This window comes from Paenibacillus sp. CF384 (assembly GCF_900106745.1).
In the GTDB taxonomy this organism is placed as follows: Bacteria; Bacillota; Bacilli; order Paenibacillales; family Paenibacillaceae; genus Paenibacillus_Z.
Genome location: NZ_FNNV01000010.1, coordinates 57,672 through 115,342 on the forward strand (window position 1 = coordinate 57,672; position 57,671 = coordinate 115,342).

Sequence of the window (57,671 nt, forward strand, 5' to 3'; positions counted from 1 at the left end):
ACGGTGGGACATGCTCCCTGGCCGCCGTAACCCGGCGCCATTCGCGAAGCGCTTCAAACAGCGGCGTGTTCGCCGATGCGACCGAAGTGCTCTCGGTTGCCCTTCTTTTGGCTGCCGCACTTTGCCTGCGATGAACCGTTACTTTCCCTTCCAGCACCGGAAGTGCTTCGGCTGTGAGTGAAACCGTCGGATACTCGCCCTCGCTAATGCGCAAATACCCTTCTGCCACGAGCCAGTACAGCAGATCCGTGATCTCCTTCTCAACCCAGCTGCGCATGAGGCCATATGTGGACAGGCGGTCTAAGCCAAACTCTATAATACGTTTCTCTCTTGAGCCCTTCAGCACCTTAGCAGCAAGTGAAATTCCGAATCTGCCCTTGAGCCTTCCCACGCAAGACAACGCCTTACGCGCATCCTCAGTCGTATCAATCAGAGCGCTTTGGTCCAAGCAGTTGCTGCATTTGCCGCATTCCGGCACATCCGACTCGCCAAAATATTTCACGATATACTGCAGCAGACATTTCTCCGACCTGCTGTAATGCATCATCGTATAGAGCTTATTAAGCTGAATCGTCTTCCGCTCCGGATCGCCGGTGCTTCTGTCGATCAGAAACCGCTGCACCTGGACGTCCTGCGGCTCGAACATGAGGACGCAATCACTCTCTTCACCATCACGTCCTGCACGTCCAGCTTCTTGATAATACGACTCGACATCGCCAGGCATCTGATAGTGAACGACATAACGAACGTTCGGCTTGTCGATTCCCATCCCAAACGCATTCGTCGCAACCATCACCCGATAGTCGTCGAATCTGAACTTCTCCTGCGCATCAGCACGTTCTTCGTCGCCTAAGCCGCCGTGGTATTTGCCAACCGTAATTCCAAGCCGGCTCAAATCCTCGCTCACTTCCTCCGCTTCCTTGCGCGTTGCGGTGTAGACGATCCCTGATTGATCAGGCCGCTGGGAAACGAAGTCGCGCAGAAATTTACGTTTATCCGTTCCCGTAACAACGGAGAGGGTTAGGTTCGTCCGGGCAAATCCGGTGATGAAAATATTCGGCTGGCGCAGTCCGAGCATCGCTGCAATGTCATCTGCGACTTCCGGTGTCGCCGTTGCCGTGAACGCCGCAACCGGCGGCCGATTCTCCAATCTCCCGATCCAGCCCGCAAGCTGGCGGTAGCTCGGACGGAAATCATGTCCCCATTGCGACACGCAGTGCGCTTCATCGATCGCAATCAGCGGAATATGCATTTGACTGGATAGAGAGTCGAACATATTGCTGTCCAATCGCTCGGGCGCTACATAAAGCAGCTTGTACACGCCCTCTGCCGTCTGCCTCACTACATCGCGGTAGGCAGCTGCATCTAAAGAGCTGTTTAAATACGCTGCGGGTACTCCTAAGCGGTTTAACGCATCCACTTGGTCCTTCATTAACGAAATGAGTGGCGAGACTACAATCGTTGTCCCAGGCAGCAGCATGGCCGGAAGCTGATAACAGATCGACTTTCCTCCGCCGGTCGGCAGAATCGCGAGCGTATCTTTACTTGCGAGTACACCTTCTATGATATCGCTTTGTCCTTTGCGGAAGCTGTCGTAGCCGTAGACTTGCTTCAGCATCTGCTGTGCTTCGGTATGCATGGGCAGCCACCTCCTTCTTCAAATTAAAAACAGCAAAACCCTGACGAAGAATCTGTCAGGGTCTCATGTGCTTCATGAGCTGTGTCTTGCTCTATTAGCCGTTAACGACCGCGATCACGTTGCGAACGGAGTTAGCGGACTTCTCGAGTGCCGCTTTCTCGTCTTCCGTAAGCTCAAGCTCGAATACTTTCTCGATGCCGTCACCGCCCAGAATAACCGGTACGCCCATGAATAGGTTGTTGTAGCCGTATTCCCCTTCTAACAGTGCGATTACGGGAAGGATGCGTTTCTTGTCCTTCAGAATCGCTTCTGTCATCTGAACGAGCGATGCAGCAGGAGCATAGTAAGCGGAGCCGTTGCCCAGCAGGTTGACGATTTCGCCGCCGCCAACACGTGCACGCTGCACAATCGCTTCAATGCGATCTGCCGGAATCAGTTTCTCGATCGGAATGCCGCCTACGTTGGAATACCGTACAAGCGGCACCATATCGTCGCCATGACCGCCAAGAACGAAACCGCGAACGTCTTCTGTAGATACGTTCAGCTCCTGTGCAATGAACGTGCAGTACCGTGCCGTATCGAGTACGCCGGATTGGCCAATCACTCGGTTCTTAGGAAAGCCAAGCGTATTGTATGCCGCGTACGTCATCGCATCGACCGGATTAGAAAGAATAATCACATAAGCATCCGGACTGGTCGTTTTAATGTTTTCGCAAACCGATTTCACGATGCCGGCATTGGTGTTGACCAAGTCGTCACGGCTCATGCCCGGTTTACGAGCGATTCCGGCCGTAATGATTACTACAGATGAACCAGCTGTATCTGCATAGTCGGAAGTACCTGTAATTCTGGCGTCCACACCAAGAACCGGTGTCGATTCCAACATATCAAGCGCCTTGCCTTTAGTCGGGTTCTCAAGCTGCGGGATATCGACCAACACAACATCGCCAAGCTCTTTCTGTGCAAGCATCAATGCTGTCGTAGCACCTGTGAAACCTGCACCTACAACTGTAATCTTATTCCGTTTAATCGCCATTACAAACGGCCTCCCTTAAACAAATGTAATTTACGCCTGTCTAAATCCTACATCAGCCGGCTGGGATTCCAAAGGATAAGTCCTTGGGGTCCTCCTCAAGTTGAGAAGGACCCCAAGGGGACGTGCTTCGTATGGGTGAATTACAGGTTTTTGATGATTTCGTCAGCGAATGCGGAACATTTCACTTCCGTTGCGCCTTCCATCAGACGTGCAAAGTCATAAGTAACGGTTTTGTTGTTGATTGCTGTTTCCAGGCCTTTGTAGATGGAATCAGCAGCTTCTTGCCAGCCAAGGTGCTCAAGAAGCATTACGCCGGACAAGATAACCGAACCTGGGTTTACAACATCAAGGTCAGCGTATTTCGGAGCTGTACCGTGAGTTGCTTCGAAGATTGCATGTCCAGTCAAGTAGTTGATGTTAGCTCCCGGAGCGATACCGATACCGCCAACTTGCGCAGCCAGTGCATCAGACAGGTAGTCACCGTTCAGGTTAAGCGTTGCGATCACGTCGAAGTCTGTAGGACGTGTAAGTACTTGTTGCAATGCGATGTCGGCAATAGCGTCTTTCACGATCAGCTTGCCAGCTGCTTCTGCATCTTTTTGAGCTTTGTTAGCTGCGTCAGTGCCTTCTGCTTCTTTGATGCGGTCGTATTGACCCCAAGTGAAAGTTTGGTCTGCGAACTCTTGCTCAGCCACTTCGTAGCCCCAGTTCTTGAACGCGCCTTCTGTGAATTTCATGATATTGCCTTTATGAACCAGTGTCAGCGATTTACGGCCGTGTTTCAGCGCGTATTCGATCGCAGCACGTGCAAGACGTTTGGAGCCTTCAGCGGAAACTGGTTTAATACCGATACCGGAAGTTTCTGGGAAACGGATTTTGTTAACGCCCATTTCGGTTTGCAAGAAGGAGATCACTTTCTTAACCTCAGCGGAACCTTCTTGGTACTCGATACCTGCGTAGATGTCTTCTGTGTTTTCACGGAAGATAACCATGTTTACCAGCTCAGGACGTTTTACCGGGGAAGGTACGCCGTCGAAGTAGCGAACAGGACGCAAGCATACATACAGGTCAAGCTCTTGACGAAGCGCTACGTTCAGGGAACGGATACCGCCGCCGATTGGCGTAGTCAAAGGTCCTTTGATTGCTACGATGTATTCGCGGATTGCAGTCAGTGTGTCAGCAGGAAGCCATTCGCCATAAGTGTTGAATGCTTTCTCGCCGGCGAATACTTCGTACCATGCGATTTTCTTCTCGCCGCCGTATGCTTTCTCAACAGCTGCATCCAGAACACGCTTGGACGCTTTCCAGATGTCACGGCCTGTGCCGTCGCCTTCGATGAAAGGAATGATTGGGTTGTTAGGAACTTGAAGAACACCGTTATCGATTGTAATTTTGTCGCCTTCAGTTGGCAGTGCGAACTTTTCGAGTTGCATGAATGAATTCCTCCTAAGATTATGCGTTGTTCCTTGAGTGCATGACTATGACTCGAAGCACACGCGTGATTAATGAGTTACGATCGATAAACATAACTTGACGGGAGCCGGCCCCACAACCTAGTGGCTGTGCACCGGCACCCCGCCCTCTTGCAAGGCGCCATCAGGCCTGTGCCTGCTGGAGCTTGATTCTTAACGCTGTGTAATTGGCGTTACCTTCTGGTCTACCGGTCCTGTGTACTCAGCACGAGGGCGAATCAGGCGGTTATTCTCGTATTGCTCAAGAATGTGCGCTGTCCATCCGGATGCACGGCTGATGGCAAAGATCGGAGTGAAGAGGTCACGCGGAATTTCCAGCGTAGTGTAAACCGATGCGGAGTAGAAGTCAACATTTGGCTTCAGTCCCTTTTGTCCGGTTACAAGCTCTTCGATCTTAACAGACATTTCGTAAAGCTCCATGTTGCCTGTCAGTTTGCCAAGCTCACGGGACATCTTCTGAAGATGCTTCGCGCGCGGATCGCCGCCTTTGTATACGCGGTGACCGAAGCCCATGATCTTCTCTTTGTTCGCAAGCTTCGCGTTAATATAGGATTCTACATTATCGAAAGAGCCGATCTCTTCAAGCATAACCATAACGGCTTCGTTCGCACCGCCGTGAAGAGGACCTTTCAAAGCGCCGATTGCGGATGTTACGCCGGAGTAAATATCCGAAAGCGTTGCAACCGTTACACGTGCTGCGAATGTGGATGCGTTAAGCTCGTGGTCTGCATGCAATACAAGCGCTTGATCCAGTGCTTTAACAGCTACTTGATCGGGCTCTTGTCCTGTTAGCATGTAGAGGAAGTTGAAAGCAATGGAGACTCCGCTCTTCGGTGCTACCGGTTCTTGACCTTGGCGGATGCGTGCAAATGCCGCAACCAGCGTAGGGATTTGAGCTTGGATCTTGATGGCTTTCTTGATATTCGCCTCTTGCGACATATCGTTAGCCGATTCGTCAAACAGGGCTAGACTTGAAACCGCTGTACGAAGAGCTGCCATCGAATTTGTATTTTTAGGGTAGAGCTTCAATTGTTCCAGCACCCCTGCCGGTACAGTCGCAAACTCGTTAAGTTGACCAAGCAACTCGTCCAGTTCGGATTGGTTTGGCAGCTTGCCGTACCAGAGTAAGTAAGCCACTTCTTCAAAAGAAGCGTGCTCCGCAAGATCATCGATGTCGATTCCACGATATGTCAGTACGCCATCGATGATCGAGCTGATCGAGGATGTCGTTGCGACAATGCCTTCTAGACCTTTGGTTGCTGTCATTTTTCTCTCTCCTTTGACCTCTTTTTATTTAAAATAATGGAGTCACAAATAACAATAATTGGATTCGAGTTCCCTATCGTCGTTCTAATCATATCGGATTTTGACCGGGAAGTGAACAAAATCGGACATAAAATTGATTTATCGGCACCATAAAGGTTTTTTTCTTCACCTTTCCTGCAATGATTTTTCCCAAATTCCTATGCTTTTACCCTCATGAACAAGCACTTTATTGCACCGCTGTAGAAATGGTAAGATGTGATAATAGCATTAGAACTCGCATTGACACGAAAGGGGCTTACTTATGACGGAACAGCGAATTGGCATCATCGACGTCGGCTCCAACTCCATCCGGCTTGTCATCTATGAACGGACTTCCGGCGGCGCTCATCGCGTCATCGACGGAAGCAAACGTGCAGCCCGCCTCAGCGATCAATTGGACGATGAAGGAGCACTGCCTTCCGGCACAATTGACGAGCTTGTAGATATGATTAATCACTTTCGATTAATTTGCGCGCATCATCGTACAGGACTTATTCGCGCTGTAGCAACCGCAGCTATTCGCAACGCATCGAACCGAAGTGAAGTGCTCCACCGAATCGAATCGAAAACAGGGCTGCCCATTGAATTGCTGTCAGGAGAAGAAGAAGCCGGGTACGGCTTTCTCGGCATGATCAATTCCATGGACATCCAAGACGGCTTCCTCATCGACATCGGCGGCGGAAGCACGGAAGTATCGCTATTTAAGAATCGCACGCTCGTACAAGCCGTTTCGTTCCCTTTCGGCTGCGTCAGCATGACTCGCCGGTTTGCCAAGGGAGGTATGTTAGCCGACCAGCAGCTACGAGAGCTCGAGCAGTATGTAACCGAATTTGTTGAACGTGAAACATGGCTTAAATTGAGTCCGGGAAACCCGCTAATTGGAGTTGGAGGCACTGTGCGAGCACTCGGCAAGGTACATCAGGCACATACAAAGTACCCCTTCGAAAGCACTAACAACTACCCTTTATTGGCTCAGTCGACGGACAGTTTATTTGAACTGATGCGTAAGGAGCCTCTTGATAAGCGCAGTAAATTACCCGGCTTGTCGAAGGACAGGGTCGATATCATCGTCCCCGGCATTGCTATTCTACGTATGATTTATCGGCTCATAGGTGCCTCACATTATATCGTTTGCGGGGCAGGCTTGCGCGACGGTCTCTTCTACGCTACTCGCTTCCCAGAGCGGCCAAGGCTGGATGACGTCCTTACTTACAGCGTCAACAATCTGGCCGCCTTGCATCCCGAGGCGCCGACGCAGCATACCTCACAAGTCAATCGCATTGTGCTTAGCCTGATGGATGCGCTGCAATCGCAGGTGCGAAATCCGGTCCAGGCGCGGCAGCTGATTGATGTCGCTTCGATCCTTCACCGAATCGGAGCCAGCATCGATTATTACGATTATCGAAAGCATACCTTTTATCTGATGATCAATTCGCATATTAACGGACTATCGCATTTAGAGCTGCTTATATGCGCATCCATCGCTTCCTTCAAAGGTAAAAATCGCGTCAAGCAAATTGCTGCAGCCTATAAACCGATGCTTAACGAAGAAGATATCAACCACATATGTCAGCTGGGTACCTTACTGCAGCTGGCCATCGCGCTCGATCGCAGTGAAACCCAAGCCATCGGCAAGCTCCTAATTGAGATTGCAGGCGGGAAGCTTCATCTGCGCGCCGTTCGCGCCGAAGGCATGCTCGCCGTTGAACGGAAAGAAGTCGACGCGCTCGCCGGTGACTTCAAGAAGGTATGGGGATTAATTCCCGTCCTCCATACGCCGGATTACCGATAAGTTTTCCATTTGCGAATGTTTTTCGCTTGAAATTGACTCCGCAGAACCGGAAGATCATTCTGAACTGGCTCGTAGTTTCCACTTGGTTGGAGCTCGCGGGCCTTTTTGTTGTCATCCAAGTTCAGACGCAGCACATTGAATAAGTTCCTGCGCAATCTCGCATCAAATACAGGACACATCAATTCGATTCGGCGGGTTAGGTTTCGCGTCATCCAGTCTGCACTGGATAAGTACAGCTCCTCTTCGCCCCCGTTATGGAAATAAATGATGCGCGAATGCTCTAAGAACCGGTCAACGATACTAATCACTCGGATATTGCTGCTTTGGCCGGGTACGCCCGGTCTTAAACAGCATACGCCGCGAATAATCAGCTCAATCTTGACACCGGCCTGCGACGCCTCATACAGCTTATCGATCATTTCTTGATGCGATAGGCTGTTCATTTTTGCGATGATATGAGCAGGTTTGCCTGCTGCCGCGTGGGCGATCTCGCGATCAATCAAATCAAACAGCTTCTCCTTCAGGTCAGACGGAGCGACGCCGAATGCTTTCCATTCGTAAGGAGACGAATAGCCTGTTACCTCGTTGAACAACGCCGATGCATCGGCACCGATAATCGGATGCGATGTAAACAGTCCGATGTCTGTGTACAGTTTGGCCGTACTGTCATTATAGTTACCTGTACCGACATGCACGTATCGGCGAAGCATGCCTTGTTCCCTGCGCACCACGAGCGTGATCTTGGCATGCGTCTTTAATCCGACAAGACCATATACGACATGACAGCCCGCCTTCTCAAGCTGCCTCGCCCATGCAATATTACGCTCCTCATCAAACCGTGCTTTAAGCTCCACGACCACCGTTACCTGCTTGCCGGACTCCGCCGCCATGGCGAGCGCCTGAACAAGCGCGGATTGACCGCTGACCCTGTACAACGTCATTTTGATCGCAAGCACATCAGGATCCTCTGCAGCCTCCGCTACAAAATCACTTACCGCCTCAAACGACTCATACGGATGGTACAGAAGCACATCCTCCTGCCGGATAACGGAGAAGATATCATCCGAATGTTCAAACTCTTGGGGGTAAACGGGCTCAATCCGTTCAAACAACAACGATTCATAGCTGGGCGACAGCGAATTGGCAAAGCGCATCAGAAAACTCAGGTCGAGCGGCCCGTCGATTTCAAATACATTTTCCCCCTGCTCAAGCTCTTCCTTCAGCATTTGAAGGGCATACGGGTGTATACCCTTCCCATATTCCAAACGAACCGGAAGTCCCCATCTGCGGCGGCGAAGCTCCTTCTCGATTTCCTCGAGCAAGTCCTCGGCGCCTTCTTCATTCAGCGTCAAATCGGCATTACGCGTTAAACGAAACGGATCCACCGCTATCGTCGTATAACCGTTAAACAATGTGTTGATATGTCGTTCAATCAGCTCTTCAAGAAGCACGAATTCATTCTTCTTGCTGTTTACTCGTCCCGGTACGGAAATAAACCGCTGCAGGATCGAAGGCACTTGAACGATTGCGAAGAAAGGCTCTTCTTCCTCCGGCATATTCTCCCGTCCCAGAATAACGGACAGATAGAGCTCCTTCGTATGCAGCAACGGGAACGGACGGCTTTGATCCACCGCCATCGGCGTCAGCACCGGAAACACAATGTCATAGAAATATTCATCTACAGCCTTGAGCTGCTGTGCATTTAGTTCTTCAATGGGACGGAAGCAGATGCCTTCCTTTGCCAAGCCGCGCATGACTTCGCGGTACGTGCGGTATTGATCCGCAACCATTTGATTCGTACGTTTCATTAATCGCTTCCACAGGCCGGCAGGTGTATAGCCAGTGAAATCCCGCTTCGTATAGCCTGCTTTCATTTGATCTTGAATGCCTGCAACGCGCACACTCATAAATTCATCCAAGTTGCTTGAGACAATTGCCAGAAATTTGGCTCGCTCGAGCAGCGGATTATCGGGGTCCTGTGCTTCTTCAAGCACTCTTCGATTGAATTCGACCCAGCTTAAGTCGCGGTTTACATATGGTGATATCGTTTTATTCATTCCGGATCCTCCTGCTTGTCGATTATCCCAATTATGTAGTTTGTTTGTTTCTTCCTTATTAAACTATTGTAAACGCCATGTAAAGACGAGACTTTATGACTAAATTTTTTTTTTGATAAACATCGAAATATCGCCTATGCTACAATTATACAATAAGAAGAGGAACGTTTTTCCTGTTTCACATTTGAAGGAGTGATCGCTGTATGGACCGTGTCATATGGAAGCGTATCTGGCGCATTTTAATGCTCGTTGCCGGAATCGTAGCATTCGTGCTTGCTGTCGTATATGTAACTCCGCTTGTGTATCCGTTTCTGCTGGGATGGCTGCTTGCTTACGCCATAAATCCCATTGTTAATCTTTTGCAAAGAAGACTTAAGGTACCGCGCTGGATTGGCGTTACGTTCACGCTCTTGGTTTTCGTTGCCGCGATGGTGACCATCGTTTCCGCGCTCGTGACGCGAATCGTGGTGGAAATCATTCATTTGTCCAAATCGCTAAGCAGCTCCATTGACTGGTGGCGCGATCAGTTCGAAATCATTGTCGCTTCCCCGGAGATTCAGAACTTGATCGAGAAGCTCAACGCGTTCTATCAAGATAATCCCAATTATCAAGAAACGATTAATTCAAAGATTAACGATACGGCTAATTTATTGGCACAAACGAGTACCAATATTATAACCTATTTCTTAAACGGGATCGTTAGCATCATTACATCGCTGCCGAATGTAGCCACCATCATGGTCGTCGTTCTGCTCGCGGCTTTCTTCATAAGCAAAGACTGGAGCCAGCATGTCAGACGCATGTCCCATTGGTTTCCCGCCGAACTTCGCAAGTCCATATCCATCGTTTGGGCCGATTTGCAAAAAGCCTTGTTTGGGTATGTACGTGCACAGTTCATTATGATTTCCATCACAGCCATTGTGGTAACCGTTGGTCTGCTTATCATAGGAGTCGACTATGCGGTCACGATCGGTATGCTGATCGGGCTTGTCGACCTGCTCCCTTATCTCGGTGTCGGAGCCGCTATGGTACCTTGGATCGCCTATACTTTTATATATGGCGATGTATCGCTCGGAATCAGTTTATCTATTCTATACGGCGTCATCCTCGTTGCACGACAAATGATTGAGCCGAAAGTACTCGCGACCAGCGTCGGTCTCGATCCACTGCCGACACTCATTGCGATGTTCGTCGGCCTCAAGCTGTTCGGGGTACTCGGACTGATTATCGGGCCGGTTTCACTCGTAATCTTGACCGCTATACATAGAGCGAATGTGTTTCGGGATTTGTATTGGTTTGTGGTTCGTGGGCCAAAGCCGAAATAGGTAGGGGGAGCTTCCCCCTTGGACCCCATTGATTAAACATTCAAAACTATTAATTCTAAATACACCCCCTACGTTAGAGACCCCCTAAATCCCCCTAGAAGGGGGACCCCGAGGGACCCGTCCCTCTGGACACCCGGAAGGTTGGCGGTGGAGCTGCTAAGCAGCTCCTTAGTTACATCGTGCCCAGTACTCGCTTTCGTCCCTACGGGACACGCTTTCAGTTTTGGCGCTCCTGATAGAAAAGAAGCTTGGCCTTTGGCCAAGCTTCTTTTCCTGTATACACTACATTCAAAACTGTAACGGTTGTCACAGAGGCTATTTTGCATATAATCCCCATTTTTATTAGCTAAGGGTTGCAACTTCGCAGCGTTTCTTTGATGCTTCAAGCCCGCTTGTCTACCTTCTGCGAATAGTTAGCGAGCCGTTGCGGAGCTTCTTCTCTAACCAGCGAAGCATGAGCAATCGGTAGAAGGGGCGTGTGAATGGGAGCAGCAAGGTCACGCCGATGATGTCGGTGAAGAAGCCGGGCATGAGCAGCAGCAGTCCGCCAATGAGTATGCAGATACCGTTTAGCATGGCGTGGCCAGGGGGTCTGCCGCTTTGGATTTGGGCTTGGACATCCATGAATGCTTTGCGACCTTCGCTTCTGGCTAACTGCGCTCCTGCGAAACCCGTAATGAGTATGAGGCCGAAGGTTGACCAGCCGCCGATGATGTGGCCCATCTTGATAATGCCCCACATCTCGATGGCGGGAACGATAATTATTGCGGCGATAATCCATTTCAGCATATTAGCAGCCTCCCTCTTCCTTGTGCGGCACGACTCCATCTGCAACAGCCTGCATCATGCTGTAAAGCGCAGGAAGCAGCTTATCCAGCCTCGAAGGCCGCCAATCCCGGTTAACCCACACATGCCGAGTCCCACCTCGTACAAGCAGCTTCCCAGGCGGCTCATTGCCTTGAAACCAACCTAGCGAAATGTGGTCCGTATCTTCGACAAGGCGGATCTCCGAACGAAATGATACACGAATGGGTGAAAATTGTTCTAAACGCGTACAGATGATGACGTTATTATCATACCGGGCCGGCGATACATAAGAACAGTCCAAGTCGACGACCGGCAGGAGCAAGCCTTGCTTCTCCACCGTTTCATAAGTCATCCCCAAAGCTCGAACAAGCTCAGTACGGCCAATTTCAAACCATGTCACATAGTTCCCATGAAACACTACGCCCATCTGATCCGTTTCCTGATACCGTACGCGAAGGGGATGCAAATGCCAGAGAATGTTCTCTTTATCTGCTTCTGTCATGCTTGAATCCATCCTTTATCCAGATATCGCACCGTATAGCCAAAAAGCGACGGTGCTTGCGCACCATCGCTTCTATTTTACAAAGCATGCCTTACATTACTTTAGCTTGACCGGAGTAGATAACGCCGACTTCAGCGTAAACCGTTACTTCGGAACCGTCTTGCAAAAGCTCAAGTGCGTTCTGAACGCCTAGAATTACAGGGATCCCAAGGTTAAGCGCTACGATTGCAGCATGGCTAGTGATACCGCCTTGCTCAGTGATGACTGCAGCAGCCTTCTGAATCGCAGGCATGTATTCTCTGTCAGTGGAAACAGTTACGAGAATGGAGCCTTCTGTTGTCTTCGCAATGGCTTCTTGCGGCGTACGTGCAACAACAACTTTACCTGTAGCGCTTTGGCTGCCGATACCTTGACCTTTGGCAATCATTTCACCGATGGTATGGATCTTGATCAGGTTCGTCGAACCGGAGCGTCCAACCGGTACGCCGGCTGTAATGATAACCGTATCGCCAAGCTTCACGATTCCGGAGTTGATTCCGCCTTGTACAGCGATATCGAACATTTCATCTGTTGTTTCAGCAGGCGTGCCAAGAACCGGGATAATACCCCAGATGAGTGCCAGACGACGCATGACTTGCTCTTGCGGCGTAACGGCTACGATCGGCGATCTCGGACGGTATTTGGAAACCATGCGCGCCGTATAGCCGCTCTCTGTCGAAGTGATAATCGCTTTCGCGTCCAAATCCAGTGCAGAGTTGGCAACTGCTTGGCTGATCGCTTCTGTTACTGTCGTTTGTTGCGCTCTTGCTTGCTTCGTGAAGATCTCACGGTAATCAAGCGCTGATTCCGCACGCACGGCAATGCGGGACATCGTTTGAACCGATTCTACCGGGTATTTACCAGCAGCTGTCTCACCGGAAAGCATGATCGCATCCGTACCGTCAAAAATCGCATTCGCTACGTCACTCGCTTCCGCACGAGTCGGACGCGGGTTGCGCTGCATGGAATCCAGCATTTGTGTAGCTGTGATTACAGGTTTGCCTGCACGGTTACACTTCTGGATCATTTGCTTCTGTACCAGCGGTACTTCTTCAGCCGGGATCTCTACGCCAAGGTCGCCGCGGGCAACCATTAGGCCGTCGGATACTTCAAGAATTTCATCGAGGTTGTCCACGCCTTGCTGGTTCTCGATCTTCGAAATGATTTGGATGTGACTCGCGCCATGCTTCTCAAGCAGTTCGCGAATTTCAAGAACGTCTGTCGCTTTACGAACGAAAGAAGCGGCAATGAAATCAATGCCTTGCTCGATACCGAATACGATATCGTTAGCATCCTTCTCCGTAATACCAGGCAGGGAAATATGTACGCCTGGCACGTTAACGCCTTTCTTGCTCTTGATTGGACCGCTGTTTACGATACGGCAAAGAATTTCAGTACCTTGTACTTCTTCAACCGTAAGGCCGATCAAGCCGTCATCGATTAGAATTGTGGAACCTACTTCAACATCTGCAGGAAGGTTCGCATACGTTACAGGAATACGATTCTTGTCACCAAGAATCTCTTCGGTTGTAAGTGTGATCGTTTCGCCTTGATTCAGTTCAATCGGCTCTTCTTTCAGTTTGCCGAGGCGAATTTCCGGACCTTTCGTATCGAGCAGGATCGCGACGGTCTTGCCAAGCTCGGAACAAGCTTGACGGATATTCTTGATTCGGTTGCCGTGCTCTTCAAAGTCGCCGTGCGAGAAATTAAGACGAGCGACATTCATGCCTGCATTGATGAGTTTCTTCGTGTTTTCCAGCGATTCGCTGGAAGGGCCAATCGTACATACGATCTTCGTTTTACGCATAAGTAAATTCCATCCTCCGTCTGATACGTTCACATTTAAATTGCTATTCTCTATACTTGCGCTGATTCGATCTCGTCCACAATCAGGTCAGCTTCCGGCTCGGGAGCATGGAATTGACCGATTTTGCGGAATTTATTGTAACGATCTACGACAAGCTCCTCTGAGGAAAGCTTGGACAGCTCGCCAAGATGGCGCCAGATCGCTTCTTTAATCGTCTCGGACTGCACAGCCAGGTCGCGATGCGCCCCGCCTTGCGGCTCCTTGATAATCTCTTCCACGATGCCGAACTCAAGCAGATCATCTGCAGTTATTCTCATTACTGCAGCCGCTTCATCTGCACGCGAAGCATCTTTCCATAGGATGGATGCTGCGCCGTTTGGCGAAATAACCGAGTAAATCGCATTCTCCAGCATAAGCACGCGGTTGCCGACACCAAGTGCCAAAGCCCCGCCGCTTCCGCCTTCCCCGATAACCACGCAAATAATCGGAACGCCGAACATAGCCATTTCACGAAGATTACGAGCGATTGCTTCGGATTGACCGCGCTCCTCCGCCGTATTCCCGGGATATGCGCCTTTCGTATCGATCAAGGTTACAATAGGACGACCGAATTTATTCGCCTGCTGCATGAGTCTCAATGCTTTGCGGAACCCTTCCGGATGCGGACTGCCGAAGAAACGGGCAATATTGTCCTTCGTATCTTTCCCGCGCTGATGGCCGATTACCGTAACCGGTACGCCGTTCAGCTTAGCAAGTCCTCCCACAATAGCGAGATCATCCGCAAACAGACGATCTCCGTGCAGCTCGATGAAATCGGTGAAAATCATCCCTATGTAATCCAGAGAGGTTGGTCGGCCATGATGACGCGCCAAGTGCATCTTCTGCGCGGGCGTCAATTCTTCATACAGCTCTTCCTGCAACTGTTTACAACGGTCCTCCAGCCGGCTGATTTCATCGCTGAAATCAATGCCCGACTCTTGCCCGAATTTCTTCAGCTCTTCGATCTTCTTCTGCAGCTCGTTAAGCGGCTTCTCAAACGGCAGCTCACCCGCCATTGATAATTTCCCCCTTTACCGAATGCATATCAAGCAATTTAGCTAATGTTGCTTTCATTTCTTTACGATGAACAACTTTGTCAAGCTGTCCATGCTGCAAATTGAATTCTGCGGTTTGGAAATTGTCCGGCAGCTTCTGACGAATCGTCTGCTCGATTACCACTCGACCGGCAAAACCGACAAGGGCGCCGGGCTCGGCCAAATTAAAGTCGCCAAGCATCGCAAAGCTTGCGGAGACGCCGCCTGTGGTAGGATCGGTCATAACGGAAATGTACAGACCGCCGTCGCCTTGGAACTTTGCCAATGCCGCGCTTGTTTTGGCCATTTGCATCAAACTAAGAATACTTTCTTGCATCCGCGCGCCGCTTGATGTGGAGAAGATGAGCATCGGCAGCTTCTTGGCATGGGCTTGTTCGATCGCACGCGTGATTTTCTCGCCGACGACAGAACCCATGCTTCCTGCAAAGAAATCAAAGCTCATGAAAGCGGCGACGACCGGCAATCCGCCGATCGTCCCCTCTCCTGTAACGACTGCATCTTTAAGTCCGGAGCTCTTCTTCTGAGCTTCCAGCTTGCTCGCATACCCCGGGAAAGGAAGCGGATCAACCGATACCAAATCCGCATCATATTCAACCAAACGCCCTTCATCGAGCGTAATGGCGATCCGTTCCCAAGCGTTCAACCGGAAATGATGGCCGCAGCTGGGGCATACTTTTAAGTTTTTCTCGACTTCTTTGCTGAATTGAATATTGCCGCACTTCGGACATTTGGACATTAAGCCTTCCGGAATATCCGGCTTCGTTCTCGGCTGGCCCGAAGGAATTGTGGCATATTTCTTTTTATGAAATAAGTCCTTGAACACAAAAGACACCTCTTTGGGGGCGCAGTAGTTTTTAGAAATACATTGTTGCGCTTTGGGTACGCAGTAGTTTTTAAAATCACTTTGTTGCGCTTTTGGTACGCAGTAGTTTTAAAGTCATTGTTGCGCTTATGAGTATGCGGTAGTTTAGAATGTACCTCTGTAAACACAACAGTTCTGAATTTACACGCTGCGCGTTAGGTACGCAATAGTTTTTTTTGCATCGCCCGCAAGTGGGTACGCCGTAATTGGAATTATCGTTGCGAGTTGAGAATGTTATTTAACACTTCCTGCACTTCTTCCAGTTCGCCAGATGGGACCAATATTTCGTACTGTTGCTTGGAAACATTAATCGGTCTGATCTTTACGAGAAACCCTTCTTGGGTCAGCCGGTTTTTAATGCTCTCCGCAATTTTTGCCGTCGGCGCGATGTAGATAACCGTCCACATGAAGGAACCTCCTGAGCATTGATAAAAGATCATCTGCGCGTACATGTAAACGCATTGGCCGCAATATAAACACACGTTATCTGGGCATATGATGTCATAATGATACCATATGTTTAGTTTTCACCGCAACGCCACAAGGCTGGAAGCGAGTTTGAACCCCTAAGAGAGCCCTTACTGATTAAGGACTATCGTCAATTTCGTACCGATTAGCCTTCGGATCCTGATGAGCAATTCGTGCGGATGCCGCAGCGGCAAGACCGGCTACCAGATCATCTAGGAAGACATGCACATGCTTGCCTTTCTCGTTCAATTTGCGAATGATGCCCGGCTTTACTTTGTCCAAGTAGCCAAAGCTTGTGAGGCCGATCATCCCATACACGTTGGTGATGCCAAGAGCCAGCGTTTCGTCCACGCCGTAAAGGGATTCATCAGCCTCCATAATCGCCTGAAGCGGCTCTGGCAGCAGCTTGCGCTCCGCTAACTCATCGAGGGCAATGCCTGTAAACAGGACATACTGCACCTCTCGTTTATTAAGAACCGTAAGCACACTCTCTTCGCATTCTTGGAGAGTGAGATCCGGATTATAAGGACGCTGCAGCGAAAATACGATATCCGCAACATCACCGACTGAAACACCACGTCTGTTAAGCCATTTTTCCATGTCGGACGACACTGTTCATTCCCCCCGCATCGGCTTGTACGAATCGGGCGGAGCGCCAGCGGCCAACAACCATCGTCAGCTGACAAACGTCAGTCCGCACAAGCGGCGAAATGCAGAGCCAGCAATAGCGCTCTGTGTCTCCTAAATGTATGCAGACTTTAGGCAACTTGTGCCTGGCTATACGAAACGATTATTCCTGTCCACTATTATTTCACGACCGCTGAGCCTTTACCAAAAATCGACTCGATCTGCTGCAGCAGCTGCGGTGAAGGTTTAATTCGGAATGCATCGCTAAGGGCGACAGTACGGCCATCTCGCTCATAGAACAACACCGTCTCATAGGTACCTGCGCTGCCTCCGAGCAGTGCCTTCAGCTTCTCAAGCGCAGCGGAATCCTCGCGTCCGGCAACGATCTTGATATAGAGTCGCTGCGGGCGTTTCGCGGGCACAGATGACTTAGCTGAGCTGGCTTGCGCCCTTGTGGATGAGACATTGGCAGGAGCATGAGCCGCCGCACTGTTGCTCTTCGAAGAAACCGCCGATTTCTCGGCTCCGAGCGCCGCAGATCCTGCCGATGTTGCCGGCTTTGCAGGCTGCGTCGTCGGTGTCGTCTGCGATCCAGACCCAACTGCCGAACCGCCTTTGCGTTCGGCCGCGCCTGAAGTACCGCCGCCGGCAGTTCGCGCAGCCTTGCTGCGCGCTTGCCGCTGCAGGCGCTGCACCTGCGAGGCTGCATCCTGCCCCGATCCGCCGCCGCCGAGCAAAGCGACATCCTCGATCAGCAGCTTATAATCCTCATCCTGATGCTGCACATTCGCAAGGACGAGAACCAAGCTGCCGGGATCGAGCAATCCCGAATGCCGCTGCCAAATCGTCGGAAAAGCAACAGCTTCCACGCGCATGATTCGATCCTCGATTTCCAGAAAAGCCATCTGTTGACCTTTGCGCGTCGTAAACGGCTTCACCGACACCACCATCGCGGCTATGACAGCGAAGGAGCCTTCCGGCGCTTCGGAGAGATCAACAAGACGATCGAGCGGTAGTTCCTCAAGCAATTCCTTATGGTCGTCGAGGGGATGACCAGACAAATACATACCGAGCAGCTCCCGCTCCAGGGCAAGCAGCTGCCCCGTCGTAAACGGTCGTACTTCCGGCATTTCGATATCCCAGTTCTGCACCTCATCGAAGCCGAACAGTTCGATTTGCAATTCTTCGCGTTCCTTGCGCCACTTAACCGCGGCATCGACCGTCTCATCCAGCACCGCGATCAGCTGCGCGCGATGACCAGCCAATGAATCGCAAGCCCCTGCTTGAATCAACGATTCCAGCACCCGTTTATTCACGACGCGCAGGTCGACTCTTCGGCATAGATCGAGCAAGCTGTCAAACGGACGTTCCGCTCGTTCCTTCAGCAAGGAATCGATCGCCTGCGTGCCGACGTTCTTGATCGACGCCAAACCAAAGCGCACCGCTCGGTGTACCGGCGTGAACGTCACGCTGCTCTCGTTCACGTCCGGCGGCAGCACGTCAATGCCCATTCGGCGGCATTCATCCACATATTCGGCCGTCTTGCGCTGGCTTCCCGTCACGGATGCCAGCATGGAAGCCATAAACGGAACGGGATGATTCGCCTTCAGCCAGGCCGTCTGGAAGGCTAATACGCCATAGGCGGCTGCATGCGCACGCGGGAAACCGTAGTCGGCGAATCGGACAATCATATCGTAAACCGCATTAGCGTCCGATTTCTCGTAACCTTGTGTTAAGCTGCCCTCCACGAAATGGGCACGCTGTTCATCCAGCACCTCACGCTTCTTCTTGGAAACGGCACGACGGAGCAGATCCGCTTCTCCCAGTGAGAAACCCGCCATGGACGAGGCAATCTGCATGATCTGCTCCTGATAAACGATGATCCCATACGTATCAGCCAGAATCGGCTCAAGCGACGGATGTGGATATTCGACCTCAACATGTCCGTGTTTGCCCTGAATGAATTTCGGTATAAACTCCATCGGACCCGGCCGATAAAGCGCGAGTACGGAGACGATGTCTTCGAATTGCGTCGGCTTCAGTTCCTTGAGCACGCGGCGAACACCAGCGGACTCCAATTGGAATATTCCCGTTGTTTCGCCGCGCGTCAGCATCTCGTAAGTTGCCGGGTCTTGATCGGAAATAAATCGAAAATCGACCGTGATGCCCTGCTGCTCCTTCACCCAATTGAGCGTTCGTTCAAGAATAGACAGCGTACGCAGACCGAGAAAGTCCATCTTCAGCAAGCCAACGGATTCCAGATGTTCCATCGAATACTGGGTCAGCGCCGTACGCTCGCTGCCTGCTTGAAGAGGGACATAATGCGTCAACGGCTCGCCGGAAATGACAACTCCGGCGGCATGCGTCGAAGCATGGCGCGGCATGCCTTCCACCTTCAAGGCCATCCGCAGCAGATCGCCGGTCTTCGGCTGGCGCTCAGTCGCCTCGCGAAGCTCCGCACTCATCCGCAGCGCTTCCTCCAGCGAGATGCCAAGCTGATTCGGGATGAGCTTCGCGGCCCGATCCACTTCGGCGAACGGCACGGCCATGGCGCGGCCGACGTCGCGCACGGCGGCTTTGGCCGCCATCGTGCCGAACGTAATGATTTGCGCCACATGCTCCTCGCCGTATTTGGCAGAGACATAATTAATCACTTCGTCGCGCCGCTCGTCATTAAAGTCGATATCGATATCGGGCATGGAAATCCGTTCCGGATTAAGGAATCGCTCGAACAACAGCTTGTATCTAATCGGGTCTACGTCGGTGATATTCAGCGTGTAAGCGACCAAGCTGCCAGCAGAGGACCCCCTCCCCGGACCGGTCCGAATTCCCTGTTCATGGGCAAATCGGATGAAATCCCAGACGATGAGGAAATAGTCGCTGAAGCCCATTTTATCAATGACACCGAGCTCATATTCCAATCTCGTCACCGCATGCACCTTCGCACGCGAATCTTCGGCCCAGTCCGAATTGCCGGCGTAGCGCGCTTCCAGTCCTTCATGGCATAGAGCGGCCAGATAAGCCGAAGACGACATCCCCGTTGGAATCGGACTGAACGATGGAAGCAGCGCTCGGCCAAACGTCAGCTCCAGATGGCATTTCTCCGCAATCTCAACCGTGCGCGCAACCGCATCAGGCGCTTGGCGGAACAGCATCGTCATCTCGTCCGCGCTCTTCAAATACATCTGATCCGTCAGCATTTGCAGCCGATCGTCATCTTCGATTGTTTTGCCCGTGCCAATGCAGATCAGCACATCCTGTACCGCCGCATCCGTCGACTTCAAGTAATGAACGTCGTTTGTCGCAACGGTCTTGATTCCCGTCTCCTGCGCAAGCGCAAGCGTCGCCTGCAGCACCTTCTTCTGCTCCAGCATGCCGTGATCTTGCAGCTCCAAGTAGAAGTCGTCGCCAAAGATATCGCGGTATCTATTCGCAGATCGAAGCGCATGCTCCGTTCGGTCATGCAATAAATGCTGGGCAATCTCGCTCCCCAAACAGGAACTAAGACAAATAAGACCCTCGGCGTGCTGCGAGAGCGATTCAAAGTCAATACGCGGCTTGTAGTGGAAGCCTTCCAAATGTCCGATTGAACTCAGCTTCATCAGGTTGCGATACCCGGTTTCATTCTTGGCTAGCAGGATGAGATGATAAATCGGGTTATCTTTGCGAGTGCCCTTCTCGAAGCGAGAGCCTGTTGTTAAATAAACCTCGCAGCCGATAATAGGGTTGATTCCTTGTGCCTTGCAGGCTTTATAGAACGGAACGGCGCCGTACATGACGCCATGGTCCGTAAGTGCCAGCGCCTTCATGCCAAGCGCGGCCGCTTGATCCACAAGATCCCGGATTCTTGCAGCCCCATCGAGCAGGCTGAATTCGCTATGAACGTGTAAATGTACAAAATCTTGTCCGCCGCTCATCGCTATTCCTTCTTTCTTTCTATCGAAGCATCATTTTATACTAGTTTATCATATTGAAGCCCTCCTCGCCCATAGAATGGACTAGGGGACGAGCATGACGCCCTCTCATTCTACAGGAAGGGCGGACGCTGCAAATGGACTCCTTCTTATCCAAAGCCACGATCGATTTCTTCATTGCCTTCGGCGTTGTATTCGGCGGTTCCATGCTGGCAGGCATCGGATCTGTCTTCGTGTTGGCGGCACCGGCAGCCATTATGCTGGAAACCGCGTCAAGGCTGAAAATATGGGCTCTCGTAGCAGCCGTTGGCGGAACGATAGACCCGATGCGTGTCATTGAAAGCAACATGATTGAAGGGCATCTCTCACCGGTGGTGCTGCAAATTGCGTATATCCTGTGTGCTTTTCTTGGCGCTCATATGGGAACTGAACTTGTTCGGTGGTTATGCAGAGGGGCGGTCTGACCGATGAGGGTACCGCCTTTTGAACGTTTTACGAGGCTGATGCAAGCAGGTGCTTATATTGTGCTGGGGTCCATAATAGGCGCGATGATTTACCACGCCATCTTCTTCATGAACTTTAACGCGCTGCGCAATAGCAATACCGCGCTTGAAGATAAGCTGATTGACTATGAGGATCGAATCGAGAAACTGAATAAATTCAAAGATCAGCATACCGTCATTCAGAGTGTGCAGCCGATTCTGCTGGATAATAAAAACGGTGATGGTGCCAGCATCGCGAATGAACAAGACAAAAAAGCGCTCAAATCAAAGCTTAAAGCAGACTTGTCTGTTTTCGTAGGCACCAGTATTTACAAAATCAATTCGAACGCCGAGCTCTCCTGGGACCTGCTCGACCGCAAAATTTACGCAGTCGAAGGCAAGGAGTTTGTTGTTCAAATTCGTACGATGCTCGTTGTCGATAACGTGCTTCAAGTGTGGTTCAAAGCTGCGCTTAGTCAACGACAGATTAATTGATTCCGCCCTCGCCTCATCCGTTTCACTTGCAGCTGTCATTCATGGTACAATAAGGCACATATTGAAAGCTGCACAGCTTAGAAGGAGAGGCTTGTCTCACTATGGTCAATGCATTACATTGGGCGATCGTTATTATCATTTGCGGCACATCGCTGCTCTCGGTTTATTTCAGCTTCCAGGCACGCCGTTCTACCGACACGCGTGTAAGAGGTATAAACGCCGCACGGATGAACATGAGTATGGGCGTCATGCTAATCTTCATCGCTTTGTTTATGATGCTTGCTTTCAGCGGCTCCACGATAAAAGTCATCATCGGCGCTCTGTTTATCGTTCTGGGACTGTTCAACCTGTTCGCAGGACTGCGCAACAGCAGCGTTTACCGCTCGATGAAAGGTTAATACGGATCAATCAGCTGCGCCGTCAGCAGCGCTTTGGCAGCAAGGCCGCCGGGGTCTTTCAACTCAATTTCGAGCTTGGCGCTCTTGCGGCTCATCTCCAGTAAACTCGGCATGATGACCACTTCACTTTCCAGCTGGACAGGTCTTACGAAGTACGTCGTCATGCTTTCAATGACATAATCCCGCTTTCCTAACTCCCGGATTAACCCTCGCGCCGCCTGATTCATGAGTGTAACCAATACGCCTTCAGAGATCGTACCGAATGTTCCGGACATCTGCGGTGTAATGCGTCCCTCGTACAGCCAATCCCCTCCATGCTCGCTTTCTTTCTTCTCAAAGCCCGCTCCGATCAACTCATCGAAGGTTTCGCCTGACTCTTTTTGTTTCCCGGCATAACGCATCGCTTCCAGCACCTCACTGCGGCTAAGTGCCGCCAGCAGCTTACGATTCTTATCGACAATCGGCAGCAAGTCGATTCCTTCGGCCGCCATCGTATGTGCCGCAGAGGCAATCGGAATGTTCGGCGCAGCCGTAATGGGACTTCGCGTCATCAACCGCTCTACGAACTGCGAGTCCTGCGCTCCTTCAGCATCCTTAGCCGTCATGATGCCGACGACTCTGCCTCTATCGTCCAACACAGGGAATCGCGTCCCTCCGACACGGCTGGCAAGGGAAACATAATCGGCTTTCGTCTCGCCGAGTCTCATCGTTTCAACCGGACGGCTGTAGGTGACGATATCCTCGACCAGCATGATCTTCTGACGGATCAATCTGTCAAACATGGCACGGTTAATCATCGAAGCGACGGTAAACGTATCATATTTGGAGGAAATAATCGGCAATCCTTTCTCATCCGCAAGCTGTTTCATATTCTCACTGGTGCCGAATCCCCCTGTGATTAACACGCCAGCCCCCTGCTCAAGCGCGCAGCCGTGTGCGCCTAGCCTGTTACCGACAATCAGCAAACTTCCCGCGTCAATATAACGGACCATCGCATCAAGCTCCATCGCACCGATGACAAACTTATGCAGTGTCTTCACGAGTCCTGCCGCGCCGCCTATCAGCTCGCCTTGCACAATATCAAGTACTTCTCCGAACGTTAAACGATCTAGCGATTCCCGGTTCTTCCGCTGTATCCGGACTGTGCCGATCCGCTCTTTGGTGCTGACAAGCCCGGTCGATTCCGCTTCTTTGATCGCTTTATATGCAGTGCCTTCACTGACTCCGAGCTCTTCGGCCATCGTGCGTACAGAAAGTTTCGTACCAATCTCGAGCTGCTGGATATACTGCATGAGCCGCTCATGTTTCGTCTGCGATTCAAGTCCCTTGTCTCCTGTTATCACAGTGGCCCCCCTTACTTGTTTCAACCAATTGCTCGGCTTGTTCTAGTTCTATATTAGCAGATGCTCTTCCTGCTGGCACACCTGCGGAGAGGTCAAGTATCTCGGAAAAAGGGCCTTTCCCCCCTGCTTTTCATGATGTCCGCTAATCACCAAGGGGTAGATGTCCTCATATGATGAAAGTAATTCGTGTGAAAATCCCATAGACCGCAAGCTGCACGTCGTCATCCTCCAGCTTGGAAGGAGATCCGTCGATGCTGAAATCGAAAGTCGCCGTTCAGGTGATCAGCCCAGGCATCTTGCCGGATGATGCCATTATGCTCGGTGATGCTTATTTGAGACAGTGGAAAATACCGCAAGGTCAGCCCATTATGCTGAAATTCGGTGCATTCCGCCACTATGTAAAAGTAGTCCCGGTCGAGCGGTTTGACGGTATGCGTATTGGGCAAAGCTTAGCCCGCAAAATGGGGCTGATCTCGAGCACCACACTGCGAATCCGTTACCGGCAGGAGAATGCTACACTCTCGATTGGCCCGTTGATCGGCGTGCTCATCAGCCGCGATGATCCCGATGCCCGGGATCGGCCTTTTGGCACCATCACTATGTTCTGCAAGGAACTCGTAGACGCCTGCGAAGCGCAAGGCGCTCATGTTTATTTCTTCACACCGGATCATATTACAGACAATTTCAACACGCTCGAAGGTTGGGTCTATTCCGATGGCTGGCGGAAAGTACCTGTACCTGCACCTGATGTTGTCAACAATCGTCTGACCTCGCGCAAGCTCGAAAACCGACCGAACGTACAGCTCTTCATCAAAGAAACCAAGCATCGCCATAACAGTGTCGTGTTCAATGAGAAGTTTCTCGATAAAGCCGAAGTGTTTGATGCCCTTGTGAAGGATCCCGCTCTCATTCGCTATTTACCCGAATCCCATGTACTTCGCGGTTTGCAGGTGCTGAAGTCGATGTGCTCCAAGCATAATACCGTCTTCTTGAAGCCGGTACGCGGCAGCTTGGGCAAAGGCATCATTCGCATCTCCAGATTAGATACCGACTCCTACTCGGCTCAATATGCTACGACTGCCGGCACTCGCAGGCAGCATTTCGGCGGGGTCGATAAGCTCTATGCTTCCCTGGCTGGCAAAATGAAAACGGTGCGTTATCAAATTCAGCAAGGACTGCATCTGATCGACATCATGGGAAGGCCAGTCGATTTCAGGGCGCTCGTACAGAAGAACGAAACCGGCAAATGGGCGCTGACCTCCATTGTCGCACGAACGGCCGGCAACCATCATTTCGTGTCGAACCTGGCACGCGGCGGTACGCTAAGCACAGTGAAAGAAGCGGTCAATAAGTCCAATTTATCCGGGTCAAGCGCTCAAGATGCACCGGGTAAGCTGCAGCGGGCAGCGCTTGAAATCGCCAAAGGGATCGACACTCACATTCCCGCCCATTTCGGCGAGCTCGGGATCGACTTAGCGCTTGATGCCAGCGGCCGGGTATGGCTGCTCGAAGTGAATTCCAAGCCATCCAAGAACGACAATACACCGCTTCAGGATAATAAAATCCGTCCTTCCGTTCGAAATATGGTGCGTTATGCAAGACATTTGGCCGAATTTTAACGAAAAGGAGGAAGCGGCAATGGCTGAGAATCCGTGCAGCAGCGTCCTCGGTATTATGATTAGCGAACTTACGGCACCTTCCTCAAGCTCCGGCGGTCCCTATCCCCCTCCGGTGATGCCCGAGGATCTATTTTGCCGCCGTTTATCCCGGTTTGGGCAATCTATCGGCCTGTTCGTCTATTTATTCTGCGCTTCCCAAGTCACAGGCGGCTCATCTCGATTGATTAGAGGCTTCATTCTGAAGCATGGCCAGTGGCAGCAAGGAAGCTTCCCGCTTCCCGATGTGCTCTATGACCGTTCGCTTCCAAGAACGAATGCCCAATATAAGCTTGCAACCTGCGCACTAGCGGAACTGAAACGCCTGAAGCCGTATATACTGCTGAATGGCGCACTTCCCGGGAAACTGGACGTTTATCGGGAGCTCGAACGCGATTCGCAGCTGTCGCCTTGGCTGCCTTCGACTTACAAGTACGAAGGAGCTGCCGTTCTGACTCAGCTGATGAAACAATATCCCGAAGGTTTATTTCTCAAACCCTCTGCCGGCAGCCATGGAAAAGGTGCCATTCGCCTGCTTCGGAGGGATGACGGCTGGCATATTGACGGCCGTGATCGGAAGAACCGCTCCCTTGCGGTGTTGCACGACAATTGGCAGGACGTATGCCGCTTTGTTAATCGCTTCGTCGCTTCCATGACGTATATCATTCAGCCTTACCTGCCCCTCACCGGTAAGGACGGCCGTTCCTATGACGTTCGGGTCTTAATCCAGAAGGACGAAACGGGCAACTGGTCATTCACAGGTGCAGCCGTCCGGACCGGGCAACTGGGGAGCGTTACCGCCAACTTGCATGGCGGAGGCTCCGCTCACGACGCTCTCGAGGCATTGACGGAACAGTTCGACGGTGAAACCGCCGGACGGCTGCTCGGGCGAATTCGCTGGGTCAGCGAACGGGCCGCGTTTGCGCTGGAGAATCATTTTGGCAGGCTCGCCGAACTTGGCATCGATTATGGCATCGAGCAAGGCGGCCGAATCTGGCTGCTTGAAGCCAATGCCAAACCCGGACGGAAGGCGCTGGAAGGCGACGAAAGCGCTGCGAGGCTGGCCATTGAACGACCGATCCGTTACGCTATGAAGCTTGCCGCGCACAGACAGCCGGTTTATCCGTTTTCACGAAATCAAAGGAGATACATCCAGGAGGTTCATCCATGAGTTTGACATCTTGTCATGTACACTTCTCACCATCAAGCGATCGAATCGTTTACCTGTCGGGCTCACTCCTTAAATCACTGAAGCTCTCCGGCAAGAAAACCATTCAGCTTAAGCTTGGTCATGAAAGCATAACTGCTGCCGTAAAGTCGATCGATCGGCAAGGCCATCACCTCTACCTCTCCGCAGGAGTTCGTCAATCCATCCGGGTTCCGAAGGCCGGCAGCATCTCTTATGTCCAAGGCGAAGATAATGAGGTTCAACTCGGACCGCTTATCGGCGTGTTGACAGACGGAAGCCGTTCCGCCGATTCTCCTTTTGGCGCACGGTCGGGGTATATTCGGCAGCTTCTCAAAACAGGAGAACGCAAAGCCTATTTCTTCGCCTTTACTCCGCGCGACGTGAATTGGAATCAAGGGACGATCAATGGGTACTTCCTGAACAGTACGGGAAGCTGGTACCGCAAAGTCGTTCCGCTCCCTGACGTCGTTTACAACCGCCTCCCAAGCCGCATCGCCGAGACGACAGCTACGATCATGTCGCTGCGCGAGAAGTTTATCCGTAAAGGGGTTCCCTTCTTCAACTGGAGCTTCTTCAATAAATCCGATGTTTATAAGCTGCTCGACAAGGATGTGGAAGCGCTGGAGCATCTGCCGGAATCGGTCAATAACCCACGCGCTGACAAAATCAAAGAGATGCTGGAGAAACATCAATTTATTTATTATAAACCTTCTGCCGGCAGCCTCGGCATCGGGATATATCGACTGACGTATCATCCCAAACGCGGATACTTTGCCAGATATCGCAGAGGGGATACGAATGTGCTGCTTCGCTTCACGAACTTCAGCAGTCTGATGCGCATGCTGGAGACGAGACACGGAAGCGGACTTGGTCGATATGTCAGCCAGCAGGGTGTTCGATTAATCGAAATTGACGGATGTCCGATCGACTTCCGTTTCCATATGCACAAGAATGGCAGTAACAAATGGGTGCCGGTGGGCATCGGCGCGAAGAAAGCCGGTCGCGGCAGCGTCACCACGCATATTAAGAACGGCGGTCAGCTGTTAACGCCGGAACAGGCGCTCAGCCGGGCTTTCGGTGATCGCTCCGACGAAATCTTGAATAAAGCCAAGGATGTCTCGGTGAGACTGTCGGAAGCGATTGAACGCAACTTCCCGCATACGCTGGGAGAACTCGGTCTTGATATCGGCATTGACAAGGACGGCGAGGTTTGGATGTTTGAAGCCAATGCCAAGCCGGGTCGGTCGATATTCAGCCATCCTGCGCTGCGTGCGCAAGGACGTGATTCCGTAAGTCATATTCTGGATCATTGCATGTATTTAAGCAGGTTCACGGGGCAAGGAGGCGAAGCTTAATGGCACTCGTTATTCACGAGGATACGGCGGTGAGAGATGAAGCCGCCTCCATTCAGCGTAAGCAGCCGGTTCTCGCTATCTTGACGATCGAAGATGATATACAGCTATTTCGCGGCAATCGTGGAAATTTTGCAGATATCATTGCAACGGGAGCCGAATTCGGTTTTACGGTTTACGTGCTTACAGTCAAGCAGCTGAAGTTTCAGCGCAAGCTGCTTGACGGCTTCACCTTCAACACGGCAACAGAGAGCTGGGAGCTGCAGAAGTTCCCGCTGCCCGACCTCATCTATAACCGAATTCCACTCCGCGAGGATGAGCTGCAGCCCGAAGTGAAACGTAAAATAGCGGTATGTGTCAAACATCCCCGCATCCAGATCTTCAATCCAGCTTTCTTTAATAAGTGGAGCTTGTTTAAATGGTTAAAGCAGTCGCGGACCACTCAGCCGTTCATTCCGGCTACACGCCGCCTGCTAACAATTAGCGGACTCGGCAAAATGATGCTGAAGCATAAATTTCTCTATCTCAAACCGGTCAGCGGCAAAGCCGGCAAAGGCATCATGACGATCGAGCTGCAGCAGGAAAAGCCACTTCCCTATCGCCTGAAGATACAAGGGGATCGCGGAAGCACAACCTACAATTGCGGCACGATTGGGAAGCTTTGGACCCGGATTATCAAAGAAAGCAGCGGTGAGCGTTACATTGCCCAGCAGGGTATTCAGCTCGCTGCCTTCAATGAACGATCCTTCGATCTTCGTGCACTCGTTCAGAAGAACCGCCGGGGACAATGGGACATCTCCGGCGTCGGTGCACGTGTTGCCGGAACATACAGCATAACGACACATGTACCTCGCGGAGGCAGCATCGAAGATCCGGAGAAGCTGCTTGTCAGCGTATTTGGTCAAGATGAGGCACGTAAACTGCTAGTAAAGGCCCGCAACGCTGCGTTAATTATCGCTCGTCAAATCGAGCGCGGCTCCGGTCGCCGCTTGGCGGAAATGTCGATGGATCTTGGCGTGGACCAGTTTGGAGGTATCTGGTTCTTCGAAGCCAACGCGAAGCCGATGAAATTCGACGAGCCGGATATTCGCAAACGTTCGCTTGAGCGCATCTTTCACTACAGCCAATATTTGCTCAAGCTGAAGGGTCTATAGCGAGGAGTGATTTGCCGTGCAGGTAAAGCTGCTGTCACCGACCCAATGGGCATCTGCGAAGGAAAAGGTCACCCGTTTCATATACCGGAATGGCGACGATCGCATCACGAATGCAGCCTTGGTTGAGCTGCGGGAGCTTCCCGCAGCCCAACTGGCCAGCAGCCGTTCCGGCGAAGCACCTGCTGCAATTGCGCTGGCGATTTCAAGCAGCGGCAAGCTGGCTGCGTGCGCATTTGCTGCCGAAGGCGGCGAACGCGCATGCTTCGTCGTCGTTGCCCCGGAGTTCCGCGGCCAAGGCGCCGGGAGCGCGCTGCTGAAAGCACTCAGTCAGCGCATGGGCTCTCTCACCTGCTCCGTCGCCTCGGATAATCCCTCCAGCATGGCCATGTGTTTCCGTGCTGGCATGAAGGCTGTGAGCCTGCATGACGGTCCGACCGGTAAGCCGACACTGCGTTTTGAGAGTTAGCTTATGTAAAACCTTAAGCCTAGGCAATGCTTCCGATGCTAGTTTTTGCATTCACTGCAAAACCTTTTAGGAGGAGTCTTTATGGTTCAGCCGGTTCTCGGCATCCTGACGCTCTATTTGAACGACAATGGATGGCTCGAGGAGAAACCGATCTATCAACGCATGACGTTGGCCGGCAAGAAGCTCGGTCTTGAAGTATTTGTGTTCACACCGGCGGACGTCAACTATTCAGATAACCGGATTCATGCTCATATCTACGATGCTTCATCGCAAAGCTGGTCGCGCAAATGGCGTTCCTTTCCCCATATGATCTATGATCGCTGTCGCATTCAGCGGAGTCATCGCTTTGTCCAGTTAAGCCATTTCCGCAAAAAATACGGCCACTTGACCTTCTTAAACCGGGTGCTCCGCAACAAGTGGACGGTTTATCGTACCATGCGCAAAGAAGATGACTTTGTCCCCCATCTCCCCATGACACGGCTTTATGAGAGTGCGAGCGATCTGACGGAAATGATCCGTAAGTATCCGCTCATCTATTTGAAGCCAATCAACGGAACTGGGGGCAGAGGCATTCTGCGCATCGAGAAGCAGCAAAGCGGCGAGTATTTAATCCAGGGAAGAGATCAAGATCGGCGAATCGTTCGTCCTCAGCGAGCCTCACTCACGGGCATTCAAGGGCGGCTGGCTTCTTGGGATCTGAAAGGGAACCGGTATCTCGTGCAGCAAGGCATTCAGCTTAAACTGCCTAATGGCCGCGTGCACGATTATCGGATGCTTGTGCAGAAGAACGGCAAAGGGGAATGGGAGGTGACCGGCTGCGCGGGACGAATCGGCGCTTCCGGCAGCATTACCTCCAACCTGCACGGGGGCGGTCAGGCGATCAAGATGCAATCGCTGCTTAGCGACTGGATTCGGAACGAGGATACGGCTGCCGATATTCGGCAGAAGGCCGAGGATTTCGGCGTGAAAGTAGCCGCCTACCTCGAGGAATCCTACGGGCGCTTATGCGAGCTCGCGCTTGACCTGGCCATCGACCGGAGAGGACAGATCTGGCTGCTCGAGGTGAATCCGAAGCCGGCTCGCGAAGTATTCGCGCAGGCCGGGGAACGCGAGACATATAAGCAGGCCATCATCCGGCCGCTGGAATACGCCGTCTGGCTTTATGATCAGAAGAAGCGGCGCAAAGAAAAGCAGGAAAAGCTGGAGAAGAACGAATAGCAAGCACCTTCGCTGGATTAAATCCTGTGTTAAGCCGCATCGTTGACCAAAGAGAGGTACTCGGTACCTCTCTTTGCGTTTCAACCTTGCTTTTCCGTCTATGTGCGGTACTTAGTTCCTCTCTTCACGCTCTAACCTTTCTTTCCCGCACATGTGCGGTATCGAGTACCTCTCTTGCACTACATCCTCGCTTTTCCGCCAATGTGCGTTTCCTTCTACCTTTCTTCAGACTTTATCCACACTTTTCCATCTATGTGCGGTATCCAGCACCTTTCTTCGTGCTGAAGCCTGCATAGACGTCTACATTGGAGCCAATGTGGCGAATTCCGTTGATGTAGCACACCTAGACGTCTACATTGGAGCCAATGTGGCGAATTTAGTTGATGCAACCAAACAAAAGGCCGCCTCAAAAGTCGCCTTGCGACTTTCGAGACAGCCCTTTAACGCTACACTTGCGTTAACGCAAGCAGCTCGCGGAAATCAGAGATTAGCGCATCCGCTCCCTGCAGCTCTTCCTTGCGGCCATACACGGCATAGGCGCAGCCAATAACGCCAAGCCCGTTGCTCTTGCCTGCTTCCACATCGGAGGAACGATCACCGACCATCCAAGCGGATTTCACGCCATGATCCTCCATGAGCCGCGCAACGAGATAGATCTTCGATGCGGTTCCATACTCACCTGCACTGTACAATCCATCAAACAACGGAGCGATTCCCTTGTAGCGGGCAACCTCTTTCACATAACGCTCCAAACCATTGCTGGCCACGAACAATCTGAACCCTTGCTCCTTAAGTGACTGCAGCGTCTCCGCCACATGCGGATACAGCTCGCCTTCCCCGGCTTCCAAGCCCTCCAGCTCATATTGGAGCAGCAGCTCATCAGCCCGTCTCTGAGCAGCCTCAGTTCCGTCCGGCATCACTTTGCGCCAGATATCCTCGAGCAGCATGCCAAGACAGCCCAGCAGCTTCTCTACCGGCGGAGTGGGCTTCATATACAACCCCTCTGCCCGCAGCGTTTCGAAGATACGTTCATGCACGTGGATGAGCAGCGTATCCGTTTCAAACAATGTACCATCCATATCAAAAATAATGGCATCCGGTCGCGCCAATGTAACGTTGGTCTGCAAGAAGAAATCCCCTTTTCGCATTATTGCCCTTTATCATACTGGAAAAGAAGACCGGCACGCAACCTGCATTTACCATTTGCCCGGATCGATATCTTTCGGTCCAAGGCCATTCCATACATTCGAAATCGTCGCTTGCTCCGGATGCTCGAACACTAGGAATGCCGTAGGCAAATATCTGCCCTCGCTGCTCTTAGTAGACGGTTTATTGATCACATGACCGTCGTTGACCAGCACAGTGGACGACCCACCGTCTAAATTGGCTGCAATGACCGCGCCGCGTTCCAGCATAATTTGCTGCACATCGTACAAATTCGCACCAATACTATGTCCAGGCTGTCTGCCGTCGATGACCACGAAGAGAATAGCGCCATCTTCCCTCTGTCCCATTGCCGTTCTCGGGGCGATTCCCCAACCGTCTGCTGCATTCTTAATAAGCCCCTTGCCGTTAACAATAATGCGGGGCTGGAACGTCACCGCTTCCTGCACGCCCATCTGCTCAAGCTCAGAGAGCGAATAGCGGCCTGCTACCATCTTGCCATCGCGATCCAGTCCAACGACTTGCGTTGATTTCGATTTGCCCAAATCATCATAGAACAGCTTCCCGCCGGACATGACGATGCCAATCGGCTGAAATCCATTCCCCTGCCAATTCGGATCGGCAAAGCCGCCGCCATTAACGCCCGCTATAGCCCCGGTCCGCTCTACCATACTGCGCACGCGCTCGCCACGGCCTTGTTTGGCCGGAACGCCGATGCGGATTTTCGTCGGATCATTCACCGTCATCACATACCCGCTGTAACCTGTACCGGAAATCTCCTCGATCTCCACGAGCGGCTTCTCTTCCGGCTGCGTACTGACCGGAACGGCTGTATCGACCGGCTGCGGTTGCGACTGTGTATGGATTTCGTGTGTATCTCGTTCTTCTCCCATCGCATTAAATCGCTGCTGGTATTGCTGTACACGCACATCCAGCTCATGCTGTCCGATTATATATTTCGCCCAATGCCTATGCTGCGTTGTAATGAGCGTATCCGCCATCAGATAGCGAAAGTTGCTGCCGGACGGTGTCAACAGAAGCCAACCGATTCCGGTAATGCCCAGCATCAGCAGGATAATCCCGCTAATGGTCATCATTCGGATCATTCGTTTCAGGCGTCTTCGGAACCCATGGTTGATCGTCCCTTGGTGCTGTAGTGGAGTGTCAGTACGTTTCATTGCTGCCTCTCTCGGTGTCGGTACATTCGATTGTATGTCCATCCTCCGCCTCGCTTTTCCCAGACTTCAAACACATTGTAACTAGTAAACGCGAGGCGGAATATAAAAGTTTCAGTCGAATGAGGGATTTGACAAAACTAGTTATATTTCGCCAAAAAATCCCTAAGAAAATTCAAAAAAAGCCGGCTCCGCAGAAGGGCCAGCTTCGGACCGATACATAGATTGAACACGATACTAGAACACTTTCTTCGTGCTCTGATCGGCTTTTATCATCTCGACCGCTTCCTTAAACCGCATCGCATGGACGATTTCACGCTCACGCAGAAATTTGAGACCATCCTGCAAATCCACGTCGTCGGTCATATCGATAATCCATTGGTACGTCGCACGTGCCTTCTCCTCTGCTGCAATATCCTCATACAAATCTGCGAGTGGATCGCCTTTCGTCGCAATATAGGCTGCCGTCCACGGCACGCCTGAAGCGTTGCTATAGAAAAGGCCATTATCGTGATTCACGTAACCTGGAGCGAGTCCCGCTTCTTCAAGCTGCTTCGGCGTCGCATCTTTGGTCAGCTTATAGATCATGGTAGCGATCATTTCCAAATGGGCAAACTCCTCCGTACCAATATCCGTAAGCAGGCCAATCACCTTGTTAGGAATGGAGTACCGCTGATTTAAATACCGCAGCGCTGCGGATAGCTCACCGTCAGCCCCGCCGTATTGCTCGATCAGATACCCAGCCACCCTGGGATCACATTTACTGACCCGAACGGGGTACTGGAGCTTCTTCTCATAAATCCACATGGAATCTCCTCCTCTCTTTCCTAAAGCTGCAAAGCTGCCTCTATACCTGCCAAGGCCATGGGCATTCGACCCATTGCCATGGATATTTGGAGTAACTGTGTCCGAATTGCATGAGCGGCCCATATTGCATCTCGAACTGCAGTGCACACTGCTGACGCTGCTGCGCCAATTGATTGAATTGTTGAAGGGCCTGCAGATCATTAGGATGCGTGTCGAGATAAAGAGTCAACTCAACCAAGGCAAAATCCAGCTGTTGCAGCTCAAGCAGCTTCTTATAATAGTTTTCGTCCAACTGCTTATTCATCCTGCTGCCCCCTCATTGAGCTTTTCGCCTCATAAGGGCCGTATAGTGCCGGCCAAAGCGTACCCAATTTGAGTGCTTCTGCCAGCGAAAATTGCGGCAAATTCATGGGCTGATAAGGAATGAATTCATTCGGCGGTACATAATAGGACTTCACATATTTAGGCGGGCAAGGGTCGAACGGACCTATGAAGGGATACCAATCTCGTGTCGGCTTCATCGCATTCACCTGCATTCTCCTCCTAGTAATCAAATCTGACCGGAGCAGTAACAAAATTCCATTTCTAATCATATGACATTCGCCCAGTAAATGTTCCTGTTGATTTTGTTGATATCTGATTTTGATTTCCCGGGGAATAGTAGCTGCCGAACTAACAAAAAAAAGACTGACGCCTTCAATCATCCATGATGATCGAAGGCATCAGCCCCCTGCTTCTTTATTCCTTCTCTTCTTGTTCCTGCAGCTCGGGTTGTTCCGTCTGCAGCTTCACACGGTAGATAGACACACGCAACACACGCAGCCGTTCACTCTCCGCGACTTCAAAGGCGTAATTATCCACTACGATCTTCTTGCCTTTATCCGGGTTGCCCTCCAGCTGCGTAAAGAGCCAGCCGCCGATTGTATCGACGTCTTCGTCCTCAATATCCAAGTTAAACATATCGTTGATTTCTTCGATTAACATTCTGCCGTCTACAGAGGTGACATCCCCTTTAACGACAATGTTAGGCTGCTGATTATCAAATTCATCATGAATTTCGCCGACGATTTCCTCCAAAATGCTCTCAGTAGTAAGCATACCGGCAGTTCCACCATATTCATCTACAACGATAGCCAGCTGCGAATGCTTGCGCTGCATCAGCTTCAGGACATGGCTGATTTCCATCGACTCCGGAACATTAAGTATAGGACGGAGATATTTCTTGATGGATTGCTCCTCGTCCGGGTCGGAGGTGAGCAAATCCGTAATATGCACAAATCCGATGAGCTGATCCTTATCCTCTACACAAACGGGATAACGGGTATGTTTGGTCGTGTAAACGATTTTCATGTTCTCTTCATAAGAATGATCCGCATAGAGGCAGTCCATATCGGTCCTAGGCAGCATGACCTCGCGAGCAAGTCTGTCACTGAATTCGAAAATATTATCGAACAGTCGCAGCTCATCCTTGTCGATAATGCCGCTTTTGGCGCTCTGATTCATCAGAATGCGAATTTCTTCCTCGGTATGTGCCGAATCATGTTCGCTGGCAGGCTGAACGCCAAACAAACGCAGTAAGCGATTGGCCGATCCGTTGAGCAGCCAAATGACTGGCAGAAACATTTTGTAGAAGAACAGAAGCGGCATCGAAAGCCATAAGGAAGTCGCTTCCGATTTCTGAATCGCCAGCGATTTAGGCGCAAGCTCTCCAAGTACGATGTGCAGAAAGGTAATGACGAGAAATCCGATAACAATCGAAACCGTATGTACGAGCGTCTCATCCGTCAAACCGAACTTGAAAAACATGGGTTCAACGATAAGATCAGAAATCACTGGCTCCCCTACCCAACCAAGACCAAGAGAAGCTAATGTAATACCGAATTGCGTGGCTGATAAATACGCATCGAGCTTTTTGTTTACCGTCAGCGCATATTTAGCCCTTTTATGTCCTTCGTTGGCCAACTGAGTTAGCCTTGATGAACGAACCTTCACCAAGGAGAACTCCGCCGCTACGAAAAAACCGTTCAACAATACAAGAATAAGGACTACACTTAAGTTTAACAGAATTCGGCCTGCTTCAAATTCATGCAAAGGCTTCGTCCGCTCCTCTCATCGGCATATCGCCGCTCTATCTATATTATAGGATGGCTTGACGAGTACCAAAGTCTACATCCCGGTAATACATATCTTTCACGAGCAGGTTCGGTCCGCAGCAGGACGCAGCCGGGCAGTGACAATCAACGCTGCGTGCGAGTGGATGTGCAAGCCAGCGACCGAACAAATCGTCTAATCGATCTGATCCAATGTTGCCGAACGCCGGAACGTCAGAGAAATCGGTGACGAACACATCGCCGGTAAATAAATTTACATTCAAACGATTGCGGCCATCCGGATCGTTACGGACCGTTACAAGCGGTGCTGCAGCCAATCTAGCCAGCAGCTCACGATCTTCCTTCTGCTCATTGCAGTGGTAGAACGGCAGCGTACCGAAGAGCATCCATATCGATGGATCCCTGCTATCCAGCAAGGAAGTAATCGCATCCCGCATCTGTTGTTTCGAAATGACAGGCAGATCCGCTGCAAATGCGCTTGGGTACATCGGATGTACCTCGTGACGCCTACAGCCCATTTCCAGAATCAACTTGTGGATCTCTGGCATTTTATTATAAGTCCGGAAATTGATCATTGACTCTGCCGATACGAATAATCCACCGTCACTTAGTCGCCTTGCATTATCGATCATGCGATCATACATACGCGCAGCCGTGTCCTTCGAAACAGGATGCCCGCTTTTGGCGAAGCCTATTTGGTGAAAATCATCGCTGCTCGTGTAATTGAATGAGATGTGCATCACATCCAGATAAGGCGCGATTGCTTCATACCTGCCATAGTCCAATGTAATATTGGAGTTAATTTGAGAGGATACGCCGCGACTGCGTGCATATTTGAGCAGCGGGATCATATAGTCTCTCACTGCCTGAGCGGAGAACGTCGGTTCACCACCTGTAATACTGATCGTCTTCAGATGTTCGACTTCGTCCAATCTGCGCAGCAGCGTATCAAGTGGCAGCTTCGCAGGCTCCGCCATCACTAAAGTATCACCAACAGCGCAATGCTCACAGCGCATGTTGCATAAATTGGAAAGTGTCATCTCTACACTTGTCAGCACATGCCGACCATGCTCGCGCAAGGAAAGAATAGGATCCCACGGATCGTTCGCGGGTGTAAATAATAGCTTTGAATCCGGTTGTACGAACGGTACAGCATTCTGCATTTGTTTCAGCACCTTACTTTGTCATGATATACGCATGCTCTGATAATAACTTTCTTTTATTGTAATGTCCGAAGTCGCTCGTTGCAAACACAATGGCGCAAAAAACGAAAAGGAGCCTGCTCGGCTCCCTAGACTACGGTATTGAATTGGGATGCTGGAGCAGGTACACATCTCAGCTTCAGTAAGCCTCAGCAATAGGTTGATCTTCATTCACGCCTACAATCATCGTCGTCAGCTGCTTTGATAAGTCAACCTCGTAAGGCACCTTCAGCTCTTCGCCCAGCTCGTTGTTCAGTATTCGAACGACAGGCCTATGCGGGCATGAAGAATTAATATCTACGACGACGCCACTCTCTCCGGAATGAAACTTAACTGTAATGCCGAGCGGGTAAATGGCGACTTTATCACGGAACAGTTGAAGCATCCGCTGTTCATATAACGTGCCTGTACCTGCATATAAGGATTCTACCGCTTCATGCGGCAAGAGCGGATTACGATAAATGCGAGTTGTCGTCATTGCATCATAGGAATCGACGAGTCCAATCCACTTCGCATACTCGTGAATCTCGTTGCCTCGAATGCCGCGCGGATAACCGCTCCCATCGAGCCGCTCATGATGCTGATAGGCACAGTGGGCAGCGAGCAACGGAATATTCGGCTCATCCTTAAGCAAATAGTACCCTCGCTCCGCGTGCCTCTTCATTTCTTCGTACTCATCTCTCGACAGCGAGCCTTGCTTCTTGAGAATGTTCATACTGATTTGCGTCTTGCCAATGTCATGCAGCATGGCGCCAAGGCCAAGGGTCATCAGCTCGTCCCGGGAATAACCGTTCGCAATACCGAGCAAAGTTGTATAGACCGATACATTCAGCGAATGTTGGAACAAATAATCATCCACAATGCCCATGTTCATGAGCATAATCATAGCATCCTTCTGATCCGTCAAATCATCGATAACCATCGTCATAATTTGTTTGAACGATTTGGCTATATATGGATAAGTAACGCCGCTCTTCCGATTGGGACGATCCATTAAATCTCGGAAATTCGTTCGAATCTCGCTTAGTGCCCTATGCCTTGTTTCTTCGCTTATTATATCGGGAATAATCAGATCCGCTGTTCGCGGATCTTGAATATAGACAAAATGCACGCCGCATTCATAAAGGCGAGTTATCAGTTTTGCAGTTAATTCGACATTCTCCGCGAGTAGGACCAGTCCATCCTCGGAGTATATCTTCTTAGCTAGTCTCATGCCCGGCCGGCACATCTGTGTGGGCAATAATCGCATCGTATCGACCCCTGCCTTGCATCTATTTTCCTAAAATTGTAGGCTAGGCAAGAAGAAATGCTATGCCGTGCAGTGTCGGCGTTGTAAGTTTCTTCCCTGAATATACCAGTAGAATTTGATGGAATTCCAATACTTTCTAGTATCAAAAAAATCATCGTAATGTTACTGTAAGGGATTTCCGTAAAAAGAGCAATATCAGATTCGCCAAATATCGACATATTCGCGTTATTTTTATTAGCTCATCACAAACAGCCAAAACAATGCCGCCAGTACAAAACGGTAAATCGCGAAATGCGTCAGTCTTACCTTCTGGATAAAGCGTAGGAACAAGACGATAACAAGCCACGCAACAACGAAGGATACAAGGAAGCCTACAATAAAGAACATCAAGTTGTCGCCTTCAATCATCTTGTAATTATCGAGCATTTCGTAGCCGGTAGCCGCCACCATGATCGGAATGGCCATCAGAAACGAGAAGTCCGCTGCTGCTTTATAACTTGTCCCTGTCAGCATACCGCCGGCGATCGTAGACCCCGAACGGGAGAAACCAGGCCAAAGCGATAAGCATTGCAGCAAACCGATACCGAGAGCCTGTTTGTACGAAATATCGTCCATCGTTTCAGATACGACCTTGATACGACGAGACTTCTGCAGCCGCTCGGCAGCGATCATGTAGATCCCGCCTACCACAAGTGAAATCAAGACCGGTGTCTGATTGAAACCTTCGCCTTTAATAATATCCTTGAGCAGAAATGCAAGCAGCATGGCAGGCACGATTCCGAGCGCAACATGGATCAAGTTCAATTTGCGACCTTTATGTTTTCCGGAAGAAAACGTTCCGAGAGATTTAGTTTTGCGTGACAATCCAAATAAATCGAGAATGCGATCCCAATAGACAATAGCCATCGCTAATATAGCGCCAAGCTGAATGACAATTTCAAATGTAACAATCGCCTGATCATCCGCTGCAATCCCAAGCAGCTTATTCGTCAATATCATATGACCTGACGATGAAACAGGCAGAAACTCGGTTAATCCTTCAACAATACCTAAAATAATCGCGTGAATAATGTCTCCCATTTGATCCTCCTAAGGTGTACTGCTATTCAATTATTCTACAATCCAACGATGCCGATAACTCTCGGTAATCGCCTGTTTATCGAGCAGCTCTTGCTCCAGCACATCACGAAGAAACTCAGGCAAATAATAAGTAACGTCTGTGCCGTATTTGATTTTCTCATAACCGACACCAAAGGTAAACATATCAATCGTCCCAACAATATAGACCTTATCATCCTGTAAAGGGTGACCATTTACTATGATAGAGGAAATACGGGTGTAGTTCGTCCGTTCCGGCGAATAGTGGATTTCGAGTCCGTCTACGGCAAGCGTGCCAAGGACAAGACCGCGGAAACCGAATCCGCGGATCGGTTTATCCACATATTCGCGTTGGAGTGCTTCTTCAAGCGACAAGCGGATTTCCGTGCCGGTCAGTCTCATTCGGCATGGATTGATCGGTGATGGGCAGAGGGCATGCAAATCCCCTGCCGTCACCGCTCCTGCGGCGAGGCCACCGAGCAGCTGGCCCGTGTTGACGATGCCGATCTCGGCATCGGCTTTACGCCGCAGGCCTGCGGCGAGCAGATTGGCGAGCGATGTTTCATGCTCGCTGCTTGCGGGCATTGGTTCGTCCAGCACGGTGATAACCCGGCTTAGGCGCTCGCTGCTATCCGCAAGAAACCCGCTGATAAGCGCAGTCGCTTGAGATTGCTGCTCCCTTGGTTCCATCGGGACGCATTTCGCTCGGATGATCGGCCGATTCATTGCAGCCTCCATCCTAATCTCCACATGGCCCAGGAATTCACCGAACTTCCCTGCCGCGCAGAGAGAGGTCTTCCCAATTACTTCAGGCTCTTCGAATAAATGATGCGTATGGCCGCCCAGGATGAGGTCGATACCTGCAATGTCAACAGCCATCTTACGATCCAGCGTGATGCCGACATGCGACATCACTACTAACACATCCACTTGCGATCGCAATATGGCAACTTGCTCAGCCACGGCTTGCAGCGGATCTGTGACATTCCAGCCAAGAAGCTTATAGAATTCAGCGAAAGCAGCCGTCACGCCAATGAGGCCGATGCGCAGCTTCCCTTTATGAATAATCGTGTTAGGAAGCAGCCAGGATGGACGTTTGCCATCCTCGAGCTGATAGAAATTGGCGCAAATCGTCTTGAAGCGTGCTCGCGTTCCGTAAGCTTCTGTGAGCTGATCCGGTGTAAACGTCAGCCCTTCATTGTTGCCAATCGTTACAACCTCATAACCCGCAGCATTCATCATATCGATGTTAGCCAGGCCGTCGCTTGCTTCCGTTTCTACACGCATGCGGTCCATGTGATCGCCGATATCCAGGGTCAATACATGCTCATCCCCGTATATGCGCCGTGTCTCCTCGATGTATGCAGCCATTTTGGCTGCTTGCTCTAAACGACTGTGAATGTCATTGCTATGTAACAAAACGACATTTGGCGCATCCGCTGCCTTATCTTTCATGCTTGCCTCCCAGTTGCAAGGAACTACTTCTTTAATCGCATCTCTTCTGCCGAGAAGGTTTGCTTGAAGCCGTAGGATACTTCCCCGCGTTTCTCTTCGTCATGGATGAACTTGCATACGACAACGCTTTTTACATTTAAGCATTCACTTGAACCATGGGGCACATACAGTCGAATCGGTCCGCCTTTATGCAGTGCCTCTCCACCGATGGCATACTGAACAGCGGCGTCCTTTAATTGCTCCCAAGGAACAAGCGCCTCGAACGTATCGACTGCCTCTACCTTTAGATGAGTAGGCAGCGGCGCATCAGCAGCGATTCCCTGGCTGTCGCGCCATGCTGTGAACCATGCCCCGAAATCGAACGCTTCGCCGGCAGCACCGGCGATTCGAGTCGATAACGGAAAGCTGGCTCCTGCCAGTTTAGCCATATCATCAGCTGTCATTCGAACAGGTTCTTGTCCTGTGTATGCGATCGTAATCAAAGTATTCCCGGATTGAACGGTCATGCAGTTCCCTCTCTTCTCACCGAAATATGTTTAGCCGCCGATCTGTGACATCCGTCTTCCGGTAGGCTCATGGCTTTGCGCCTCATCGGATAGCTTCGCGGCCATCTCATGATTAAGCGGTTTAATTGCCATCGCCTTGCTAAACAGCTCAAGCATCTTCTTCTCGTCGCCAAGGGCAGGCTTCACATTCAATTCATCTACCCAGTACAAGCAAGGATGAATGTGACCGTCCGCGGTCAAGCGAAGCCGATTGCACCTTGTGCAAAAGTGGTCACTTACCGGATGGATAAGTCCAAAAGAGCCTTTGCCGCCTTCAATTCGGTAGTCATCAGAAGGCCCATTCCCCTGCACATCGTGAATCTGTTTAATATTCAAGCCATTCTCCTCTGCGATTTCAAGAACTCTCGTAAGAGGCAAATAATGATTTCTCCAATTGTCATCGGCATGTCCGATAGGCATGTATTCAATAAAACGCACATGCAGCGGTTGATCGTGAGCCATACGCAGAAAAGCAGCGATCTCATCCTCGTTGACGCCTTTAAGCAGCACGCAATTGAGTTTGATCGGTGCAAAACCGACTTGAGCCGCAACCTCTATGCCTTTCAAAACACGCTTCAAATCACCGCGCCTTGCAATAAATTGAAAACGTGCGGGATCGAGCGTATCCAAACTGATATTTACGCGATTAACGCCAGCCTCACGAAGTGCCTGAGCTTGATCGGCGAGGAGAACGCCATTCGTCGTCATAGAAATGTCTTTGATGCCCGGAATGGCGGCAAGCTGACGGACCAAACCTGCCAGGCCCGGTCGGACGAGCGGCTCTCCCCCGGTAATGCGCAGTTTGGAAATACCCAAGCTTGCACCGGCGCGCACAACCTCGGTAATTTGATCATAACTAAGCAGATTCTCCGCAGGTTCGAACTGTACGCCTTCCTCGGGCATGCAGTATAGGCAACGTAAATTGCAACGATCCGTAACGGAAATTCGCAAATAATCATGAACGCGTCCAAAACGATCTGTTAATGCGGTCATTATCCGCCCACCTCCTCGGTTCCCCAGTCTCTGCCTCTAGCATAACATTTTTGGACACATTATGGTATGCTATGGAGACCATTAACATTATGATTGCGAGAGGTTAAACACATGTCTGTAAAATGGAATATCCACCTTTTTGCTGGTCTGGCCGAGCGTTTCGGAGCAGCTGTCATCACTCTTGAGCTGGATCAAGCCGAGCTTACCGTGCACCAACTGAAGCAGGAGCTGATCCGTCGCTACCCTGTCGATGCCTCCTTAATTACGATATCCTTCATGGCCTGCAACCAGACTTACGCCTCAGATGAGCAGCTTCTGCAGGCAAGTAATGAGCTTGCCCTGCTCCCACCTGTATCAGGCGGGGAAGATGCAGAACAAGCCGTAATCCAGAACGAAGCAGCACCTTTCGACCTCTATGTCGTGACGGAACAACCACTTTCGGTAGAAGCGATTACCGCCATGGTCATTGTGCCTAACAACGGGGCTGTCCTAACTTTCACCGGCACGACCCGTGAATGGACGCATGGCGCGCGCACTGTACGTCTGGAGTATGAAGCTTACGTCCCGATGGCCGTTAAGACCTTGCAGCAGATCGGCGATGAAATCGAATCTCGCTGGCCCGGATCCAAGGTTGCAATTGCCCATCGAATCGGTGTTGTTGAAATCGCCGAAATCAGTGTCGTTATCGCCGTCTCTGCCCCACATCGCGGTGACTGCTACGAGGCAAGCCGTTACGCAATAGAACGTCTGAAACAAATCGTACCGATATGGAAAAGAGAGATTTGGGAAGACGGTTCCGAGTGGAAAGGTCATCAGTTAGGTCCATGGAACCCTGTTTCGCCGCTATAATAGGTTTTTTGTTGCTTTTTGTCCATATTTTAGCGCGTCAAAATAGGGTATATTGCACTGTTTTTTTTACGCTCTCATTGTCAATTCTGCATTTTATTGCTACCATGGTCTTATCACTGTTTAGCCTAATTGATAAGTCATTCGAGGTGAATTATGCGGATCCATGTGACGGAGCTCAGAGATGGAGATAAATTAAGTAACGATACATTCAACGGCTACGGGTTACATGTACTTTCTAAAGGTACTGAATTATATGCCAGAGAAATTTCGAAGCTGTTTCAACATCAAATTGAATATGTCGATATTATCTCTAGGAAACAAGAGGAATCAGCTCGAACGATAGAATCAGGAATCAACCCCAAATGGATACCTACCGTACAGCCCATCTACCAAGATGCTGTTAACGGGTACGAACAGTTGTTTCTTGAAGCGATGCAGAACGGTAAGATTATCGAAGATGACGTCGTACATACGTTTCAGCCGCTGGTAGACAATTTCAGAATGGAACGCGATGTCGTCTCCATGCTGCTTCTGCTTAACACCAAAGATGATTACACGTATCAACATTCCGTTCAGGTGGGCATGCTTTCTTACTACTTATCCTCTTGGCTCGGTTATTCCGAGAAGGAAGCCGTTAAGATCGGACAAGCCGGATTCCTCCATGATATCGGCAAATGCCAGATCACGGACGGAATTCTTAACAAGCCCGGCAAACTCTCTGATGATGAGTATGAATTGATTAAGAAGCACACGATCTTCGGGCATCAGATCATACTCGAATCATTCGGCGAATCACTTGCCGCAACGGTAGCCTTACAGCATCATGAGCGCATTGACGGTACCGGATATCCAAACCGTGTAAAAGGGGATGATCTCCATCCCGTCTCCAAAATCGTTGCCGTTGCTGATGTGTACAGCGCGATGATTTCCTCACGTGTCTATCAGAAGAAACGCGATCTGCTCTTCGTTCTGAAGGAGCTGTACCGCATGAGCTTCACCGAGCTGGACGCCTTTACAACACATACTTTTATCAAACATATGATTCCTAATTTTATCGGCAAGCAGGTAGAACTTGTATCCGGCGAAACGGGAACCATCATTATGACGCATCCCTCCGAATTTTTCCGTCCATTGGTCCGCATTGAAGATCGCTTCGTCGATCTTACCGTCACTCGCAATCTTGAAGTTAAACAAGTATTCATGTAATTCATATCATCTCAAAAAAAACTCCGAACCTCTTGAAGAGGATTCGGAGTTTTTTGTTTGGCGTGCAATTGTATCGTATCGGATTAACCGATCGAACCTTCCATCTCAAACTTGATAAGACGGTTCATCTCGACCGCGTATTCCATCGGCAGTTCTTTAGTGAACGGCTCGATGAAGCCCATGACGATCATTTGCGTAGCTTCTGCTTCGGTAAGTCCGCGGCTCATCAGGTAGAACAGCTGATCCTCGGAAACTTTGGATACCGTCGCTTCATGCTCAAGCGTAATGTTGTCGTTCATGATTTCGTTATACGGAATCGTATCCGATGTCGACTCATTATCAAGAATTAGCGTATCGCATTTGATGTTAGCCTTGGAGCCTTCGGAGTTACGGCCAAAGGAAGCCAAGCCGCGGTACGTTACTTTACCGCCGTGTTTACTGATCGACTTGGAAACGATCGTCGAAGTCGTATCCGGCGCCAGGTGAGTCATCTTAGCACCAGCATCTTGATGCTGGCCTTTACCTGCCACTGCGATCGAAAGCACCATGCCTTTAGCGCCACGGCCTTTCAGAACGACTGCAGGATATTTCATCGTCAGCTTGGAGCCGATGTTACCGTCAACCCATTCCATTGTCGCGTTTTCTTCGGCAACGGCGCGTTTCGTAACCAGGTTGTAGATATTCGGAGCCCAGTTCTGAATCGTTGTATAACGGCAGCGTGCATTCTTGAGAACAAGAATTTCTACTACTGCGCTATGCAGCGAGTTCGTGCTGTAGATCGGTGCTGTACAGCCTTCGACGTAATGTACGAAGCTGTCTTCGTCCGCTACGATCAGCGTACGCTCGAATTGACCCATGTTCTCGGAGTTGATACGGAAGTACGCTTGAAGCGGAATTTCGCATTTCACGCCTTTTGGAACGTAGATAAAGCTGCCGCCGGACCATACCGCACTGTTCAGTGCTGCAAATTTATTATCTGCCGGTGGAATGATCGTACCGAAATATTGCTTGAAGATTTCCGGATATTCGCGAAGCGCTGTGTCTGTATCCGTGAAGATAACACCTTGCTTCTCCAGATCTTCTTGCATGCTGTGATAAACAACCTCGGATTCGTACTGAGCGGATACACCTGCAAGGAACTTCTGCTCCGCTTCAGGAATACCAAGCTTATCGAAGGTTTCTTTAATTTCCGTAGGAACCTCTTCCCACGTTTTGCCTTGCTTCTCGGAAGGACGAACATAGTACTGGATATCGTCGAAATCCAAATCATCCATGTTGCCGCCCCACTTAGGCATAGGCATTTTGTAAAACTGCTCCAGCGCCTTCAAACGGAACTCAAGCATCCATTCCGGCTCGTTCTTGATCTCGGAAATCGTACGAACAATCTCGGGAGTCAGACCTTTACCGGATTGGAAAATTGCTTTATGTTCATCGCGAAAGCCATATTTGTAATCTTCTAAATCGGGCATTTCTTTAGCCATCGTAATAGCCTCCTACCATACGCGGTAACCGCGCGTTATTGTTTCTGATGTTCAATTCCTTTGCGCAGTGCATTCCATGAGAGTGTTGCGCATTTAATGCGGGCAGGGAATTTGCTGACGCCTGACAATGCTTCGATATCTTCCAGCTCTTCGAACTCAGCTTCTCCGCCTTTGATAAAGGTCGAGAATCGTTCCGCAAGCTCCAGTGCTTCTTCCGTTGTTCGGCCTGTTACAGCCTCGGTCATCATCGATGCCGAGGACATGCTGATCGAGCAGCCTTCTCCGGTAAACTTCGCTTGTTTCACAATGCCGTCTTCCACTTGAAGCTGTAACGTGATGCGGTCGCCGCACGTTGGATTGTTCAGGTTAATCGTAAGCGAATCTTCGTCCAAGGTGCCGCGGTTACGCGGGTTTTTGTAATGATCCATAATGACACGGCGGTATAAATCATCCAATTCCATAACCGAAGAACTCCTTTGTCTGCTGGAGGCCGTCAACAAGCCTGTCAACGTCCTCTTCGGTATTGTATAAATAAAAGCTTGCTCTGGCTGTAGAAGAAACATTCAGATATCGCATCAACGGTTGGCAGCAGTGGTGGCCTGCACGAACCGCAATCCCCTTCGTATCAAGCACAGTTGCTACGTCATGAGGATGGACATCATTCAAATTAAATGTGACTAGACCCGCACGATTATCGACAGGTCCGAATATCGATATGCCATCGATGGTGCTGAGACGTTCGTACGCGTAAGCAGCAAGCTTATGCTCGTGCTTCTCGATTTCATCCAGACCGATTTCAGTTAGGAAATCAATCGCTGCGCCAAGTCCTACCGCACCGGCAATAATCGGCGTGCCGCCTTCAAACTTCCAAGGCAGCTCCTTCCACGTGGAATCATGCAGATCCACATGATCGATCATTTCGCCGCCGAATTCAATCGGTTCCATCTCTTCAAGCAATGCCTTCTTGCCATAGAGTGCACCAATACCTGTCGGCGCACACATCTTATGACCGGAAAACGCGTAGAAGTCGCAATCCAAATCACGTACATCCACCTTCATATGAGGCGTGCTTTGCGCGCCGTCGACGACCATCTTAGCCCCATGACGATGAGCGATAGCAGTAATTTCTTTGATTGGATTAATGACGCCAAGTACGTTCGACACATACATGATCGAGACGATCTTCGTCCGATCCGTAATCGTGGCTTCGACATTCTCGAGCGTAATGGATCCGTCTTTCTCAAGCGGGATATATTTGAGCGTCGCGCCGGTTGCTTTCGCTACCTGCTGCCAAGGAATCAGATTGGAGTGATGCTCCATTTGCGTGATGACAATTTCGTCGCCTTCGCCGCAAACTGCTCTGGCATAGCTTGATGCTACCAAATTAATGGCTGTCGTCGTTCCGCGGGTGAAAATAATTTCCTGCGTACTTCCCGCATTCAGAAACGCCGCAACCTTCTCGCGAGCGCCTTCGTATGCGTCTGTAGCCCGGGAGCCGAGTGTATGAACGCCGCGGTGTACGTTGGCGTTGTCCATCTCATAATACCGGCTTACAGCATCAATGACAGAACGCGGCTTCTGTGAAGTCGCCGCGCTGTCCAAATAAACGAGCGGATGGCCGTTGATTTGTTGATGAAGGATCGGAAATTGCTCTCTGATCGCTTTTACATTCATCCTTCCAGCTTCCTTTCCAGCAGACGCTGGAGCTGTTCTTTGACCGCATCAATCGGAATTTCCGAAACGACAGGGGCCAAGAAACCATGAATGATCAAACGCTCCGCATCTTTTTTCGAAATACCGCGGGACATTAAGTAGTACACTTGCTCCGGATTTACTTGTCCGACGCTCGCCGCATGTCCGGCTTTAACATCATCTTCGTCAATCAGCAGAATTGGGTTCGCATCTCCGCGCGCCTTGGGGCTAAGCATCAGCACTTTCTCTTGCTGAACGCCGTTAGACTTTGTTGCACCCTTCTCGATCTTCGTAATGCCGTTGATGATGGCTGTCGCTTGATCCTTCATCACGGCACGAGTAACCATGTTACTCTCCGTATTGCGTCCGAAATGCACCGCTCCGGTTGTTAGGCTCATCTGTTGCGAGTTTGTTCCAATGCTGATCACTTTAGCGTCGGAGTTCGAACCGTTGCCTTTAAGCAGCGATTGCGTGTCCGAAAGCGTGTGGCCATCATGCAGATCGCCGATGACCCATTCGATATTGCCGTCGTTCTCAACAACTGCACGTCGAATCGTCAAGTCGATTACATTCGCGGACATATGATGAACCGTTGCGTATCGAACATGCGCACCGGGCTTCACGATCACTTCAACGATGGATTGCTTGGCAATCGCTTCAGCATTTTCACCGTATGCACTAACGACGTTATCTACATAAGTTACACGGCTATGGCTGTCAGCGACTACAAGGACACGCGGAGCAAAAGTCGCCCCTGCATCTTCACTGAAGAACAAGGCCTGTAAAGGAAGCTCGACTTCAACGTTCTTCGGAACGTATAGGAAAACGCCGCCGTTCCAAATGGCCGATTGAAGAGCCGTCAGCTTATTCTCATCCTGCGGTACAACGCTGAACAGATACTTCTGAACCAAGTCGCTATGCTCACGCGCCGCTGTTTCCAGATCGGTGAAAATAACGCCTTTGGCAGCAAGCTCCGCCGACAGCTGTTGAAGCACGCTTGTGCTGTTGCGCTGAACAACCAGACCCGCTTGGGCACCTGCGACCAATTCTCCAATGGAGCCCGGAAGCTCGCTTACAGAGGTGATGACAGCTTGTGATTTATGGTTACCGATCGCCGCTAGATTCCAACGGCTGATACGGATTTTTTCCGGAGTGGGCCATTCCAGCGTTTCCGCCAGTTCAGCGCCTTTAATTCTTGATTCCTCAAGCCATGCCGGCTCGCCTTTGCTCTGGGATAAAGCAGAAACTGTCTGGCGGTTTACCGGAGCCTCTAATTGTGTACTCATTTCTATTGCTCCTCCTCCGATTAAACCTGTCCGACGGTTTCGTCTACGATGCCAAGTTCTTCTTTAACCCAGTCATAGCCTTCGTTTTCCAGACGCTCTGCAAGCTCAGGACCACCGGATTTAACGATACGGCCTTGCATCATAACGTGAACGAAGTCAGGCGTAATGTAGTTGAGAAGACGTTGGTAATGCGTGATGATCAAGAAACCGCGCTCTTCAGAACGCATGGTGTTCACGCCGTTAGCTACGATTTTGAGAGCATCGATATCAAGACCGGAATCGATTTCGTCAAGAACGACGATTTTCGGATCCAGCATCATCATTTGCAAAATTTCGTTCCGCTTCTTCTCGCCGCCGGAGAAGCCTTCATTCAGGTAACGGTGCATGAATTCCGAATTCATATCTAGCTCTTTCATCTTGCCTTCCATTTGGCGGATGAATTTGATCAGAGAGATTTCTTTGCCTTCTTCACGGCGCGCGTTAATCGCACTGCGAAGGAAATCGGAGTTCGTTACGCCGCTGATCTCGCTTGGGTATTGCATGGCAAGGAACAGACCTGCGCGTGCGCGCTCGTCCACGCCCATCTCCAGAAGGTCTTCGCCGTTCAATTCGACTGCGCCTTCTGTCACTTCATATTTAGGATGACCCATGAGTGCCGAAGCCAGCGTACTTTTACCTGTACCGTTCGGACCCATGATGGCATGAACTTCTCCACCTTTTATTTCAAGGTTAATGCCCTTCAATATCTCTTTGCCTTCGATGGCTGCTTTAAGACCATCGATTTTGAATTGTGTTGCCATGGTAAACTGCTCCCTCCAGATGGTTCGGACGTTTCTGCACAAAACGAGTTTTTCTGCTCTAAAAAAGCGAAAGCGTTTTGTGCTTATTGAAACTATTCCTCTTTTAGAATTATTCTAAATTGATTCTCAGTGATTCTCAATTATATTTTAGTATAGTTTTCATCTTAAATCAATGTTCCTGCGCCTATAACGTTGCCTAGCTTGTACCTGTTAGGCCAAGAGCGTCATGAATTTGACTTATTCTCTGATTAAATTCGTCATCCGATAATACAGGCTGTGCGCCGATGACTGCAAGCTCCTCAGGAAGATTCACCCAAGATTTGCATCCTGAGTATTGATCCTGCATTGGCAGTGTAAGCGGATTCTCAAGCTTACTTACGCGCAGCAGCAATAGATGAAGCGGCTTGCTTCGTTTCCACTTCAACCTATCTTCGGCAAATGTTTCGGTCCAAATATGGAAATCCTCTAATTTGTTCAACGTTTCCTGATTGAAGATCTCGATATCCTCGACTGCTTCTGCCACAGCATGGATCTCGATCGTGGTCGCGCCGGGTTTCCATTCTCCCATAATTTGGCGAACGTCGTCCCGGAAAGGCTCCTTCAAGAGCTCCGGTCTTTGATGCTCGAAAGCAGGCATGAAGTAAAAACGAGGTGCCTTCAGCTGAAAATCTCTCGTCTCTTCCGCGATTCCTCCTTTGCGAAGCACCATAATTTGTTTGCCTTCGGTCAATGCTTTTACCGCAACCGCCCATTCTTTGAGCGCGATCGGCTGCAATTGTTCGGTCTTAATCACCATTAGTATCACTCTCGTTCCTGTACAATTACATGTATTATAGCAAAGCAAGGTATTCCAACGCGAAAAAAATTTCGCTATACTATATTTATTTGGGCCATGGGAAACATCAATTACATTCCGGAGGTGGGCTATAGATGTCTACATATCATCCATTGAGCGAAGCAGAAGCTATTGAAATAGCGCGTACAATTGAAGGTGTCTTCGAACCCGGCGCGGAGCTGGTCAGCCGCGAAATCGGCGACGGCAATTTGAACTTAGTCTTTCATATCTCGGATCCGGCTGCAGGCCGCAGTCTCATTTTGAAACAAGCCCTTCCATACGCAAAGGTCGTCGGCGAATCATGGCCGCTTACGCTTGATCGCGCACGAATCGAGAGCGAAGCGCTCATTCTTGAAGGTCAACTCGCACCTGGGCTGGTGCCGAACGTTTATCTGTATGACAATGATCTGGCACTTACGATTATGGAGGACCTAAGTGATCATGTCATTATGCGTCAAGGGCTCATGAATAGCGGTCGTTATCCGTTGTTCGCCGAGCATATCTCCACTTTCCTTGCACAAACGTTATTCTTCACTTCCGATCTGGGGCACAATCAACAAGAGAAGAAGCTGCGCACCAGCAGCTTTATTAATCCGGAGCTCTGCAAAATAACAGAGGATCTCATCTTCGATCATCCTTACACGGATGCAGACACGAATAACTTCGATCCGGCGATCCGAGATGAAGCCGAATCACTCTGGAAGGATGGCGCGCTGCATCTTGAAGTTGCCCTGCTTCGCGAGAAGTTCTTGACTCATTCGCAAGCTTTGCTGCACGGCGACCTGCATACCGGCAGCATCTTCATTACGCCGGAATCGACGAAAGTCATCGACCCGGAATTCGCTTACTACGGGCCAATGGGCTTCGATATCGGCGCCGTCATTGCCAACCTGCTCCTGAACTTCGCTGCTCGCGAGGGCTGGGATAAGACAACTGCCGAGCGCGAGGAATACCAAGCTTACCTGCTGCAAACCGTTACGGATGTGCTCGAGAAATTCGAAGCGAAGTTCCTGAGCCTTTGGAACGAGCAAGGCGTTGACCGTCTTGCAGGCTCTGCTCCGGGCTACAAGGAAAACTACATGCAGCGCTTGCTCCAAGATACGATTGGATTCGCCGGCTGCAAAATGGTTCGTCGTATTGTCGGCCTTGCCCATGTTGCGGATATCGATAAAATCCAAGATGCCGCTGTTCGGGAACGCGCACAGCGCCTGGCGCTTCGCATCGGCAAAACGCTTATCACTTCAAACCGCAGCTTCACTTCGATTAACCAGCTTATAGATGCCGTTCAAACTGCAGAGAAAGCTGCTGTTCAGGCATAACGAAAGGAACGATCATCATTATGGAATCTACAACCAATCAACCCTTGCAATCCGTTATATGGGTCGGCACTCAGCTTGACCTGCTCGATCAACGGCTGTTACCCGAAGAAATCGTCTATCTCCCACTCATTACAACGGAAGATGTCTGGGAAGCCATTCGTCATCTTAAGGTTCGCGGAGCTCCGGCAATCGGCATCGCAGCCGCATACGGCGTTGTCCTCGGCAGCCGTGAGGTTACAGAGGGAGTCGCTGAATGGCAGCAAGCGGTGAAATCATCCGCTGCTCATCTGGCAACATCTCGTCCAACGGCAGTGAACCTGTTCTGGGCGCTCGATCGCATGATAGCACGTGCAGAAGCACTTGTTTCAAGCGGTGCAGACCTGTCCACCTGTAAGGAATCGCTGCTTCAAGAAGCGATCACGATTCAAAGCGAGGATGAAGAAACGAACCGCCTTATCGGCGAACACGCGTTAACGCTGTTCCAAGATGGGATGGGCGTACTTACGCACTGTAATGCAGGCGGACTCGCTACGGCCAAATACGGTACAGCACTTGCTCCTTTCTACCTAGCTCTGGAGCAAGGTATCAAGCTCCGTGTATTCGCGGATGAGACACGCCCTGTTCTGCAAGGCGCTCGTCTTACCGCATTCGAGCTTCAGCAAGCAGGCGTAGATGTTACGCTGATCTGCGACAACATGGCTGGCATGGTGATGAGCAAAGGCTGGATCGATGCCGTCATCGTAGGTACAGATCGCGTTGCCGCAAACGGCGATGTCGCGAACAAGATTGGCACTTACAGCGTCGCTGTCCTTGCGAAGGCGCATGGCATTCCCTTCTATGTGGCATCTCCACTGTCCACCATCGATTTGAACACGCCATCCGGCGCTGAAATTCCAATCGAGGAACGTCATGAGAATGAAATTACCGAAGGCTTCGGCAAACGTACCGCTCCTGTCGGCGTGAAAGTCTACAATCCGGCATTCGATATTACGCCGAACGATTATGTAACGGCGATTATTACGGAGAAAGGCATCGTTAAGCCTCCGTATAACGTGAATTTGAAGAAGCTGTTTCAAGCGGAATAAGCTTTGCTAACGACGAAAAAGGTTGCCTTGAGGCCAGCGTAAGCACGCTGCCTGGGCAACCTTTCTTTTGTCATCGTTTATCTATACCATCAAGAGAAGCGCATCCGCGCCTTTCATGCCTACCGTAATCCCAAGCGCTTCCGCACCTTCCGTAATGGACTCCAGCGGTGCAGCCATCAGTTCCTCCAATGTCTTCACACCTACTGCACGGCCTGCAATGATGCCTCGATCTTTTAACCGTTCGTTCAGAAGTGAAACATCGAGTGCACCGCACATGATATAACCTTTATCCGTCGTCACGGCAAGCAGCGTCGTCTTAGGCAGAAGCACCTCAACTCCGAGCGCCGTTACGCCTCCTTCGAGCGTAATGGGAACCATTCGCATCATCCGAACCACCTCCTTCCACCTTCGCAGATCGCAGACAACCTCAAGCACAAATTACTTCTTCACTATATGCTTTCAGTCGGTGTGAAGTGTTATCGGAATGCCTAGTGGGCATTCTCCTTTTTCGGTCAAAAAAGATAAGCAAATACTACATTTATGAACACTTTAGTGATATAGTTATAGATACTTTATGACGACATGGAGTGGCATAATGAACCTAACAGATACACCAACATCGAAACAGTCCTCCCACCTGTTTAATGTCGACATTCTTGTAGAAGGCGATAACAACGCAATTGCAATGGAGAGACTGCTTCATGCGCTCAATCAATCCGGTTTTGCGGACTTCCGAATTAAATCCGGCATTGAATTGGGACGACTCATTGAAGCTTTGGAAGCCGGTCCCGCCAGCAAGCAGAAGGACAAAGAAGCGAAGGCTCCAAGAAACACGGCCAAAGCAGATCCGGTAGCTGCCCCGGTCATTCTGCCTGCAGCACCGAAGGAAGCGGCAGCAGTCGATTTAACTTTCGTAACGGATCGCATTAAAGCTTCCATTGCTGAGAATCGCTTGATTCGATTGATGGTCAACAAGGGCTTTGGCGTGAAGCTGAACATCCCTTGCCGAATTATTAACCTGGATGAATCGACCCAGATGATGACGGTTTATCATGTGGATGAGAAGCAGGTCTATTCTTTTAAAATTTACGAGATTGACGAGTTTATATAAGCAAAAAGGAGCCCTCTGCGACTGCGGAGAGCTCCTTTTCTTTATACAGCTAGTTTCAATATTTCCATGATCGCCGCGCCGCGTAACGGCGGACTCCATAGGAAGCCCTGCATTTCATCGCAGCTATGCTCCTGCAGAAACCGCTTCTGCTCCTCGGTCTCTACTCCCTCGGCAATGACTTGCAAATTCAAGTTATGCGCCATGGCGATAATAGCCGCCACGATTGCGGCATCACTCGGATCTTGCTGGATATCCCTGACGAACGACCGATCAATCTTCAACCTTCCGATCGGCAGGTTCTTGAGATAGTGGAAGGAGCTGTACCCCGTCCCGAAATCATCGATGCTGATCGTCACGCCAAGCTTCGTGAGCTCGAGCAAGCAACGTGAAGCATGCGTGATATCCATCGTCATCGTTTCTGTAATTTCCAGATCCAGATAGCTGGCATTAAGACCTGTCTCCTGCAAGATGTCCGCAACCTTCTGATGCAAGTTTTGCTGCATGAATTGGCGAATCGACAAATTAACGGATACGGGAATTTGGCGAAGCCCGGCATCCTGCCACGCCTTATTTTGCCGGCAGGCCTCTCTCAGCACCCAATCTCCGATCTGTACGATCAAGCCGTTCTCCTCGGCCAGCGGAATAAATCGTCCCGGCGGTACAAGACCGCGCTCCGGATGCTCCCATCGTATGAGGGCTTCTACCCCGACCATTTCGCCGGTAACGAGATGGTACTGCGGCTGATAATGGAGAACAAACTGCTCCTTCTGAAGCGCGATCTTCAAATCATGCTCCAGCGCCAAGCGTTCTCGCGAGCTGTCATCCCATTCCTCGGAATAACAGAGGTAATCGTTCTTGCCGCTATCCTTTACTTTCGTCAGAGCCAGATCAGCCTTCTTCACCAGGAGGCTCGCATCATCGCCTATGGCATGGTTTACGGCAATGCCGATGCTTGCCGTGATATGAAGCGGAAATCCTTGCAGCTCGAACGGCTCATCCAGCAGCAGCTTGAGCTCCTTTGCTTTGCGATCCAGCTCCTGCTCGTCTCCGTCATAGGCGTATAGAATCGCAAATTCATCGCCTTCCATGCGTGCAGCCGCATCCAACTCCGTCAGTCCGCGGGTCAGCCGCTCGGCTACCTGAAGCAGCAGCATGTCGCCAAATTCGCGGCCGAAGGAAGCATTGATCAGCTTGAAGCGATCCACATCCAGCTGAAAAATCGCCAGCTGTCCAAATTCACCTCGGGCTCTTGCATCCGTCAATCGGTCATCCAGTAGTCTCATGAAAGAATGGCGGTTCGGCAACCCCGTCATATCGTCGTAGTTCGCCATATAGCGAATTCGTTCCTGTACGCGGTTGCTGTCGCTCACGTCCTGGCTAATAATCAACACGCCGATACAGTTGCCATTGCGAAATAAAGGCGCAGTATTAATATTTAATTTGAATGAGTAGCCGTAAGCATGTTTGATATCGATCGTCATATCCTTGAGATCGCCTTCGAGCATCTGCCCAAAAGCAGCCATGATGGCTTCTTCATGAATGGAGTCAATCAGCGGGAAAAAGGATTTGCCAAGCAGCTCATGCTCTTCATAACCAAGCAGCCTGCTTGATGCAGCATTCATTTCCACAAAGTTCCCCTGCAAGTCGATGACAGCCAGAGGAATCGGACTATAAGCAAGCAATGATTCTACTAGTGGTGTATGGATCGATTCAGATTCAACTTGGACCATTTGCTTGCTCGCGATTTTCACTTGCATCATGCGAAACGCGATAATAAGCACGCCAGCCGCTGCCGCAATTTGTAGTACAATCAACCAATCATCACGCCAGATGCCGCCGATCAGGATGCCAACAAACGTGCATAGACATGCCAGCCACAACGGGTTGCGAGCGCTTTCAAATCGCCTTGATGGTTTGGACCGAATCGGAGATGTCTCCGCCTTTACGAGCACACTTCATCTTCCTTCCATTCGGCAAGATTCGTCACATTTGTTTATTATAAACGATTTCATTCAAACCTGGATACTGTTTTTCCCAGCATGACGGCTTTCGACATAAGAAAAGACGACCTCAAGCGCGGGATGCCGTCGATACAGCACCCTGAACGTGAAGTCGCCTTGAATAAGAACCTATCAAACCGAATCTAGTTGCTCTTAGCTTTCCAGATGGAATAAGCAGCAACGGCCCAAGCTACGATAAAGGCAAGTCCGCCAAACGGCGTAATAATACCCAAGAGCTTGATATCCGACAGACTGAGCGCATATAAGCTGCCGGAAAACAGGAAAATACCGATATGCATCAAGCGAGCCGCCCAGCGTATGCCCTTTCCTTGTCCGATTCGTTCCGCAGCCAGCGCAAGCAGGAATAGCCCGATCGCGTGGTACATATGATAGCGGACGCCGGTCTCAAACACATTCAGCATGTCATCTGTAAGTCGGTCTTTCAAGGCATGAGCTCCGAATGCGCCAAGCATCACGGCAATCAAGGCATGGATCGCTCCGTAAGCGCCATATTTGTTAAACATCACATTCTCCATCCTTTCCAATGGCTGTAAAATACGTTAAACTGTACGATAGCAAATGATTGATAAAGGAGATTTAATCCATGAATGAAAACGGCAGCGAGAACCAGTTCCCGCAAGACGGTTTTACTCCAATACCGGCAGCTTATGAGGAGCAGCCGCCCAAAACGCAATCCAAGCTTGGCATAGCTTCATTTATCATTGGTCTCATCAGCATTATCGGCTTTATCATCGCCATTATTCTTGCAACATCATTTATTATGAACCACAACTTTGCAGACAGCAACACTCTTCAGCAGGAAATTGAGGCGAATATGGCAGATATTGAAGCGTACGCGCCGATTATCGGAGCCGGCTTGCTGATTATCGGCTCGATGGGAGCCAGCATTGTAGGTCTGATCCTCGGAATCGTCGGCGCCTGCGCGAAGAATAAGCGCAAAGCCTTCTCGATCATCGGGATCGTCACGAACGGATTGCTCCCTGTCGGGTTTATCGGTTTATTCCTGATCGGTCTTGCAATGGGCGGGTAAATACAGGCAAAAAACAAAGAGGAAGAGCGCGATCAACGCGGCTCTTCCTCTTTTTCGTACGATTAACCCTCGAATGGTGGAATCTCATACCCGCTTCCAAACGGTGCATCAGGGCGATGGAACTCGCCCATCAGCGCACGGCGAAGCGGTGTTGTTTGCTCAAGAAATGCTTTCGAGTTTTGCAGCCTGTCGGATGCTCTTACCCACGGCGGACTATAGATGTAGTGCATCGTATACCGATCATAATCACCGTCATGCGCATAGGTGCGATGCCATACCGCATTATGGAAGACAAGAACCGAGCCAGCCGGAGCACAGATAACATGGCCGATCGATACATCGCCTTTCTCCTTGCGCAGCGCTTCAGGCATGGGAACCAGACTGCGGTGACTACCCGGAATCAGCTCCATGTTCCCCATCCGAGGAAGCGTTTGATCGGTAAGAAGATACGAAGCCCGCAGCTGCAGCAATGGGATTTGCGGGAAGCTAAGCTTCTTGAAGTCATAAGCGCCCGAGCCGTCCTGATGCCATCCGCCCATCCCGCCAAAGGCCGGCTGCTTCGTATTCCAGCCGGATTGCATGATGAATCGGTCGCCGTACAGTCCTCTGATCTTCGGAAGCACAGCAGGGTGGTCCATCAGCTGCTCGAGAGCCGGCTC

53 protein-coding genes (2 of these 53 cut by a window edge) are annotated in these 57,671 nt (G+C 50.6%); 17 read left to right on the forward strand and 36 right to left on the reverse strand.

All coding sequences use genetic code 11. The annotated features are described in order from the left end of the window. The 4 genes from recQ to citZ form a co-directional block, all read right to left on the reverse strand. A protein-coding gene (recQ, locus tag BLW29_RS17130; RefSeq protein WP_090981762.1) for a DNA helicase RecQ crosses the window boundary here: on the reverse strand, positions 1–1,639 show its 5' portion. 593 nt of this gene lie to the left of the window's left edge; the window shows 1,639 of its 2,232 coding nt (coding positions 1–1,639); the start codon lies at positions 1,637–1,639; its stop codon lies off the left edge, out of view. Between the two features lie 94 nt (positions 1,640–1,733). After that, entirely contained in the window at positions 1,734–2,675 is a 942-nt protein-coding gene (gene mdh, locus BLW29_RS17135; RefSeq protein WP_090981764.1) for a malate dehydrogenase, read from the reverse strand. 140 nt (positions 2,676–2,815) lie between these two features. Beyond that, a complete protein-coding gene (gene icd / locus BLW29_RS17140) occupies positions 2,816–4,108 on the reverse strand; it encodes an NADP-dependent isocitrate dehydrogenase (RefSeq protein ID WP_090981766.1) in 1,293 nt (430 codons plus the stop codon). Positions 4,109–4,300: 192 nt separating this feature from the next. Beyond that, on the reverse strand, positions 4,301–5,413 hold the full coding sequence (citZ, locus tag BLW29_RS17145) for a citrate synthase (RefSeq protein WP_090981768.1): 1,113 nt from the start codon (positions 5,411–5,413) through the stop codon (positions 4,301–4,303). Positions 5,414–5,714: 301 nt separating this feature from the next. Here citZ and BLW29_RS17150 point away from each other — a divergent pair, with 301 nt between their 5' ends. Continuing rightward, complete coding sequence (locus BLW29_RS17150; RefSeq protein WP_090981770.1) at positions 5,715–7,244, forward strand: Ppx/GppA phosphatase family protein; 1,530 nt, start codon at positions 5,715–5,717, stop codon at positions 7,242–7,244. On the opposite strand, the gene ppk1 is transcribed toward BLW29_RS17150, so the two are convergent. Then, entirely contained in the window at positions 7,235–9,301 is a 2,067-nt protein-coding gene (ppk1, locus tag BLW29_RS17155) for a polyphosphate kinase 1 (protein ID WP_090981772.1), read from the reverse strand. The two genes, BLW29_RS17150 and ppk1, sit on opposite strands and share 10 nt — an antisense overlap. 203 nt (positions 9,302–9,504) lie before the next feature. Here ppk1 and ytvI point away from each other — a divergent pair, with 203 nt between their 5' ends. Continuing rightward, on the forward strand, positions 9,505–10,626 hold the full coding sequence (ytvI, locus tag BLW29_RS17160; RefSeq protein WP_090981773.1) for a sporulation integral membrane protein YtvI: 1,122 nt from the start codon (positions 9,505–9,507) through the stop codon (positions 10,624–10,626). A 396-nt stretch (positions 10,627–11,022) separates the two neighbouring features. Here ytvI and BLW29_RS17170 read toward each other — a convergent pair whose 3' ends face one another. From BLW29_RS17170 to BLW29_RS17205, 8 genes are all read right to left on the reverse strand, one after another. Then, positions 11,023–11,415 (reverse strand): FxsA family protein, encoded by a 393-nt coding sequence (locus BLW29_RS17170; RefSeq protein ID WP_090981777.1) that lies wholly within the window; start codon positions 11,413–11,415, stop codon positions 11,023–11,025. Between the two features lies 1 nt (position 11,416). Then, positions 11,417–11,935 carry an acyl-CoA thioesterase gene (locus BLW29_RS17175; RefSeq protein ID WP_090981779.1) on the reverse strand — a complete coding sequence of 173 codons (519 nt, stop codon included), beginning with the start codon at positions 11,933–11,935 and terminating at the stop codon, positions 11,417–11,419. 91 nt (positions 11,936–12,026) lie between these two features. Next, positions 12,027–13,781: a pyruvate kinase gene (pyk, locus tag BLW29_RS17180; RefSeq protein WP_090981781.1), complete on the reverse strand. Its 1,755-nt coding sequence runs from the start codon at positions 13,779–13,781 to the stop codon at positions 12,027–12,029. 50 nt (positions 13,782–13,831) lie between these two features. Further along, the gene (locus BLW29_RS17185) at positions 13,832–14,836 is read right to left on the reverse strand and encodes an acetyl-CoA carboxylase carboxyltransferase subunit alpha (protein WP_090981783.1); all 1,005 of its coding nucleotides are present in this window, start codon (positions 14,834–14,836) and stop codon (positions 13,832–13,834) included. Further along, positions 14,826–15,698 carry an acetyl-CoA carboxylase, carboxyltransferase subunit beta gene (gene accD, locus BLW29_RS17190; protein ID WP_090981785.1) on the reverse strand — a complete coding sequence of 291 codons (873 nt, stop codon included), beginning with the start codon at positions 15,696–15,698 and terminating at the stop codon, positions 14,826–14,828. Before accD ends, BLW29_RS17185 begins: the two co-directional genes overlap by 11 nt. 251 nt (positions 15,699–15,949) lie before the next feature. Beyond that, the gene (locus BLW29_RS17195; RefSeq protein WP_090981787.1) at positions 15,950–16,144 is read right to left on the reverse strand and encodes a glutamate decarboxylase; all 195 of its coding nucleotides are present in this window, start codon (positions 16,142–16,144) and stop codon (positions 15,950–15,952) included. 178 nt (positions 16,145–16,322) lie between these two features. Further along, a complete protein-coding gene (locus BLW29_RS17200) occupies positions 16,323–16,817 on the reverse strand; it encodes a phosphatidylglycerophosphatase A family protein (protein ID WP_090981789.1) in 495 nt (164 codons plus the stop codon). Positions 16,818–17,011: 194 nt separating this feature from the next. Next, complete coding sequence (locus BLW29_RS17205; RefSeq protein WP_090981791.1) at positions 17,012–20,749, reverse strand: DNA polymerase III subunit alpha; 3,738 nt, start codon at positions 20,747–20,749, stop codon at positions 17,012–17,014. 134 nt (positions 20,750–20,883) lie between these two features. On the opposite strand from BLW29_RS17205, the gene BLW29_RS17210 reads away from it, so the two are divergent. The 3 genes from BLW29_RS17210 (at position 20,884) to BLW29_RS17220 (ending at position 22,121) form a co-directional block, all read left to right on the forward strand. Beyond that, the gene (locus BLW29_RS17210) at positions 20,884–21,210 is read left to right on the forward strand and encodes a YtrH family sporulation protein (RefSeq protein ID WP_090981793.1); all 327 of its coding nucleotides are present in this window, start codon (positions 20,884–20,886) and stop codon (positions 21,208–21,210) included. Positions 21,211–21,213: 3 nt separating this feature from the next. Continuing rightward, positions 21,214–21,723, forward strand: a complete 510-nt coding sequence (locus BLW29_RS17215; RefSeq protein ID WP_090981795.1) for a sporulation membrane protein YtrI — start codon at positions 21,214–21,216, stop codon at positions 21,721–21,723. A 101-nt stretch (positions 21,724–21,824) separates the two neighbouring features. Then, complete coding sequence (locus tag BLW29_RS17220; RefSeq protein WP_090981797.1) at positions 21,825–22,121, forward strand: YtpI family protein; 297 nt, start codon at positions 21,825–21,827, stop codon at positions 22,119–22,121. Here the strand turns inward: BLW29_RS17220 and BLW29_RS17225 are convergent. Beyond that, positions 22,118–23,461 carry a DRTGG domain-containing protein gene (locus BLW29_RS17225; RefSeq protein ID WP_256208705.1) on the reverse strand — a complete coding sequence of 448 codons (1,344 nt, stop codon included), beginning with the start codon at positions 23,459–23,461 and terminating at the stop codon, positions 22,118–22,120. The two genes, BLW29_RS17220 and BLW29_RS17225, sit on opposite strands and share 4 nt — an antisense overlap. 254 nt (positions 23,462–23,715) lie before the next feature. Here BLW29_RS17225 and BLW29_RS17230 point away from each other — a divergent pair, with 254 nt between their 5' ends. From BLW29_RS17230 to BLW29_RS17255, 6 genes are all read left to right on the forward strand, one after another. Beyond that, the gene (locus BLW29_RS17230) at positions 23,716–25,083 is read left to right on the forward strand and encodes a YheC/YheD family endospore coat-associated protein (protein WP_090981799.1); all 1,368 of its coding nucleotides are present in this window, start codon (positions 23,716–23,718) and stop codon (positions 25,081–25,083) included. A 19-nt stretch (positions 25,084–25,102) separates the two neighbouring features. After that, positions 25,103–26,290, forward strand: a complete 1,188-nt coding sequence (locus BLW29_RS17235; protein WP_177186687.1) for a YheC/YheD family endospore coat-associated protein — start codon at positions 25,103–25,105, stop codon at positions 26,288–26,290. Beyond that, positions 26,287–27,663 (forward strand): YheC/YheD family endospore coat-associated protein, encoded by a 1,377-nt coding sequence (locus BLW29_RS17240; RefSeq protein WP_090981803.1) that lies wholly within the window; start codon positions 26,287–26,289, stop codon positions 27,661–27,663. Before BLW29_RS17235 ends, BLW29_RS17240 begins: the two co-directional genes overlap by 4 nt. Further along, on the forward strand, positions 27,663–28,814 hold the full coding sequence (locus tag BLW29_RS17245; RefSeq protein WP_090981805.1) for a YheC/YheD family endospore coat-associated protein: 1,152 nt from the start codon (positions 27,663–27,665) through the stop codon (positions 28,812–28,814). Before BLW29_RS17240 ends, BLW29_RS17245 begins: the two co-directional genes overlap by 1 nt. A gap of 16 nt (positions 28,815–28,830) precedes the next feature. Further along, positions 28,831–29,280 carry a GNAT family N-acetyltransferase gene (locus tag BLW29_RS17250; protein ID WP_090981806.1) on the forward strand — a complete coding sequence of 150 codons (450 nt, stop codon included), beginning with the start codon at positions 28,831–28,833 and terminating at the stop codon, positions 29,278–29,280. An 81-nt stretch (positions 29,281–29,361) separates the two neighbouring features. Continuing rightward, positions 29,362–30,498, forward strand: a complete 1,137-nt coding sequence (locus BLW29_RS17255; RefSeq protein WP_090981808.1) for a YheC/YheD family endospore coat-associated protein — start codon at positions 29,362–29,364, stop codon at positions 30,496–30,498. Between the two features lie 446 nt (positions 30,499–30,944). Here the strand turns inward: BLW29_RS17255 and BLW29_RS17260 are convergent, their stop codons facing one another. The 12 genes from BLW29_RS17260 to moaA all read right to left on the reverse strand — a co-directional run bounded on the left by BLW29_RS17260 (position 30,945) and on the right by moaA (position 42,297). Next, positions 30,945–31,646 carry an HAD family hydrolase gene (locus BLW29_RS17260; protein ID WP_090981810.1) on the reverse strand — a complete coding sequence of 234 codons (702 nt, stop codon included), beginning with the start codon at positions 31,644–31,646 and terminating at the stop codon, positions 30,945–30,947. 48 nt (positions 31,647–31,694) lie between these two features. Beyond that, entirely contained in the window at positions 31,695–32,768 is a 1,074-nt protein-coding gene (locus BLW29_RS17265) for a phosphodiester glycosidase family protein (RefSeq protein WP_371264741.1), read from the reverse strand. Between the two features lie 306 nt (positions 32,769–33,074). Beyond that, complete coding sequence (locus BLW29_RS17270) at positions 33,075–33,644, reverse strand: manganese catalase family protein (protein ID WP_090981812.1); 570 nt, start codon at positions 33,642–33,644, stop codon at positions 33,075–33,077. A 40-nt stretch (positions 33,645–33,684) separates the two neighbouring features. Beyond that, positions 33,685–33,948: a spore coat protein CotJB gene (locus tag BLW29_RS17275; protein WP_090981814.1), complete on the reverse strand. Its 264-nt coding sequence runs from the start codon at positions 33,946–33,948 to the stop codon at positions 33,685–33,687. Continuing rightward, positions 33,941–34,165, reverse strand: coding sequence for a spore coat associated protein CotJA (locus tag BLW29_RS17280; RefSeq protein ID WP_090982064.1), 225 nt, complete (start codon positions 34,163–34,165; stop codon positions 33,941–33,943). Before BLW29_RS17280 ends, BLW29_RS17275 begins: the two co-directional genes overlap by 8 nt. Positions 34,166–34,382: 217 nt before the next feature. Next, entirely contained in the window at positions 34,383–35,735 is a 1,353-nt protein-coding gene (locus BLW29_RS17285) for a hemolysin family protein (RefSeq protein WP_090981815.1), read from the reverse strand. Positions 35,736–35,781: 46 nt separating this feature from the next. After that, on the reverse strand, positions 35,782–36,918 hold the full coding sequence (yfkAB, locus tag BLW29_RS17290; protein ID WP_090981817.1) for a radical SAM/CxCxxxxC motif protein YfkAB: 1,137 nt from the start codon (positions 36,916–36,918) through the stop codon (positions 35,782–35,784). A gap of 178 nt (positions 36,919–37,096) precedes the next feature. Further along, complete coding sequence (locus tag BLW29_RS17295) at positions 37,097–38,206, reverse strand: HD-GYP domain-containing protein (protein ID WP_090981819.1); 1,110 nt, start codon at positions 38,204–38,206, stop codon at positions 37,097–37,099. Between the two features lie 234 nt (positions 38,207–38,440). Further along, positions 38,441–39,286, reverse strand: coding sequence for an undecaprenyl-diphosphate phosphatase (locus BLW29_RS17300; protein ID WP_090981821.1), 846 nt, complete (start codon positions 39,284–39,286; stop codon positions 38,441–38,443). 30 nt (positions 39,287–39,316) lie between these two features. Beyond that, positions 39,317–40,759 (reverse strand): bifunctional metallophosphatase/5'-nucleotidase, encoded by a 1,443-nt coding sequence (locus BLW29_RS17305; protein ID WP_090981823.1) that lies wholly within the window; start codon positions 40,757–40,759, stop codon positions 39,317–39,319. A 23-nt stretch (positions 40,760–40,782) separates the two neighbouring features. Further along, entirely contained in the window at positions 40,783–41,265 is a 483-nt protein-coding gene (locus BLW29_RS17310) for a hypothetical protein (RefSeq protein WP_090981825.1), read from the reverse strand. A gap of 30 nt (positions 41,266–41,295) precedes the next feature. Then, positions 41,296–42,297, reverse strand: coding sequence for a GTP 3',8-cyclase MoaA (gene moaA / locus BLW29_RS17315; RefSeq protein ID WP_090981827.1), 1,002 nt, complete (start codon positions 42,295–42,297; stop codon positions 41,296–41,298). 111 nt (positions 42,298–42,408) lie between these two features. On the opposite strand from moaA, the gene BLW29_RS32045 reads away from it, so the two are divergent. Both BLW29_RS32045 and BLW29_RS17325 read left to right on the forward strand, forming a co-directional pair. After that, positions 42,409–43,146, forward strand: coding sequence for a molybdenum cofactor biosynthesis protein (locus BLW29_RS32045; RefSeq protein ID WP_090981829.1), 738 nt, complete (start codon positions 42,409–42,411; stop codon positions 43,144–43,146). A 153-nt stretch (positions 43,147–43,299) separates the two neighbouring features. Continuing rightward, entirely contained in the window at positions 43,300–44,352 is a 1,053-nt protein-coding gene (locus BLW29_RS17325; protein WP_090981831.1) for an HD-GYP domain-containing protein, read from the forward strand. An 83-nt stretch (positions 44,353–44,435) separates the two neighbouring features. On the opposite strand, the gene sufB is transcribed toward BLW29_RS17325, so the two are convergent. From sufB to BLW29_RS17355, 6 genes are all read right to left on the reverse strand, one after another. Then, the gene (sufB, locus tag BLW29_RS17330) at positions 44,436–45,833 is read right to left on the reverse strand and encodes a Fe-S cluster assembly protein SufB (protein ID WP_090981833.1); all 1,398 of its coding nucleotides are present in this window, start codon (positions 45,831–45,833) and stop codon (positions 44,436–44,438) included. Between the two features lie 35 nt (positions 45,834–45,868). Continuing rightward, on the reverse strand, positions 45,869–46,294 hold the full coding sequence (gene sufU, locus BLW29_RS17335) for a Fe-S cluster assembly sulfur transfer protein SufU (protein WP_090981835.1): 426 nt from the start codon (positions 46,292–46,294) through the stop codon (positions 45,869–45,871). Beyond that, on the reverse strand, positions 46,281–47,507 hold the full coding sequence (locus BLW29_RS17340; RefSeq protein WP_090981837.1) for a cysteine desulfurase: 1,227 nt from the start codon (positions 47,505–47,507) through the stop codon (positions 46,281–46,283). The genes sufU and BLW29_RS17340 overlap by 14 nt, the downstream gene beginning before the upstream one ends. Next, positions 47,504–48,811, reverse strand: a complete 1,308-nt coding sequence (sufD, locus tag BLW29_RS17345; protein WP_090981839.1) for a Fe-S cluster assembly protein SufD — start codon at positions 48,809–48,811, stop codon at positions 47,504–47,506. Before sufD ends, BLW29_RS17340 begins: the two co-directional genes overlap by 4 nt. 20 nt (positions 48,812–48,831) lie before the next feature. Beyond that, positions 48,832–49,611 (reverse strand): Fe-S cluster assembly ATPase SufC, encoded by a 780-nt coding sequence (gene sufC / locus BLW29_RS17350; RefSeq protein WP_090981841.1) that lies wholly within the window; start codon positions 49,609–49,611, stop codon positions 48,832–48,834. 196 nt (positions 49,612–49,807) lie between these two features. Then, positions 49,808–50,407 (reverse strand): DUF1802 family protein, encoded by a 600-nt coding sequence (locus BLW29_RS17355; RefSeq protein ID WP_177186688.1) that lies wholly within the window; start codon positions 50,405–50,407, stop codon positions 49,808–49,810. Between the two features lie 134 nt (positions 50,408–50,541). Between BLW29_RS17355 and mtnK the strand changes: the two genes are divergently transcribed. After that, positions 50,542–51,765: an S-methyl-5-thioribose kinase gene (gene mtnK, locus BLW29_RS17360; protein WP_090981842.1), complete on the forward strand. Its 1,224-nt coding sequence runs from the start codon at positions 50,542–50,544 to the stop codon at positions 51,763–51,765. A 20-nt stretch (positions 51,766–51,785) separates the two neighbouring features. Further along, on the forward strand, positions 51,786–52,850 hold the full coding sequence (mtnA, locus tag BLW29_RS17365) for an S-methyl-5-thioribose-1-phosphate isomerase (RefSeq protein WP_090981844.1): 1,065 nt from the start codon (positions 51,786–51,788) through the stop codon (positions 52,848–52,850). 81 nt (positions 52,851–52,931) lie between these two features. Here mtnA and BLW29_RS17370 read toward each other — a convergent pair whose 3' ends face one another. Next, positions 52,932–53,237 (reverse strand): YunC family protein, encoded by a 306-nt coding sequence (locus BLW29_RS17370; protein ID WP_090981847.1) that lies wholly within the window; start codon positions 53,235–53,237, stop codon positions 52,932–52,934. Between the two features lie 208 nt (positions 53,238–53,445). Here BLW29_RS17370 and BLW29_RS17375 point away from each other — a divergent pair, with 208 nt between their 5' ends. Beyond that, positions 53,446–53,961, forward strand: coding sequence for a hypothetical protein (locus BLW29_RS17375; RefSeq protein ID WP_090981849.1), 516 nt, complete (start codon positions 53,446–53,448; stop codon positions 53,959–53,961). A 41-nt stretch (positions 53,962–54,002) separates the two neighbouring features. Here BLW29_RS17375 and BLW29_RS17380 read toward each other — a convergent pair whose 3' ends face one another. Both BLW29_RS17380 and BLW29_RS17385 read right to left on the reverse strand, forming a co-directional pair. Beyond that, a complete protein-coding gene (locus tag BLW29_RS17380; protein WP_256208696.1) occupies positions 54,003–55,913 on the reverse strand; it encodes a putative bifunctional diguanylate cyclase/phosphodiesterase in 1,911 nt (636 codons plus the stop codon). Positions 55,914–56,104: 191 nt separating this feature from the next. Further along, positions 56,105–56,485 carry a DUF423 domain-containing protein gene (locus tag BLW29_RS17385; RefSeq protein ID WP_090981851.1) on the reverse strand — a complete coding sequence of 127 codons (381 nt, stop codon included), beginning with the start codon at positions 56,483–56,485 and terminating at the stop codon, positions 56,105–56,107. Between the two features lie 80 nt (positions 56,486–56,565). Between BLW29_RS17385 and BLW29_RS17390 the strand changes: the two genes are divergently transcribed. After that, entirely contained in the window at positions 56,566–57,012 is a 447-nt protein-coding gene (locus tag BLW29_RS17390) for a hypothetical protein (RefSeq protein ID WP_090981853.1), read from the forward strand. Positions 57,013–57,074: 62 nt separating this feature from the next. Here BLW29_RS17390 and BLW29_RS17395 read toward each other — a convergent pair whose 3' ends face one another. Then, positions 57,075–57,671, reverse strand: partial view of a phytanoyl-CoA dioxygenase family protein gene (locus BLW29_RS17395; protein ID WP_090981855.1) — the 3' portion only. It continues 192 nt past the right edge of the window; only the last 597 of its 789 coding nucleotides appear in the window; its start codon lies beyond the right edge, outside the window — the gene reads right to left on this strand; its stop codon occupies positions 57,075–57,077.

Coding starts and splice junctions, on each gene's coding strand:
- BLW29_RS32045 (WP_090981829.1), top strand. CDS start 42,409: ATGTCTGTAAAATGGAATATCCACCTTTTTGCTGGTCTGGCCGAGCGT.
- BLW29_RS17385 (WP_090981851.1), bottom strand. CDS start 56,485: ATGTTTAACAAATATGGCGCTTACGGAGCGATCCATGCCTTGATTGCC.
- BLW29_RS17185 (WP_090981783.1), bottom strand. CDS start 14,836: ATGGCGGGTGAGCTGCCGTTTGAGAAGCCGCTTAACGAGCTGCAGAAG.
- BLW29_RS17255 (WP_090981808.1), top strand. CDS start 29,362: ATGGTTCAGCCGGTTCTCGGCATCCTGACGCTCTATTTGAACGACAAT.
- BLW29_RS17375 (WP_090981849.1), top strand. CDS start 53,446: ATGAACCTAACAGATACACCAACATCGAAACAGTCCTCCCACCTGTTT.
- pyk (WP_090981781.1), bottom strand. CDS start 13,781: ATGCGTAAAACGAAGATCGTATGTACGATTGGCCCTTCCAGCGAATCG.
- sufB (WP_090981833.1), bottom strand. CDS start 45,833: ATGGCTAAAGAAATGCCCGATTTAGAAGATTACAAATATGGCTTTCGC.
- BLW29_RS17305 (WP_090981823.1), bottom strand. CDS start 40,759: ATGAAAGATAAGGCAGCGGATGCGCCAAATGTCGTTTTGTTACATAGC.
- mtnA (WP_090981844.1), top strand. CDS start 51,786: ATGGAATCTACAACCAATCAACCCTTGCAATCCGTTATATGGGTCGGC.
- BLW29_RS17355 (WP_177186688.1), bottom strand. CDS start 50,407: ATGGTGATTAAGACCGAACAATTGCAGCCGATCGCGCTCAAAGAATGG.
- sufU (WP_090981835.1), bottom strand. CDS start 46,294: ATGGAATTGGATGATTTATACCGCCGTGTCATTATGGATCATTACAAA.
- BLW29_RS17235 (WP_177186687.1), top strand. CDS start 25,103: ATGGCTGAGAATCCGTGCAGCAGCGTCCTCGGTATTATGATTAGCGAA.
- BLW29_RS17310 (WP_090981825.1), bottom strand. CDS start 41,265: ATGACCGTTCAATCCGGGAATACTTTGATTACGATCGCATACACAGGA.
- BLW29_RS17240 (WP_090981803.1), top strand. CDS start 26,287: ATGAGTTTGACATCTTGTCATGTACACTTCTCACCATCAAGCGATCGA.
- BLW29_RS17370 (WP_090981847.1), bottom strand. CDS start 53,237: ATGATGCGAATGGTTCCCATTACGCTCGAAGGAGGCGTAACGGCGCTC.
- mtnK (WP_090981842.1), top strand. CDS start 50,542: ATGTCTACATATCATCCATTGAGCGAAGCAGAAGCTATTGAAATAGCG.
- BLW29_RS17245 (WP_090981805.1), top strand. CDS start 27,663: ATGGCACTCGTTATTCACGAGGATACGGCGGTGAGAGATGAAGCCGCC.
- BLW29_RS17275 (WP_090981814.1), bottom strand. CDS start 33,948: ATGAATAAGCAGTTGGACGAAAACTATTATAAGAAGCTGCTTGAGCTG.
- BLW29_RS17220 (WP_090981797.1), top strand. CDS start 21,825: ATGGTCAATGCATTACATTGGGCGATCGTTATTATCATTTGCGGCACA.
- BLW29_RS17260 (WP_090981810.1), bottom strand. CDS start 31,646: ATGCGAAAAGGGGATTTCTTCTTGCAGACCAACGTTACATTGGCGCGA.
- BLW29_RS17150 (WP_090981770.1), top strand. CDS start 5,715: ATGACGGAACAGCGAATTGGCATCATCGACGTCGGCTCCAACTCCATC.
- icd (WP_090981766.1), bottom strand. CDS start 4,108: ATGCAACTCGAAAAGTTCGCACTGCCAACTGAAGGCGACAAAATTACA.
- BLW29_RS17340 (WP_090981837.1), bottom strand. CDS start 47,507: ATGAATGTAAAAGCGATCAGAGAGCAATTTCCGATCCTTCATCAACAA.
- BLW29_RS17270 (WP_090981812.1), bottom strand. CDS start 33,644: ATGTGGATTTATGAGAAGAAGCTCCAGTACCCCGTTCGGGTCAGTAAA.
- BLW29_RS17265 (WP_371264741.1), bottom strand. CDS start 32,768: ATGATCCGAATGATGACCATTAGCGGGATTATCCTGCTGATGCTGGGC.
- BLW29_RS17205 (WP_090981791.1), bottom strand. CDS start 20,749: ATGAGCGGCGGACAAGATTTTGTACATTTACACGTTCATAGCGAATTC.
- BLW29_RS17300 (WP_090981821.1), bottom strand. CDS start 39,286: ATGGGAGACATTATTCACGCGATTATTTTAGGTATTGTTGAAGGATTA.
- BLW29_RS17215 (WP_090981795.1), top strand. CDS start 21,214: ATGAGGGTACCGCCTTTTGAACGTTTTACGAGGCTGATGCAAGCAGGT.
- yfkAB (WP_090981817.1), bottom strand. CDS start 36,918: ATGCAGAATGCTGTACCGTTCGTACAACCGGATTCAAAGCTATTATTT.
- BLW29_RS17325 (WP_090981831.1), top strand. CDS start 43,300: ATGCGGATCCATGTGACGGAGCTCAGAGATGGAGATAAATTAAGTAAC.
- moaA (WP_090981827.1), bottom strand. CDS start 42,297: ATGACCGCATTAACAGATCGTTTTGGACGCGTTCATGATTATTTGCGA.
- BLW29_RS17280 (WP_090982064.1), bottom strand. CDS start 34,165: ATGAAGCCGACACGAGATTGGTATCCCTTCATAGGTCCGTTCGACCCT.
- BLW29_RS17295 (WP_090981819.1), bottom strand. CDS start 38,206: ATGCGATTATTGCCCACACAGATGTGCCGGCCGGGCATGAGACTAGCT.
- mdh (WP_090981764.1), bottom strand. CDS start 2,675: ATGGCGATTAAACGGAATAAGATTACAGTTGTAGGTGCAGGTTTCACA.
- ppk1 (WP_090981772.1), bottom strand. CDS start 9,301: ATGAATAAAACGATATCACCATATGTAAACCGCGACTTAAGCTGGGTC.
- BLW29_RS17210 (WP_090981793.1), top strand. CDS start 20,884: ATGGACTCCTTCTTATCCAAAGCCACGATCGATTTCTTCATTGCCTTC.
- BLW29_RS17175 (WP_090981779.1), bottom strand. CDS start 11,935: ATGACAGAAGCAGATAAAGAGAACATTCTCTGGCATTTGCATCCCCTT.
- BLW29_RS17390 (WP_090981853.1), top strand. CDS start 56,566: ATGAATGAAAACGGCAGCGAGAACCAGTTCCCGCAAGACGGTTTTACT.
- BLW29_RS17195 (WP_090981787.1), bottom strand. CDS start 16,144: ATGTGGACGGTTATCTACATCGCGCCGACGGCAAAAATTGCGGAGAGC.
- BLW29_RS17170 (WP_090981777.1), bottom strand. CDS start 11,415: ATGCTGAAATGGATTATCGCCGCAATAATTATCGTTCCCGCCATCGAG.
- citZ (WP_090981768.1), bottom strand. CDS start 5,413: ATGACAGCAACCAAAGGTCTAGAAGGCATTGTCGCAACGACATCCTCG.
- sufC (WP_090981841.1), bottom strand. CDS start 49,611: ATGGCAACACAATTCAAAATCGATGGTCTTAAAGCAGCCATCGAAGGC.
- sufD (WP_090981839.1), bottom strand. CDS start 48,811: ATGAGTACACAATTAGAGGCTCCGGTAAACCGCCAGACAGTTTCTGCT.
- BLW29_RS17230 (WP_090981799.1), top strand. CDS start 23,716: ATGCTGAAATCGAAAGTCGCCGTTCAGGTGATCAGCCCAGGCATCTTG.
- ytvI (WP_090981773.1), top strand. CDS start 9,505: ATGGACCGTGTCATATGGAAGCGTATCTGGCGCATTTTAATGCTCGTT.